Raw genomic sequence first — 57,205 nt, 5'->3', positions numbered from 1 at the left:
TACAGGAATTTAGTTGAGAGGTTTTTAGACAGAAATGTGCCTCTTATAAATTTGGATGTAGGCAATGGCTTTATGGACAGGCTAAGAAGGCTTTTCAAGATGGCTTAAAAGTCAAGGAGGTGTTTTTAGATGGATTTGTTCAAAGCCTTTGGCGGAAAGAGCAACAGTAAAGACATAGCAAAAGAGAGGCTCCAGCTTCTGCTGGTTCACGACAGGATAGATACGTCTCCGCGATTTTTGGAGATGATAAAAGAAGACATTTTAAACGTAATCTCAAATTATGTAGATATAGATGAAAAAGGACTTAGAGTTGAGATTACGAAAGAGAGAAAAAGCGATGACACTTTCATTTCTGCCCTTCACGCTAACATTCCCATAAAAAAGATGAAACAGGTGATAAGGTAAACTGGCGACCAGCCAGTTTTTTTATGTAGTTAAAACTTTTATTGTATGGTATAATACAAATTGGATTTTTTAAGAAGGGAGAATAGCTGTGTTTGATAGAAAGCTTCTTAAAAATTTTGATTGGGGGCTTTTAATTGTAGTTTTATTAATTTCTATATACAGTCTCATAGTTATCACAAGCGCATCTCATGCCCTACAGACAGGTTCATATAAAAAAGTGATAGTGCAAGCTGTGGCAATTTTGATAGGACTTATTTCAATTGCATTTATATGCCTTTTTGACTACAATGTACTAGCTAAATTTTCCACATTTATATATATTTTAAACTTAATTGCCTTGGCACTGGTATTAGTGATAGGTAAGGTCAGCAAGGGGGCACAGAGCTGGATAAGCCTTGGACCTGTTGATATACAGCCTTCAGAGTTTTCTAAGTTAGCCTTGGTGCTCACTTTAGCTAACATGTTCAGCAATCAGGAAGAAATCAAATCTTTCAGAGAGCTCATAGGCCCTCTTGTATATGTAGGAATTCCTTTTATTGCTGTGATGTTGCAACCTGATTTGGGGACAGGGCTTGTCTTTATAGCAATTTTTTTGGCAATTGTATATATATCTGGAATAAGGACTAAAGTGCTCGCGCAACTTTTTGCAATAGGAATTGCAATGCTGCCTATTGGATACAAACTCTTAAAGCCCTATCAGAGAAATCGTCTTTTGTCCTTTTTAAACCCCGAATTGGACCCAATGGGGATAGGCTATCACGTGATACAGTCAAAGATAGCAGTAGGTTCAGGGATGTTCTGGGGGAAAGGACTTTTTCACGGCAGCCAGACCCAGCTTTATTACCTTCCAGAGGCTTGGACAGACTTCATCTTTTCTGTTGTTGGGGAGGAATTAGGATTCGTAGGTGCTACTTTTCTTATAATCCTTTACGCCATAATGCTTTATAAAGCCTGGAAAATTGCGTATAATGCCAAGGACAAGTACGGAATGCTTGTGGCAGTCGGGATAATTGCCATGTTCACCTTTCACATATTTGAAAATATAGGCATGACAATTGGGCTTATGCCAATCACCGGTATTCCTCTTCCTTTTATGAGCTATGGGGGAAGTGCTATGGTAGTGGACATGATGGCGATAGGGCTTTTAGAGAGTATCAGCATGAGAAGGCAGAAAATAAACTTCTGAGGGGGGCATTTTTATGAATATCGCTCTTATTGCGCATGACCAGAAGAAAGAACTTATGGTTAACTTTGCTATCGCTTATAAGCACATATTTGAAAAATGCAATTTGTACGCTACGGGGCACACCGGACAGCTTATAAAAGAAGCAACAGGACTTGATGTTCACTGCCTCTTGCCGGGACCTCTGGGAGGAGACCAGCAGATAGGGGCTTTGATTGCTGAGAATAAAATTGACCTTGTCATTTTCTTGAGAGACCCTCTCACTGTTCAGCCTCATGAACCTGATATACTTGCTCTTTTGAGGGTATGCGATGTCCATTCAATCCCTGTTGCTACTAATATTGCTACTGCTGAAGTGCTTTTGAAAGGAATGGAAATGGGACTTTTAGACTGGAGACAAATTTGATTCATAAGGCGGCCTCCTTCAAAATAAAATGTACATAGAAGGAGGCATTGTCATTATGAAATATTATTATTCCAAGAAGATTAACCATTATAGAAAGTACATAGACCTTTTTGAAAACCAATTGATAATAGCGATGGTGCTTTTGGGGATGGTTCTTCTTTTTAAAGCAATAGATGTGCCTTTAGCAAATTCCTTTATAAATGTTACAAAAAGCGTTTTAACTTACAATATGGATTACGAAAATACAAAAAAAGGTCTAAAATTGGTGCAGTCTAAAATTCCATGGCTTAAAGAAAATGTGGTTAAAGTTTTTTCACAGGCAGAGGAAAAACCTTTTTCTAAAGAAGCTATACAAACATCTTCAAAAATGATGGCTCCTGTAGAAGGCAGAATAACTTCTGGCTTTGGAGAGAGAGTAGACCCTTTTACAAATAAAGTGACAAAACATACGGGAATTGATATCGAAGTGCCTGTAGGTACAGAAGTAAAAGCAGCACTGGATGGGGTTGTGATGCTGGCGACAGAAAAAGAAGACCTAGGGAAAGTAGTTGTATTAAGGCATGAAGGCGATGTAAGGACTGTCTATGCTCATCTTTCAGAGATTTTTGTAAAAGAAGGGCAGCAGATAAGACAGGGAGAGGTAATTGGCAAGTCGGGAGACACAGGAAAAGTTACGGCTCCTCACCTTCACTTTGAAGTTTGGGAAAATGGCAAGCCCATAGACCCTCTGACAAAGGTAGTGATAAATGAGGCTGCCAGTGAGGAGAGAAAATGAAGGTAAAAGTCCACTTTTCTACTTTTGTGTTTGGATTGCTTTTGATTTTTTTAGGCTTTGTGAAAGAACTTTTCAGCATATTTCTTGTGGTGTGTGTGCACGAAACGGGACATGTTTTGGCGGCAAAAAAGCTTAAGGTGGAAGTTTTAGAAGTAAATATATATCCTTTTGGGGGAGTGGCTTTTCTAGATCCAACTGTTTTTATACGTCCGGATTTGGAAATTCTAATAGCGCTGGCTGGTCCTTTTTTTAATATCTTTTTTGCTTTTTTATCTGAGCTATTTTCCCAAATTTTTGATATAAGACTTGACTATTTTATAAAAGCCAATCTGATAATGGCTTTTTTTAATCTTTTGCCAGGATTACCTCTTGACGGAGGCAGGATTTTGAAAAGTTTCCTGTCTTACTTTCTCAGTTTAAGGAGCGCGATTCTTGTTTCAACTTATGGGACCTATCTCATTTCCTTTAGCCTCTTGTGGGTTTCCTTCAAAGACATTTCCCAGGTGAGCAGGAATGTTTTATATACATTTTTAGCAGTGCTTCTTGTAATTGCAGCAAATAAAGAAAAAAAGATGTCTGCTTTTTTGCAGATGAGAAATTTATACAGAAAAAAAGTAGAATTTTATAAAAAAGGAACGATGGCTGTTCACCATCTGGCAGTATCTGAAAAAGCGAAGCTGAAAGATATAATAAAAAATTTTATGCCGTCGAAGTACCATGTTATAATAATATTAGACAGCAATTTGAGGGAAAAATATAGGATGACAGAATCAGAATTTTTTGAAAAAGCTTTAGAATATGGGCTGAACAGCTGTATAGGTGATATTTTGTAAAATTAAGAAAAACACTGGAGGAGGAAGAATGGATATAAAGGAAAAAGTTGATTCCCTCCTTATGAAGGTGAGCAAGCCTACCCGCTATACAGGAGGGGAATTGAATTCAGTCTTAAAAAATCCGAAGGAAGTAAAGGTGAGGTTTGCCTTTGCTTTTCCAGACGTATATGAGGTGGGCATGTCTCACCTTGGGATGAGAATCTTGTACCACCTTTTAAACAAAAGGGAAGACGTGTACTGCGAAAGGGTATTTGCACCTTGGGTTGATATGGAAGCTTTGATGAGGCAAAATAAAATTCCACTTTTTACACTGGAGACCAAAACCCCTCTTTCAGAATTTGATTTTGTGGGCTTTACTCTTCAGTACGAGTTAAGCTATACTAATGTGATAAATATGTTAAATCTTGCTAATATACCTATTCTGTCTAGAGAAAGAGAGGGGCTTCCTTTTGTCATAGCTGGAGGACCCTGTGCTTACAATCCTGCTCCTTTATCTGAGGTCATCGATTTTTTTGTGATGGGTGAAGGGGAGGAAGTAATTCACGAAATAATAGATGCTTACATTGAATGGAAGGAAAGAGGAGGAGAAAGGGAGGAATTTTTAGAGGCTGTCTCGCAGATACAAGGAGTGTATGTGCCAAAGTACTACATTGAGGAGTATGATAAAGACGGAAAAATTAAGGAAATACGCCCTATAAAAAAGGGCATTCCTGAAAGGGTTAAGAAAAGAATAGTAAAAGATTTTGAAAATGTGTATCACCCTGAAGAGCAGATAGTACCCTTTATGGATATTGTGCATGATAGGATAATGCTAGAGATTTTTAGAGGATGTACTAGAGGGTGTAGATTCTGTCAGGCAGGGATGATTTACAGGCCTTTAAGGGAAAAGTCGAAGGAGAAAATTCTTGAGTTGGCGGACAAGCTTGTCAAATCCACTGGTTATGAGGAAATTTCTCTTGCCTCTTTGAGCACTTTTGATTATTCGCAGATAGAAGACTTGATAAAAGAGCTCATATCAAGGTATCAAGAGAAGGGAATAGGTGTTTCAATTCCTTCCAGCAGAGTGGATGCTGTGTCTATAAATTTGCTAAAAGAGATACAAAAGGTGAGGAAGACAGGGCTTACTCTGGCTCCTGAAGCTGGAACCCAGAGGTTGAGAGATGTCATAAACAAAGGAATTACAGAAGAGGACATTTTAGAGGCTACGGCTTCTGCTTTTGAAGCTGGGTGGAACAACATCAAACTCTACTTCATGATTGGACTTCCCACAGAGACGATGGAGGACGTGGAAGGGATAGTGGATTTGGCTTATAAGATAGTTGATAACTACAAGAGGGTGAAGGGAAACATCAAGAATTTGAGAGTTACAGTGAGTACTTCTACTTTTGTTCCAAAGCCCTTCACGCCTTTTCAATGGGTTGCTCAGGATAGCGTAAAAAGGATAATTGAAAAGCAGAATTTCTTGAAAGAGAGGTTAAAAAGCAAAGTGTTGAAGTACAACTGGCACAATCCATACATGAGTTTTCTCGAGGCTACAATTTCTAGAGGAGATAGAAGGGTAGGAAAAGCGATAATAAAGGCTTGGGAAAAAGGCTGTAAGTTTGACGGATGGGATGACTATTTTGACCATGAAAAGTGGGAAAAAGCTTTTAAAGAAACAGGAGTTAATCCACATTTTTATGCCAACAGAGAATGGGAAATAGATGAAGTTCTTCCTTGGGACGTGGTAGATGTGGGAGTTACAAAAAAGTTTTTAGAAAGAGAATATAAAAAAGCTTTGGAAGGCAGAATTACCCACGACTGCCGCTATTACTGCACTGGCTGTGGAGTGAAGGACTACGACGAGGGGGTCATCTGTTTTGAAGCGCCTAAGAAGTAAGTACACAAAAGGTGAAGAGGTAAAGTTTATATCTCACCTAGACCTTTTAAGAGTGATCCAGAGGGCATTGAGGAGAGCTGATATAAAAGTGGCATTTTCTCAAGGATTTAATCCACATCCGAGAATTTCTTTTGGCCCTGCTTTGATGGTGGGGGCAACTACTGAGGGGGATTACATGGACGTAGACGTGGAAGAGGACATTTCACCGCATGAATTTAAAGAGAGAATGAATGAAGTTTTACCTTCAGGTATTAAGATTGTAGAGGTCTTTGAGGTGGACGTTAGAGATTCTTTATCTTCAAGAATTAAAGGAGCAGATTATTTGGTGGAGGTTTTTTTAAAAAAAGAGGTAGAGGGCTTAGAGGAAGCAGTGAAAAGATTTATGGCGAAAGATACAATAGAAATAGAGAAAGAGACTAAAAAAGGGAAAAAGCTCGTTGATTTAAAGTCTTATCTTGAGGAGTTTTATCTCATTGATATGAATGGGGAAAGGGCAAAATTTTATGTTAAAATGAAGCTGGGGGAAGGTTCTCCTAATCCCTTTCACCTTTTAAAAGCTTTTAATGAATATATAGGGGATGCTTTTGATTTGGAGTATTATAAAATTCACAGAAAGAACATGTTTTTAGAGTGAGGAACTGAGGTGAAAATTTTGAAAAGGCTTATTATTGATATAGATGAAAAACTGTGTCAGATTGCTTTTTTAGAAGATGGGAAACTAAAAGAGTACAGGCCAGAGAGAAAAAACGGCAAAAATATCTTGGGGAATATTTACAAGGGGAAAGTAGAAAACGTCTTAAAGGGGATGCAGGCAGCCTTTGTAGATATAGGTCTTAATAAAAATGCTTTTTTATTTTTAGAAGATGTTGTGGGGAGGGAAGACAAGTCCATAACACAAGTTTTAAAACCGGGTCAGGAAGTGATGGTGCAGGTTACAAAAGAGGCAATTGGCCTTAAAAGTCCTCGTGTTACAACTAATATTTCAATACCGGGCGAATATGTGGTTTTGATGCCTTTTATGAACTATGTGAACGTCTCTCACAGGATTGAAAATCCGGCAGATAGGGCAAAGTTGGCCGAGATTGCGAGAAGACTAAAGCCTGAAGGCATGGGACTCATAATGAGGACATCTTCTAAAAATGCCAAAGAGGAAGAGATAAAAGAGGATATAGAGAAATTACTTTCTGTTTACGAGAAAATAAAAGAAAATTTTAAGTTGCTTCCTTCTCCTTCCCTCATTTATAGCGAGGAAAGCATTGCTGTGAAGTATTTGAGGGACTTTCTTTCTTATGATGTGGACGAAATTGTGATAAACGATGAAGAAGAATATGAGAAAGTGAATCAGTACTTAAAAAAGATTGGAAAAGATATTGAAATAGTTCTTGAAAGAGGGGATGTCTCAGGAATATATGGAGTGGACTTTCAAGTAGAAAAGCTTCTAAACAAAAGGGTTTGGCTCAAAAGCGGAGGTTTTTTGGTTATAGACCAGACAGAGGCTTTAACTGTTATTGATGTCAATACGGGGAAATATGTTGGTAAGAGTTCGCTTGAAGAGACCATATTTAAGACGAATTTGGAAGCGGCGGAAGAGATTGCTTTGCAGCTTAAATTAAGAGATATTGGAGGGATTATACTCATAGACTTTATAGATATGAAAAATGAAAATTTTAAAAAGGAATTGCTGGAATTTTTTAAAGAGAAATTGAAACAGGATAGGGCAAAGTGCACGGTTTTAGGATTTACACAGCTTGGGCTTGTAGAGATGACGCGGAAAAAAGTCAGAGAAGAGATTTCCAGCTTTTTAAAAGTTAAATGTCCGGTGTGTGGTGGTACTGGTACAGTGTATTCTGAGGAGTACATATACAAAAGGCTTAAAAACCAGATTGAGAGAATATTAAGACATGTTTTGGTGAAAAAAGTGATAGTAAAAGGGGATAAAAAAGTGGGAGAAATTCTTAGCAGAAAAAAGCTTATAGAGGAATACGAAAAAAGTCGGGGAATTAAACTCATCTTTGAAGAGGTTTTTAGCGAGTACGGTAAGTTTGAGGTGGAATTTGAATGAATTGTGTTGACAACTTAAAAGGATAAACTTATTATAAAGATAAGAAATTGTGTTAATGATTTGAAAAAGAGGTGGATTTTTATGAAAGGGCAGTATTACACTATTCTAGCCCTTATATTTGCCATCATAGTAGCAATTTTTGCAATTTCTAACTCTGGACCAGTTGACATAAGCTTTTTGTACTGGCATTATTCTATGTCGCAAGCACTAGTTATCCTGCTTTCGGCGGCTGTTGGAGCTATCATTGTAGGAATAATAGGGGTGTTTGGGCAAATACGCTACAGCGCTACGATAAGAGGGCTTAACAATCGAATAAAAGAGCTTGAAAAGGAAAAAGAGGAACTGATACAAAAAGTGACTGCTCTTCAAAATTACAATCTTGACAGAGGGAAGGAAGAGGGAGAGGGAGAAAAGGGCGCGCAGAGCATTTGACATTGCTTTTTAATTGACAAGTGGTGTTTTATTGTGTTAAAATATCACTTGTGGCCGCTCGAGACGGGTTTTAAAATTTTACCTTGTTCTCGGCGAGACTGGATGGAGGAGGTGCAGTGATGTACGCAATAATTGAAACAGGTGGAAAACAGTACATGGTCAGAGAAGGAGATGTCCTGAAGGTTGAAAAATTGAACTATCCTGAAGGGGAAGTTATAGCCTTAGACAAAGTATTGGCTGTATCCTTTGAAGATGGCAATGTAGAGTTTGGGAAACCCTATCTTGAGAATGTAAAAGTGACTGCTAAGGTATTGGAGCATGGGAAAGGGCCAAAGATAAGGGTATTTAAGTATAAGCCAAAGAAAAACTACAGAAGAAGACAGGGACATCGCCAGCCGTACACGAAGATTCAGATTGAGAAGATTGAAAAATAGCCATGATTGAAGTGAAAGTGTGGAGAAATCCTCAAGGGGATATATACAAGTTTTATGTAAAAGGACATGCAGGGTATGACGAGTATGGAAAAGATATAGTGTGTGCAGCTGTTTCTGCTATTTCCCAGACGGCGGTTTTGGGGATAGAGAATATAAAGGGAGTAAAAATTAGAAAAGAGATCGAGGAAGGCAATTTAGAAGTGGAAGTTAAAGAAGTTTTGAAAGAAGAAGACAAAATCAAGCTACAGGCTATACTAGAAACTATGGTTTTGGGCCTTAAGGATGTGGCTAGTGGATACAGTGAGTATGTGAAGGTAGAGGAGGTGTAAGGGATGATACTGCAGCTTTTTGCTCACAAAAAAGGGGTGGGCAGTTCTAGAAACGGACGTGACAGCGAATCCAAAAGGTTAGGCGTCAAAAGGTCAGATGGGCAGTTTGTACTTGCAGGAAATATACTGGTAAGACAGAGAGGTACTAAGATACACCCAGGTGCTAACGTAGGAATAGGGAAAGACGACACGCTTTTTGCTTTGATAGATGGATATGTGGTATTTGAGAGAAAGGGTCGCGACAAGAAACAGGTAAGTGTTTATCCAGAAAGAAAAGTTGCTCAGAGTTAAAATCCTGGTTTACGCCAGGATTTTTTCATAATTTTGATTAGAAAGCGTGGGATGGTTGTGTCGGATGTGGAGGTATTGGTAGAGTACATGAGAAAAAGAAGGCATGAGCTTTTAAATGACCTCCAAGTGATTTTAGGATATGCCCAGCTGGGGAAATTGGATAAGGTGGTTGATTACATACACAGAATGATTGATAATTTAAATGAGGAGAGAGAAATTTTTAACTGTGAAAATCCTCAGGAAATTATAAAAACTCTTTTGAAAAAGGCATAATAATTAGAGAATGAATAAGGCAGGTGATATGGTGTTTATAGATACAGCCCGCATATATATAAAAGCCGGAGATGGGGGCAATGGCTTTATTTCTTTCAGGAGAGAAAAGTATGTTCCTTATGGGGGACCTGACGGAGGAGATGGGGGAAAAGGCGGAGATGTGATTTTTATAGCAGACCCAAATCTTTCTACACTGTTGGATTTTAAGTACAAAAGAAAATATATTGCTGAAAATGGAGAGAATGGCAAGAGTAAAAATCAGTATGGAAAAGATGGTGAAGACCTCTATATTAAGGTGCCTGTGGGTACTACTATCATAAATGACGAAACTGGAGAAGTGATAGCGGATTTAATAAAGCCATATCAAAAGGCCATTGTGCTGAAGGGAGGAAAGGGAGGAAGGGGAAATGCCAAATTTGCCACTCCTACTTTAAAGACTCCCCGCTTTGCTGAAAGCGGTGAAAAAGGAAGAGAAATGTGGGTGAGATTAGAGCTTAAACTTCTCGCAGATGTGGGACTGGTTGGGTTTCCCAATGCCGGAAAATCTACATTATTGGCGAGTTGCAGCAGAGCTAGGCCCAAAATTGCCAACTATCCTTTCACGACTTTGACCCCAAATTTAGGAGTTGTGGAGCACAAAGGAAAGTCCTTTGTAATGGCTGATATTCCAGGGCTTATTGAAGGAGCCCACAGGGGTGAAGGATTGGGACACGATTTTTTGAGGCATATTGAAAGGACAAAAATGCTTATCCACGTGGTAGATGTATCTGGAAGCGAGGGAAGGGACCCTGTAGAAGACTTTGAAAAAATAAATGAAGAGTTAAGACTTTACGATGAAAGGCTTGTGATTTTGCCTCAGATCGTCGCAGCAAATAAGATGGATTTGCCTGAGGGGAAAGAAAAATATCCTAGATTTGAAGAGGAGATAAAGAAAAGAGGATATGAGGTATATCCCATATCGGCTCTTACAAAAGAAGGGCTTGATGCTCTTCTTGACAAGACTATTGAGATTTTGTCTTCTATTCCTGCCGAAAAAATAGAGGAAGTCCCTGAGGTAATAGTCTATAACCCGCCTGAGGAAGAGGAAACCCTGGAGGTAGAAGTCAAAGGAAACACTTATTATCTAAAGGGAAGTAAGATTGACAAGCTTTTAAAGAGAATAAATTTACAGGATGAACATTCTCTGAGGTATTTTGAAATTCTCCTTAGAAAAAGTGGGGTAATAGATGCTCTTAAGGAGAAGGGTTTTAAAAGCGGGGACGTCATAAATGTGAGGGATTTTGAGTTCGAGTATTACGAGTAAAAACTTCAAGTTGTGCATTTTCACTTTTTTAATGTATAATGTAAGTATACATTAAAAAAGCAGGGGGATATAAATTGGAAAGGGAGCTCAGGCTTGGTATAATGGGAGGCACATTTGACCCTATACATTATGGCCATTTGGTCACAGCGGAAGCTGTAAGGGATGAATTTAAGCTGGATAAGGTAATTTTTGTACCTGCTGGCAATCCTCCTCATAAAGTGAAGAGGAAAGTGACTGACAAAAAACACAGGTATTTGATGACTATTTTGGCTACTATAACAAATCCATTTTTTGAAGTTTCTTCGATTGAAATAGACAGAGAAGGCTACACCTACACAATTGACACTATAAAAGAGTTTAAGAAAATGTATGGAGAAAAAACCCTGTTTTACTTTATAACAGGGGCAGATGCTGTATTAGAGATTCTCACTTGGAAAAATGCGGACGAGCTTTTGAGGCTGTGCTATTTTGTAGCCGCAACCCGTCCTGGCATTGAAGGGAATAAGATTGACCAAGAGCTTGACAAGATAAGAAAGCTTTATGGAGATGTGATTTACAAAGTTACAGTTCCTTCTTTAGCAATTTCTTCCACTGATATAAGGGAAAGAGTGGCAAAGGGTAGACCTATAAAGTACCTTCTGCCAGAGCCAGTAGAAAGGTACATCCAGAAATACAAGCTTTATAAAGAGGATGACTCAAGATGAGGCATGACATTGAATGGATGAAAGAAAAACTAAAAGAAATGCTGGATAAAGAAAGGTACATCCATTCTGTTGGGGTTATGGAAACAGCTGTAAAGCTTGCTGAGAAATACGGAGAGGATGTTGAAAAAGCTAGGGTGGCAGGGCTTCTGCATGACTGTGCAAAGGGCTTTTCTGATGAAGAGCTTGTAAAGATGGCTCACAAGTACGGAGTTCGCGTAGATGAGGTTCTTCTTAAAGTGCCTTTTTTGTTGCACGGACCTGTTGGGGCTTATCTGGCTCAAGAATTGTTTGGAGTAACAGATGAGGAGATAAAAAGAGCGATTGCTCTTCACACTACAGGAGATGTTAACATGTCTCTTTTAGACAAGATTATATTTTTAGCAGACTATATAGAGCCAAATAGGGATTTTGAAGGGGTGGAGGAATTAAGGGAACTTTCTTGGAAGGATTTAGATTTAGCTGTTTTAAGAGCTTATGACAGCACTATATGCTATGTGATAAAGAGAAATATGATACTTTATGAGAAAACTGTGAGCGGAAGAAACGACATTCTTTTAAAATTGGGAGAGGAGAAACGTGAGGAGATTTTTTAAAATTTTCGCTCTATTTTTGGGACTTTTGGTACTCGGCTTGGGGACTGGAGCATATATATATTTGAAGTCTTTAAATCCCTCTGATGCGAGCTTGATGAACCTTCCAACTAAGGAGGATAAAAAGAACCTTGAGGAGATAAAAGTGCTAATTTTGGGGATTGACGAGACTTCTCCTGATGACCCTCATAGGTCAGATACTATGATGGTCATTTCCTACAATGTCAATACGCAAAAGGGGTATATTTTGTCCATTCCGAGAGATACCATGGTCACAATTCCCGGCCATGGGGTTCAAAAAATAAACGTAGCCTATCCAATTGGCGGACCTAAACTTGCCATGGAAGTAGTATCACAGCTTACTGGAGAAGACATTAGCTACTATGTGAAAATTGACTATGAAGGTTTTGAAAAGCTTGTGGATGCTATAGGTGGCGTGGAGATGAACGTTCCTATGGACATGAATTATGACGATTATGCAGGGAATTTGCATATTCACCTGAAAAAAGGGTGGCAGCATTTGAATGGAGAAAAGGCTTTGCAGTTGGTGAGGTTTAGACATGGTTATGCTGAGCAGGATTTAGAGAGGGTAAAGGTCCAGAGGGAATTTTTGTTGGCGGCTTTAGACAAAATTAAAAGCCCTTCTATTCTTTTGAAATTGCCTCAGCTCTTAAAGACGGTCAATCAATATGTGGAGACTAATATCCCTCCTTCTCTGATGGTCAAATACGCCGAGTACGCTGCAAAAGTTAGTAAAAATGACATAATTACTGCTACACTGCCTGGAAACCCTGAATATATAAATGGCATAGCTTACTATGTTGTAGATTCAGAGGAGATAAAAAAATTCATGTCAGATTTACAAAAAGGGGAATTAAATCAGTCTGTTAAAATAGAAGTATTAAATGGGTGTGGCATTCCTGGAGCTGCAGGGAAAGTGGCGGAAATTTTAAAACAGCAGGGCTTTGATGTGGTTCGCGTGGGAAATGTGAATGGAGCTTCTTATGATACTACTCAGATAATTTTAAGAAGTGAGAATAAAAAGGTTGCAAATGAGCTCAAGAAGCTTCTTAAAAATGCTGTGATAGTAGAGGACTACCAGAAAAAAAGCGATGCTGATATAACCATAATTTTAGGGAAAAATGTAAGCTTAGAGGGGTGATTTAGTGATAGAGGCAAAAGAGAAGGTTTATAAAATTTGCAGTGTTTTAGATGAAAAAAAGGCCTTTGATGTGAAAATTTTGTACATTGGCGAACTTACTACCATTGCAGATTATTTCATAATAGCTACTGGTACATCTAGCACTCATGTACAGGCGTTGGCGGATGAGGTGGAGAAAAAATTAGGAGAAGAAGGTATATTTGTGGACCATGTGGAGAAAGACTTTGCCTCTGAGTGGATTTTGATGGACTATGAGGACGTAGTAGTTCACATTTTTCAGCAGGAAGCAAGAGAATTTTACAGCCTTGAGAGATTGTGGGCCGATGCTAAAGAGCTTAGTATAAAATTATCGTAGGATTAACATATTTTTAGGAAAGTAATGCCAATATACAGACAGGATTTTAAGAGCGATAAAATATGCGCAAGTCATATAAAAAACTAATAAGACAAAGCCTTAAATTAAGTAAGACTCACGGTAATATGTCAATACCTTAAAATTGGAAAATAAAATTATCAAAGCAAAAAAAGACAATAATACCCTTAGCCAATTAATATGGTAAAAATTGGCTTAAAGAGTAGCAATCAATAGGTTTTAAAAGACAAAATTAACTCTTCACCGCCCCTTTGTAGATTTGGCCTTTTAAAGCAGTGCAAAAACCAGCCTAACAAGTTTGCGGGCAGTCAATACCAGCGCTCTCTTATGCTGGTGCTTTTGAACCTCCTGATACTTGGTCTGATAATAGGCCTTGTATTCCTCGTTGTGCACCCGCAACGAGTTTGCGGCCATGACCAAGTAATAGCGGAGGTATTTGTTCCCGCTTTTTGTCAGACGACGCTCTTCAGCGTCAAAGTCGCCCGACTGATAACGGGTCCAGGTGAGGCCAGCATACTGAGCAAGAGAAGCTTCGTTTTTAAAACGCTTAATATCGCCTATTTCAGCGATTATTCCTGCAGCCGACACATCGCCTAAACCCTTAACTGTAGTAAGTGTTTGAGGGATAGCTTTAAGCTCTCTGGAAATAACCTTATCAAGGCTTTTAATCTGCCTTTTGAGATGCTCAATGCTTTGAAGAGTTAAAGAAAAGCTTTGCACAGACCTGTTTCATTTTAGAGTTTAGGCGGTAAGCACGGTTTGCGGCTTGCTTTAAGGCACTGGCGATTTCTTCAGGATTAGTGAATCTGTTTTTTCCGTGAGACTGAATAAATTCTGCAAGTTCTTCTATGGATATCTGAGCTATTTCATCAGGGGTAAATTCTTTCAGGACTTCAATGGACGCTCTGCCAAAGACGTTGGTAAAGGGATTATCCTGTTTGTAATTAGAGAATTTCAAAAAGAGCAAATTCAAAGCTCAATTTTTCTCATCAACAAGGAGTTCGACAAGATGTAATCTAAGCCTTGTAAGCTGACGCAAAGGTGCAGTAACAGAAACTTCACGGCTGTATGGAGTAAGATGTCCAAAGCGAAGCCTCTCAGCAATTATATAGGCATCTAAGGCATCAGTTTTAGGGAGTCTTGAGCCGAAAGCTTTTTTAAACCCGGATACAAGAGAAGGATTAATTTCATACACCTGGACCGAATAAGGCTTTAACTGAGGTGCATCCAAAAGGAAATCTCTAAGTGGAATACTGAAGATAGAAGTAGCTTCTAATCCAAGATTAAGTTGCGAGACATTGGATTTAGTTGCTAGTGAAACTAAAGCATCCACCAGCGCATTTGCGCCCTCCGCATTATTGGAGAAAGACGTAGAAGGAGAAAGCTGCTTACCATTTTCATCGATGCATACGAGATCCAGCTTAGAGGCACTGACATCGATGCCTGCAAAGATAACCTGAGCCACCAGATATCCCTCCTTTGGTTGGCCAGGATTAGGGGCGTGCCCTGCGGGTGCGGTACCTAACAGCCTCGCGGGCGATAAGAGCTTGACAGGGCAACCGGGGGTGCACCCCTAGCCTGCTGAATCTAGGGGCCGGAATGCCTGCTGGCTCAGCTCACGAGTGAGAAACTAGTACTGCACCGCAGGGGTCTCACTCTTACTTGAGTAGGCTGTATTTGAAAAGCTACAGAGGGTGTTAAGAGTGACCCCAGACCAACCTAAATTAATTTTCGCAAAGGCACGCTCAATTATCAAGAAGTAAAAAAACTTCTTGATAATTTCCAAATCATATTATACGAGTTACAGGTGTTGTCTTAAAAAATCCTAATTAACAGATTTGCGTGAAGAAGAATATATCTTTCTTTTTGTGGCGGTTTTCTCTGTCTGAATGTCCAGATAAAATCTGTATGAAAGAAGGATTTATTGATAAGCCAGGGCAAAGCATAATATGTCTTCCCTTTAGGATAGTTGTAGAGATACAGGGGGTTAAAAATGTCGAGGTCGACCAAGTTACCTATTGAACATACTGCCATGTCAAAGACTAAGAAAATGGTTTTTTTGGCTATATTAGTTGCTAATTCTTTGATTTTATACATTATAGAAGGAATGTTACCTGTTCCTTTTATTGCTCCCGGCGCTAAATTAGGACTTGCTAATATAATTACTATTGTATCTTTGTATTTATTTGGTCTTTTTGATACATTTGTTGTGCTTATTGTAAGAATACTATTAGCTACTTTTTTTGCTTCCTCGCCTTCTACTCTTTTTTATAGTATAGGAGGAGGTTTACTAAGCCTTTTTGCTATGCATTTTGTCAAAAGTATAGGCAAGAGTAATATAAGTGAAGTGGGAGTAAGTGTTGTGGGGGCTGTATTTCACAACATTGGGCAAATGTTAGTGGCCTCTTTGATAGTACAAAACATTAAAATAATGATATATCTTCCTGTGCTAATGATAGCTGGAATAGGAACGGGTGTTTTTGTGGGATTATCTGCAAAATTTGTTTTAAAACATTGGAGTAAATTAAAAGGATTAAATTTCTATTGATAAAGGTAATTAGATGGATAAATTTTGGGATAAAAATTTAGAAATAAAAAACAAACTTACAGAAGTTGTAAAAATAATGGAGAGGCGTATAAAAAATTCTAATAAATTAATCAGAGATATATTATTAGACATGATCTACAATAGCGGCAAAATGCTAAGGCCTGCTTTTGTGATTTTGGCGGCGAAATTTGGAAAATATGATAAGAAGAAGATATTGCCTTTAGCTGCTGCCGTTAAGATGCTTCACATGGCAACTTTGGTACATGATGGTATAATTGACAATGCTTTAATAAAACGCAGTAAACCCACTATTCAAGCCGAGTATGGCAAAGATTATGCAGTATTTATTGGAGATTTTCTCTTCTCTCAAAGTTTTCTGCTTTTATCAGATAATATCGCTATTGTTAATTTAAAAAAGGTATCTAAAGTAGTTTCAAGGATATGCAACAAAAGGGAGATTACGCAATTTGAAAGCCGATACGATATAAATATTACAATAAATGACTATTTGAAACGGATAGCTGCAAAAACCGCTGCTCTTTTTGCTTTAAGTTTTTATGTGGGGGCTTATGAAAGCAGGTGTGGAGAAGAGTTGTCCAAAGTATTGGGGAGTATAGGTTATAATATTGGGATGGTTTTTCAAATTATAGACGATATTTTAGAAAAATAGAGATGAAAAGATGATAGAGCTGCTAAAGAAAAAAGTTATGGTGATGAAGATATAAGATGTATTAGTTGAATTTGTTCAGCAAAATGATGGAATAGAACAGTCAAAAATGCTGGCAGAAAAATATCCTAAAAAAGCTTTTGATAAAATAGCTCTCCTGAAGAAAGATTCTCTACCTAAATAATTTCAAGTGAAGTTGCAAACAAGCTTTTGCATAGGAATTATTAGAAAACAAGCGAAGCCTTTATTTTCGGAGGGGATTACTGTATGAAAAAATATATGGTCTTTTTCCCAATTTTTTTTCTAATATTTACTACTATGGGAGTACTTTCTGGATGTTCAAGTAAAAACTTACAGCCCATATCCGATACCCAATTTGCACTGGATACTTATTGCACAATAACTATATACGACAAAGTTCCAAAGAAAGTATTAGATGATGGATTTAAAGCTATAAAGGATATAGAGGAGAAGATGAGTGTTACTATAGAAAATAGCGAAGTAAGTGAAATTAATAAAAATGCAGGCGTTAAACCGGTAAAAGTTTCTCCTGATACTTTTTATGTTATAAAAAAGGCAGTTCATTTTTCTGAAGTTGAAAAAGGCTATTTTGATATTACTGTAGGTCCTATAGTGAATCTTTGGAATATAGGTACTGATAAGGCCAGAATCCCTTCACCTGAAGAAATAAAAGCTAAACTTCCTCTTGTAAATTATAAGGATATAATTTTGGATGAAAAGAATATGACTGTTATGCTAAAAAATAAGGGCATGAGCATAGACTTAGGAGGTATTGCAAAAGGATATGCGGCAGATAAAGTAGCAGAAGTTTTAAAAAAAGAAGGAGTAAAGCATGCTATTATAAATTTGGGCGGTGATGTTCTTACAATTGGAACGAAACCTGACGGAAGCAATTGGCGGATAGGTATTCAAACTCCTTTCAAACCCAGAGGTGAATATCTTGGGATAGTAGAGGTTGCAGAAAAGGCCGTTGTTACTTCAGGAGTTTATGAAAGATACTTTGAAAAAGATGGAAAGTTATATCACCATATATTAAATCCTTTTACAGGTTATCCTGCAGATACTCACTTATATAGTGTCACAATAATAACAGATACTTCCATAGATGGTGATGCCCTTGCAAAAATTTTTGTTTTGGGTTTGGATAAAGGTTTAAAACTTGCAGAGAGTCTTAAAGGAGTAGAAGCTATATTTGTAACAGATGACAAAAAGGTATATATCACTTCTGGATTAAGAGGAAATTTTAAAATTACTGATCCGGAATATACTTTAATGACTAAATAATTCTTTTGTTGGAGGAGATTTCTATGGATAAAGCACGGTTTTTAAGGTTATGGAAAGGATTTTGGTAATTAGCAGACCCTAAGATATGGATAGCTTCCACCGTACCTATGTTTATTGCAACTGCCTATGCGTATGGAAAAACGGGTGAATTTGACCTTTTCTGGTTTGTTGTCTTTGTTGTAGGTATTTATTTTATTGAGATTGGCAAAAATGCAGTTAATGAATTCATTGATTATAAATCTGGAGTAGATATTTTCGTGACTCCAGATAAAGGGACTCCTTTTAGTGGCGGAAAAAAACCATAGTCGATGGTAAACTTACAGTTGAAGAGACAATAATTATTGCGATTATAACAATACTTGCTGCTTGTGCTATAGGTCTGGCTATTGTAATCTTTAGAGAACCGTTGGTACTAATTGTAGGACTATTGGGAATTTTAATGGCAGTTTTTTATAGTTTACCTCCTTTTAAATTCAGCTATAGGGGACTTGGAGAAATAGCTGTAAGAGTGACTTTTGGACCTTTTAATAGTTATGAGAATGTATTTGGTGATGACTCATCACATAAGTATGGATGTTTTACTGATTTCCTTGCCGATAGGTTTTTTAATAACCAATGTCCTTTGGATAAATCAATATCCTGATTATGAAGCTGACCTTAAAGGTCATAAATACAATTTATTGGTGAGGATAGGCAAACAAAAAGGTGTAATAGTATATGCAGCCCTTTATGGAGCAGCATATCTTTCTTTCGTTGTGATAACTGTCATTACTAAAAATCTACTGTGGTTATTATCTTTTCTAACAATTCCATTAGCAGTGCACTCTGTAAATATTGCTCGTAAATATTATGACAGTATACCGCAGTTGGTAAAAGCGAATGCTAATACTGTGAAGATATATCAAAATACAAGAATTATGATGGTTTTGGCTTTGGTAACAAAAGGGAATATGGTAGGTTTTTGGAAAGTATACGTTTTCTAATCACTACATATTGATGTTATTTTAACATAAATAATATATAATATTCTTGCATAAAGATTTACATTAAAGGAGAGGTATAATTTTATGAGAATAATTTTGGCTCTTATGCTGGTAGGGGTGTTTGGTTTGTTTGTAATGGGTGGCTGTTCTTCAAAAACAGCAAGCGGTACTTACAAAGATGGTACTTATAAAGCAGAGCAACCCAACTTTGACGAGCATGGCTGGAAAGGGCAAATAGAGATAACTGTAAAAGATGGCAAAATAGTATCAGTAACCTATAATGAAGTAAACAAAGATGGCCAGCTAAAGAGAGATGACCAACAATATGCAGAGAATATGAAGGCAAAAGTAAATATCACTCCGAAAGAAGCTTATGAGAAGTTAGAACAACAGTTGATTGAAAAGCAGGATCCTGAGAAAGTAGACACTGTTAGTGGTGCCACGCATACATCAGAGACTTTCAAAGAGTTAGCTGCAGAGGCTTTAAAAAGTGCAAAATAATTTAAAAAATGAATTATGAAATAAAAGGGAGCAAAGAAATGTTTAGTTTTTGCTCCCTTTTTTATATTGGTTCTAATAATAAATGTTTGGATGGGGAAAAAGAAATCTATAAAAAAGAGAGCACTTATTCTGAATGCTTGCTATAATAGAAGTGGAAAAAACAATCTAAAAAGGAGGCTTCAGAATAAGTGCAAGGTAATTAAATTATAGGGAAGGTGTTAAAAGATGTACCGCATCTTGACACTATCGCTAAAGAGATAGTGCTTGACAACAGGCTATAAGGCATGTATAATAACGTTAATAAATTTTTAATCATTTCTTTTTTCACATCCGCACACAATCTGGTATAATAGGGGGATTCAATCCGATGGGTACTCATCCACTGTTAAAAAGCATTGTTCCTATGGTAGAAAGCATTGCGAACATATTTGGGAAAAATTGCGAAGTAGCTCTTCACGACCTTTCATCACCTCAAAGCCCAATAATTGCCATTGCCAATGGCCACGTTACCGGGCGAGAAAAAGGAAGTCCTTTGCCTGATGTCATTCAAAAGGCATTAAAATCAGACAGTTTAGAAGACATGATCAATTTTAAGAACAAGTCTAGAGATGGGAAGATATTAAAATCTTCTGCTATTTTTATAAAAGACGAAAATGGAAGACCTGTAGGGTGTTTGACAATAAATATAGACATATCGGAGTTTATTCTTGTAAAAAATACTTTGTCAGAATTCTGCGAAATATCAGAGCCTTCAGAGGAAAACAAGGAATCCTACACAGGCAGTGTTAGTGATGTTTTGGAGAGCATAGTGAACACAACACTGGAGAGTTTTGGTAAACCCGTAAATTTCATGACAAAAGAGGAGAAGGTGCAGATAGTTAAGATGCTGGATGCAAAGGGCACATTCCTTATAAGAGGTGCTGTAGACTATGTGGCAAAAATTTTGTGCGTGTCCAGATACACTATTTACAACTATCTGGATGAAATAAGAGTAGGAGAAGATTTTGGCAAATACTGACGCTTGCTTCCTTTATTTTACTTTACAAACATTTTATTTTATGATATAATAAAAACGGGCTTTTGTATAATTGAATAACATGCTAAACGCTGAATTCGTTAAGAAGCGGGGGACCCACTCTTTTGGGGTGAATCCATCTTTTAAAAGATGGTAGGGTTATCTTTCGACCCGAACCCGTCAGCTAACCCCGTAAGCGTTGAAAGAGAAGGATATGATAGCATGTAGGGTGTCTTATTGTCTTTTTTGGCACCGAAGATAAAGCTATAGAAGTCCTTCTATAGCTTTTTCATTTCTTTAAAAAGGGGGTGTATGGGCATGAAAATGCCTTATTTTGCTGTAATCGGGGCGGGGAACGGGGGGCAGGCAATTGCAGGACATCTCGCTTTAAAAGGGTTTAAAGTAAATTTATACAATAGAACTTATGAAAAATTGATTCCAATAATACAAAGAGGCGGTATAGAGCTAGAAGGAGAAGTTGAAGGATTTGGGAAACTGAATCTTGTGACTGACGATATAAGCAAAGCCGTAAAAGATGTGGATATGATACTAGTTGCTGTGCCTGCGTCTGCCCACGCCATGATTGCAGAAGAGCTTTTGCCCTACTTGCAAAGAGGCCAGATAGTGGTATTAAATCCCGGAAGAACAGGGGGAGCATTGGAAGTTTACAACATACTTAAAAAGAGAAGTGATTTAGAGGTTGTTGTTGCTGAAACTGATACTTTTATCTATGCCTGCAGGTCTTCTAATGGGAAAGCTAAAATATACAAGATTAAAGACATAGTATCAGTTGCGGCAATTCCTAAAGATAAAACGGAAGAAGTAGTGGAAATTCTCAATATCGCTTTTCCACAGTTTGTAGCTGCTGAGAACGTGTTAGAAACCAGCTTCAACAATTTTGGAGCAATTTTCCATCCTGCTCCAACGCTTTTAAATGTTGCTCGGATTGAGACTACCAAGGGAAATTTTGAGTACTATAGAGAAGGGATTTCGCCTTCTGTCGCCAAAATCCTTGAAAAGATTGACAATGAGAGAATGATGGTGGCAAAGGCTTTAGGCGTGAAAACTATCTCTGCTAAAAGATGGCTTAAAGAAAGTTACAATGCCGATGGGGATACGCTTTATGAAGCTATACAGAACACAAAAGCTTATATAGGGCTTATGGCTCCTGATACTGTAAATTGCAGGTATATTTTTGAAGATGTTCCTATGAGCCTTGTGCCTATCTCTTCTATTGGGAAAGAAATAGGTGTAAAAACGCCCACAATTGACGCGATAATACATCTGGCATCCGTGATGCATGGAAAAAATTACTGGGAAATAGGGAGAACTGCCGATAAATTGGGAATACGTGGGATGTCGCCTAAGGAGATCATAGAACTAGTAGAAGGGAAGAGAAAGGAGGTTGCGACAGCATGAGAAAGCTTATCGTGGCTGGTTCAATTGGAAATTGTGTCCATGTTGCTGGAGTGTACAATTTTTTGAGGTTTGCAGAACAGCAGGGTTATGAGACGGTGTTTTTGGGGCCTGCTGTCCCAATAGATAAATTGATTGAGGCTGTAAAAGAGTATCAACCTGAAATTGTAGGGGTGAGTTACAGACTTACGCCACAAGCTTTGGAGAACTTGCTAAAAGAACTTAAAGATAAGATAGAAAAGAATAATTTAAAGGAGATCAAGTGGGTGTTTGGGGGAACAGAGCCTAATGCAGAAGTTGCGAGAAAGTCAGGGATATTTTCTGCAGTTTTTGACGGCACAAAAGGAGACGAGGAGACTATCAATTTCTTAAGAGGGAAAACTGCAACTTCTCAAAAAAGAGTCTTTGCAGATACTCTGATTGGAAGGATTGAGGATAAATTCCCCTATCCCATCATAAGACACCATTTTGGACTGCCTTCATTGGAGGATACGATAGAGGGTGTCAAAAGAATAGCTGAGGCGGAAGTTTTGGACGTAATTTCCATAGCTCCTGACCAGAATGCGCAAGAGCACTTCTTCGATAAAAAATACGACCCAGCTCTGGATGGAGCAGGAGGAGTTCCTATAAGAAAAGAAGAGGATTTAATACGCATATACGAAGCTTCAAGAAGAGGCAATTATCCGCTTTTGAGGTGCTACAGCGGAACCAATGATGTTTTCAAGATGGCTGAAATGCTTTTAAGGACTATAAAGAATGCTTGGGCTGCTATACCATTGAGCTGGTACAATGTGCTCGATGGGAGAGGCCCAAGGGATGTAAGGACTTCTATAAGGGAAAATCAGCAGTTGATGAAGTGGCATGCAGAGAGAGGAGTGCCTGTAGAAGTAAATGAAGCTCATCACTGGAGCCTGAGAGATGCTCATGATGTTATAGGAGTTGTAACTGCTTTCCTCGCGGCATATAACGCAAAGAAAATGGGAGTTAGGGATTATGTAGCACAATTTATGTTCAATGTTCCAGCTTCCATTTCACCTAAAATGGACTTGGCAAAAATGCTTGCAAAAATAGAACTTATAGAGGACTTAGAAGATGAAAACTTCAGAGTGATAAGGCAAGCAAGAGCAGGTCTTGCAAGCTTTCCTTCTGACCTTTTAGAAGCAAAAGGGCAGCTCGCTTCTAGCGCGTATTTGTCTATGGCTATTAAACCCCACATATATCACGTAGTTGGATATTGTGAAGCTCACCACGCAGCAACGCCTGAGGACATAATTGAAAGCGTAAAAATAGTAAAAGCTGTGATAAAAAATACTATGTTTGGAATGCCGGACTTGACTAAAGACGAAGATGTGATAAAGAGGAAAGAACAGCTCAAAAAAGAGGCAAGGATTTTGCTTGAGGCTATAAAAGAAATAGCGCCACACAGCGAAGATCCCTGGTCTGACCCAGATGTTTTGGCAACAGCTATAGAAATAGGTCTTTTAGATGCACCTCACTTAAAAGGCAATAAATACGCCAAAGGCGCTCTTCAGACAAAAGTGATAGATGGAGCATGTTATGCTTATGACTATGAGAAGCACAGAATAATACCAGAGGAAGAAAGGGTAGAGAAAATTTTAAGAGAGTACAAAAAGGAGCGCTTTCTTGTGTAAATTAAATTAGCAAGAAGAAGGGCGCAGATTCTCTTCTTGCGCCCTTTAATTTTTGTATAAGGAGGTCGGTACTTTGGCAGGATTAGCTTTTATAATTGGCGAGAAGGATGTGCAAAAAATAGGTCAGATGATAGAGAAAATAAGGCACAGAGGAGTGGACCACAGCGAAATTTTTATAAAAGACAATGCAAGCTTTGGGTGTTGCTGGAAAGAGGGAGAAAAGGCACTTTTTGAAAGCGAAGATGGCAGGTACATCTGCCTTTTTGATGGAGAGATATACAATGCTGATGCTTTAAAAATGGAACTTACAGGACATGAAATACACTCTCTGGAAGAAGTTTTACTTCACCTTTATGAAGAAGTGGGAGAAGAATGTGTTAAATTTTTAGAAGGAAATTTTGTTTTTGCGGTCTATGATTCTCTAAAAAATGCTGTTTTTGTAGCAAGAGACCCTTTGGGAATAAAGCCTCTTTATTACGGCAAAATAGGCAATGGATTGGCTTTTGCTTCTGAAATAAAAGCGTTACAGCAAATCACAGAAGATATAAACGAATTTCCAAATGGATATTTCTACAATGGAAAAGAGTTTATGAAATATTTTTCTATTCCACAGGACCCTTTTGAGTTTTCAAGTGCAAAAGAAATAGTAGAAGGATTAAGGCTTAGATTAGAGGACTCAGTGAAAAAGAGGCTTACTGATGAAAATATAGGGTTATTTATAAGCGGCGGACTGGACAGTAGTCTAGTCGCTGCGATAGCTACTAAATACAGAAGCAATATGTTTTCTTTTGCTGTAGGAGTTGAAGACAGCCCTGATATAAGAAATTCCAGACTGGTCGCAGAATATCTGAAGACTTGCCACAAAGAATTTATTTATACAGAAAAGGACATAAAAGAAGTTTTGCCCAAAGTTATATATCACCTTGAGTCCTGTGATCCAGCCTTAGTCAGAAGTGCAGTAGCCAACTATTTTGCTTCAAAGCTCGCCAGTGAATATGTAGATGTAGTTTTTTCTGGGGAAGGAGCAGATGAACTTTTTGCAGGGTATCACTATCTGAAAAATTATGAGGACCCATGGGAATTGCATAAAGAACTGAAGTACATCACAAGTAGTGTTCACAACACCAATTCTCAGCGGCTAGACAGGATGGGGATGGCCTTTTCCCTGAAAGTCAGAGTTCCTTTTTTGGACTTGGAGGTTTTAAGATATGCTTTTAGAATAAGGCCTTCTTTAAAGATAAGAGGGAAAGATAAAACAGAAAAGTGGATTTTAAGGAAACTGGCAGAGGATTATCTGCCTTCTTCAATAGTGTGGAGAAAAAAAGAAAAATTTTCTATAGGGTCTGGAACTGCTTACGTTTTAAAAAGAATTGCTGAATCTCAAATAAAGGATACGGAATACCTAAGAAACAGGGTACTTCCAAATGGCTTTGAAATAAAGTCTAAAGAGGAGATGTATTACTTTAAAATCTTAAAAGAGTTTTTCAATGTAGAAGATTTTATTGAAAAGATGGGAAGGAGTAGGAGTTTGAATGACAACCAGATATATGCTTAAAGGAGGGGGGTCCCCTCCTTTTTTAGTATTTGTTAGAAAATATAAATCTTTTCCTTTGCCTTATTTTTTGCCTTTTCCAAAGAAGAAAGGCTACGTTGAAAGAAGCTATGCCAAAAATTATTTTTAGAGGATGTACAATAGGATTTTTTTCCTTTTCATTATAGTAATTCCCCAAGAAGTTTTTATACACATCTTCTGAGGCAATTAGCGGGTTTGTCCCTATCTCCTTTCCGTCAAGTGTGTACTTTATATACCCCAGGACTTCACCTTTTTGAATGGGAGCTTTTATGTCTTCTTTAAGCACAACTTCTGTTTTTATAGAATTTTCTTTACCTTTGGGCACTTCATAATAAAAGTCCTTTTGCGCAATTAAAGGAAGCTTAAATCCGCCTTTCCCAAGTTCTATAGAAGTTATCACTTCGTCCTTTTGCGTTACTTTTACAAGAGAAAAGTTTTGAAAACCGTAATCCAAAAGCTTTATAGTGTCTGTCCAAATGTTTATGCCTTCATCTCCCATTATAACAGAGATGAGCCTGTGCCCATCTCGGGTTGCGGAAGCCACCAACACTTGTCCTGCAGCAACAGTGTAGCCCGTTTTTACTCCATCTGCTCCTTCATAGTGGAAGCGGGAAGGTTTAAGTAAGCGATTGCTTATCCATAAGTCTCTTGGTTTGTCGAACTTATTTGTCGGAGGAATTTGATAATGCAGAGTGCTTACAATTTTTCTAAATTCAGCATTTTGCATGGCGTATCTTGCAATTTGTGCCATATCATAAGGTGTGGAATAATGGTTTTCATCGGGCAACCCGTTCGGATTTACAAAATGGCTGTTGTAAGCGCCTATTTCTCTCGCTTTTTCATTCATCATTTTGGCAAAATTTTCTACGCTCCCACCTATATGCTCTGCAATTGCTATTGCAGCATCATTTGCAGATTCCAGCATTAAAGCGTAAAGCAGCTGCTCAAGTGTGAGTTGCTCTCCTGGAGATAAAAATATTGAATTCCCCTCAATTTTAGTCACATTTTCACTACAGGTGACAACATCGTCTAGCTTTCCCTTTTCCAAGGCAATAATTGCAGTTAGGATTTTTGTAGTGCTTGCTGGATACATCCTTTTGTGCATGTTTTTGTCATACAGTACCTGTCCTGTAGTGAAGTCCATCAATACCGCTGTAGGTCCGACAATTTCTGGAGGTTGTGGAGTTTCTGCATGCGCTGGGACTGAGAGAAAAGCAAAAACAATTATTATAAGTAAAGCAATTATTTTCTTCGCCATTTTTATGCCCCCATCATGTTGTCATACTTAAAGTATACCAAAAAAATGATAAAAATAAAAAGGAATTTTTTAATGGACGTAGAAATAAATAAAGGAGCTTGCAAAATGAGGTGGTTTTATGGTACAATTTACCAAAAGACAGCAATATGCCATCATTGCCATCTTGTCTATAATACTGCTTTTTTCTGGCTATGTGATATACAAAAACTATAAATTAAAAGCTGACTTTGTTATAAATACTTCTCAGGATAATATGCAAGCTGAGCAGTTGCAGGAGCAGAAGCCTGTTGAAATAAAGGTTTATGTCACCGGTGAAGTGAAAAATCCGGGAGTTTACATAATGAAAGAAGGAGAGAGGGTGATAGATGCTATAGAAAAAGCAGGAGGGGTGCTTGAAGAAGCTGATTTGTCCAATATTAATTTAGCTCAGAAGGTAAAGGATGAACAGATGATAAAGGTGCCTAAAAAGGGGGAGAAGGTAGACACTTCTTTTGCTTCAGGGATTGATGGCGCTAAAAAAGTAAACATAAATACTGCTACAAAAGAAGAGCTCCAGACTTTACCTGGCATTGGCCCTGTGACAGCAGAAAGGATTATAGAGTTCAGAGAGACTAAAGGGCCTTTCAAAAAAATTGAAGACATAATGAACGTGCCCAGGATTGGGCCTAAGATGTTTGAACAGATAAAAGACAAAATTACAGTGGATTAAATGAATAGAATTTAGTTCCATATGGAACAAAAAATTACATATAAATGAGGGGTGCTATGAAAAGGGTAATTTCGCTTGCAATTGCAATTTTTTTTGTGTTTAGTTTACTCATGGTAAAAGGTCAAGAAGGGGAAGTGGGAGAATTTTACCAGCTAAAACAGAAAGAGCAGGAAGTAATTTTGGAAATACTTAAATTAGATGTTGAAAAACTCAAGTCAGAAAAAGCGTTAGAAGAAATTTCTGCTGAAATTGAAGAGCTGAATGAGAGCATAAAAGAAAAGACAGAAGAAATTAACAGAACTTCCGAAGAGATAGATAAAGAAAAGGATACTATAAAGACCTGGTTTAGGTTTTTGTACATGTCAGGGACTAATGCGATTTTATCTCTTTTGCTGATGGCAGATAATGCGAGCGAACTTCTTCACAGGCTGATTTATGTTGATATAATCACAAACTACTATTATGACAAGCTCGAGAACTTGTATAATCTGGTAAAGTACAAAAAAGAAGAGGAAAAGCAGCTTACCCTTAAGAAGGAAGAACTTTTAAAAAAGCAGGAAGAAGAGAAGAAGGTAATAAAGAAAATAGAGGACTTAAGAGCCAACAAAGATAAAATTTTAGAGGAGATAAGGAAGAAGTTATCCAATTATCAGAAAATATTGGAGATAGTGGAAAACACAAGTTCTTCTCTTTCTTCTCTAGATTTTTTGCTGAGCAGTATTTCTAAGCTTCCGTGGGGAAATCTCCAGCCTAAAGATCTAAAGTTTTCTTTTTTCAGTGCTGAAGCTTCTTTTTATGACAAAGATGTGACAGAGCTTGTGCAGTCCTTTGATGAAAGGTTAAAGAATGTGGAAGTAGTTTTTAAAAAAGAGGGATTTGAAGTAAAAGAAGAAGGAAAATACCTTGCGAAAGGGAATTTTGAAATAGAAGATGACAAGATAAAGCTTAAGTTTATGTCCATAAATGTTCAGGGGATTTTGATTGAAGGGAGCTTTCTTGAAAAGCTAATAGAGGGTTATGATACCAGATTAAATTTTAATATACCTTTAGAAGGTTGGAAGTTAAAGCAGGTTTCAACAGAAGATGGATATGTAAAGATTTTGCTGAAGAAATGAGAAAGCTTAAAAAAGCTCCCCTCTTTCTGATTAGTCAGAGGGGAGACTGCTTTTTCTTGAGTGGGCTATTCTGGCGCATGCGGCAGCTACTATTGCGGCTACCAAGTCGTCTATAAAGGTGTTGCACCTTTTTTCTTTTTCTGCATTTAATTTGCCAATTATTCCCGGCTTGACTTTATCCAAATATCCAAAGTTTGTGAGTCCAATAGAACCGTACACATTTGTTATGCCCAAAGCAAGAATTTCATCAATACCGTATAAAGGCTCATCTCTTTTCAGGATGGATAGAAGAGGTTCCTCTAAGAGGTCTTGTTCAGCCAATTTGTCCAGAGCTATTCCTGTAAGTATTGCGTTTTGTACTTCTCTTTTTTCCAGCACGTGATGAAGGTTTTCTATGCACTCTTCAATCGTTAAATCTTCGTAATACTTTTTCTGAAGGTCTAAGACTAAAACAGCCATATCTTCTAGGTTAACTCCTCTTTCTTTTAATAAGGCTATGGCTATGTCCTTCATAAAAAACAGCTCCTTTAAAAAATTTTACATATACCAATTATACCACATTTTTATTTTCTTGAAAAAATAAATCAGTTAAAGTATAATCAAAAATAGTTTAAACCTATAGAAGAAGGTGAGATGATGAGCGAAGTCAGAGTGAGATTTGCGCCAAGTCCTACGGGTAGTTTGCACATAGGTGGAGCGAGAACAGCGCTTTTTAACTGGCTTTTTGCCAGGCATCACGGCGGCAAATTTATTTTAAGGGTTGATGACACAGATTTAGAAAGGTCTACAGAAGAATCTATGAGGGGAATACTAGAAGGACTTCAGTGGCTGGGAATTGATTGGGATGAAGGGCCTATATATCAGTCCCAGAGATTGGATGAATATAGGAAGTTTGCAAATAAACTGCTTGAAGAGGGGAAAGCCTATTATTGTTTCTGTACAAAAGAAGAGCTGGAAGAGATGAGAAAGCAGGCGGAAAGAGAAGGCAGGCCTTTTATGTACACAGGAAAGTGCAGGAATTTGACAAAAGAACAGATAGAGAATTACCTCAAAGAGGGTAGAAAGCCCGTCATACGCTTGAAAACGCCGAGAGAAGGAAAAACTGTCGTCCATGACATAATAAGGGGAGATGTTGAGTTTGACAATTCTACAATTGATGACTTCATAATAATGAAGTCAGATGGGATGCCGACTTACAATTTCGCTACAGTCGTGGATGACTACCAGATGGGAATTACCCATATTATAAGGGCGGAAGAGCATCTTTCTAACACCCCCAAGCAGATACTCATCTACGAAGCGTTAGGAGTGCCATTGCCCCAATTTGCCCATGTGTCCATGGTTTTGGCTCCTGACAGGACTAAACTTTCAAAAAGGCATGGGGCTACCTCTGTTCAGGAATTCAGAGACCAGGGGTATCTGCCTGAGGCGATTGTGAACTACATCACTCTTTTGGGATGGGCTCCTCTAGATGGGGAAGAAATTTTTGACGTGAGAAAAAGCATAAGGGAATTTTCTCTAGAGAGGGTTTCCAAAAATCCAGCGGTTTACGATGTTCAAAAGCTTACCTGGATAAATGGCCACTACATTAAAAGCTATGACCTCGATAAATTGACACAAGCTATAATACCGTTTTTGCAGAAAAAAGGGCTAATAGGTGAAAATTACGATTACGAGTATATAAAAAAGATAGTGAGTGTAGTGAGAGAGAGGGAAAAAACGCTTGTGGATATAGCAGATGCTATGACGTATTATTTTAAAGAAGTAGAGAGCTACGAGGAAAAGGGCGTGCAAAAATACTTTACCAAAGAAGGGGTAGTGGACATTCTTAAAAAGGCAGCTGAAACGCTGAAAAATTTGGAGCCTTTTAATAAATTTACTGCTGAAGAGGCTTACAGAAAATTGGTTGAAGAGTTGGGCATATCCAGTAGCGCTCTTTTCCACCCGACAAGATTAGCTATTTCTGGCAGAACTTTTGGGCCAGGGCTATTTGATATAATGGAATTTTTGGGTAAAGAAAAGACAGTTGCTCGAATTGAAAGGGCTATAAAATTCATTGAAGAAAACATAAAAGGATGATATCACCTATACAGGAGTGATATCATCCTTTTAACCCATGAAAGGGTGAAATAAAATGTACTTTGTGATTACTGCTGACATAGTAAGGTCAAGAGAGCTTTTAAAAAAGGGAATGCGGCGAGAATTCTTTTTAGAAGCAGTAAATAAAGCGAATAATTTGTGCTCTGAGAGCCTTTCTGTGCCTTTTTCACTTATGAGAGGAGACGAAATTCAGGGACTTGTGGCTGATGCAGATTTTCTGCCTAAAGCAGTGAGGAGGTTAAGGTATAGCTTCCTGCCAGCTATTTTAAGAATTGGCATAGGCATAGGTGGGATTTCTACAGAGGTAAAAAGCACTTCTTGGGAAATGGATGGAGAGGCTTTTTACAGAGCGAGAGAAGCTTTAACTTCCTGCGGTGATAATGTTTTGACTGTGGTTAAAATGGGGAATCCCTTCGTAGAAGGTACTGCTACAGCTTTATTTGCACTTATTGACGCGTTAGAGTCAAAATGGACTGCGGGGCAGTGGGAGGCCGTGATTGCTTACGAGATTTATGGGACATATCAGAAAGCAGGAGAGATTTTGAAAGTAGCGCCGCAAAACGTTTCAAAGAGATGCCATGCAGCCAGATGGCCAGCAGTGGTAGAGGGTGAAAAAGCGATTGTAAAACTTTTAAAATTTGCCCTGGAGGGGGAAAAAGACAAGTGAAAGTGTTACTTTTTGCAATAATTTTATTGCTTTTTTCTCACGGGCTGAGCGACTACATATTTCAGACAGAGAAAATGGTGAAAAGAAAAGCAGATGGAAATTTTAAAGGATTTATAGAGCATTTTTTAATCGTTTTAAGCCTTAATATAGTTCTGATGGCCTTTTTTACAGCAAGGGCTTTCCCTTGTCTCGTGATTCTATCTATGCTCCACATCTTGATTGACTGGGGAAAGTACAAGCTGTTTAAAAGTGAAAGTTTAACTTCTTTTGTCTTAGACCAGTTTTTTCACATTTTCACTATAGTTTTAATAGGATTGGCAATTGCAGATTTCTTAAGGCCTTTCTTTTGGGGAGCCTACTTGCAACCTTATTTTCAAGTATTTTCAACCCTTACAGTCTATGTTTACGTTGTGTTCGGAGGAGCAATTTTTATAAAATACGCACTTTTAAGCCCTCTTGTGTACATTCCCAGAGCAGAAATTACCACTTCAGGAAGGATAATAGGAATAATAGAGAGGATTTTAATGACGACTTTAGTAGCTATGGGTCAAGTAGCTGCAGCAGGTTTTGTAATAGCTGCAAAATCTATAGCACGGTATAAAGAGCTTGATGACAAAAACTTTGCAGAATATTATCTAATTGGTACAATGCTTAGCATGTTGCTTGCACTTTTGGGAGGAATTCTCATAAGGTTCTTGTACCAAATATAAAAACACCTCCCCATCAGAGTCGTCGTACCAGGCGATTTAAGGGAGGTACCAAAAACTTGCAATATCAGTATTTTCAAGCTTGGTAGCCCCAAGGGGACTCGAACCCCTGTCTCCGCCGTGAGAGGGCGGTGTCCTAGGCCGCTAGACGATGGGGCCAAAAAATTGGCTGCCGAACTAGGACTCGAACCTAGACCAGGTGATCCAGAGTCACCTGTGCTACCATTACACCATTCGGCAGCGCCCTGACGAATGTTATTATAGCATAGGTTTTTTATTTTGACAAGACCCCTCTTTTTTATTTTTATTGTTTACAATTCTGTGTAAATGATTTATAATTTTGCTGTAGACGTACATACTGTATACAAGGAGGGGAGAAATGTGGCTCACTACATAACTGAAGAATGCATAAGCTGTGGCGCTTGTGCCGCTGAGTGTCCGGTAGATGCGATTTATGAAGGGGACGGAAAGTACGAGATTGACCCTGAAAAATGCATTGACTGCGGTGCTTGCGAGGCGGTATGCCCTACTGGTGCTATAAAAGCCGAGTAAAAATATATACCCCCAAATGGGGGGATTTTTTATTTTACATTGACTAAAGCCTTTTAAAGTGATAAAATTTTGCTAAATTAATTTAAAAGAAAAAGGAGGACTCGGAGGTATGGGATTAGTATATGTAAATGGAGAGTTTGTGGACAGCGAAAAAGCTTGTGTATCAGTTTTTGACCATGGCTACCTTTATGGGGACGGAATTTTTGAGGGGATAAGGGTTTACGACGGAGTCATATTTAAATTGGATGAGCATTTAAAGAGGCTTTACAGTATGGCAAAAGTGCTTCTTTTGGACATTCCTCTTTCTATGGAAGAGATGAAAGAAAAAGTCGTGGAAACAGTGAGAATTAATAATTTAAGAGATGCTTACATAAGGTTGGTTGTCTCAAGAGGAAAAGGGGATTTAGGACTTGACCCTTATAAATGTCCTAAACCTACAGTCGTGATAATTGCAGATAAAATCGCCTTGTATCCAGAATCTATGTATGAGACGGGTCTTAAAATTATAACGTCTTCCTTTAGAAGAAATTCAATACAGTCATTGGACCCGCAAATAAAGTCTTTGAACTATTTAAACAACATCTTAGCTAAGATTGAAGCAGTAAAAGCTGGATACCCTGAGGCTTTGATTTTAAATCAAGAGGGTTATGTGGCAGAGTGCACAGGCGACAATATTTTTATAATCTCCAACGGGGTTTTGTATTCTCCACCTTCAGCCGTTGGGGCATTAGGAGGAATTACGAGAGCTACAGTGATTGACATAGCCAGAGAGCTTAACATTCCTTTCGAAGAAAAATACTTTTCTCTGTTTAATGTGTACACAGCTGATGAATGCTTCCTTACAGGTACAGCAGCAGAAGCAATTCCTGTGGTAGAAGTGGACCACAGAGTTATAGGAGATGGAAAACCAGGACCTATAACCAAGAAAATAATAGAGGAATTTAGAAAGCTTACAAAAGTTTTGGGCACAAAGGTGTATGAATAAGATTGCGCATCCTGTGCAATCTTATTCATACAGCGAAAGGGTGAAGAGGATGGATAAGCTTTTTTATGAGGATAGCTATGTTAAAGAATTTGAAGCTGTCATCTTAAAGAGAGAAGAAAAAGATGGAGAAAAAACTGTAGTTTTAGATAGAACTTATTTCTATCCAGAGGGCGGCGGGCAGCCTTCTGACACTGGGAAGATAGGAAGTAAAAGTGTAATAAAGGTTTATGAGAAAAAAGGAGAGGTTTACCACGTAGTAGAGGATTTCCCAGAAGGTGAAAGAGTGCACTGTGTGATAGATTGGGACAGGCGATTTGACCATATGCAGCAGCACACAGGACAGCACCTTCTGTCTTCTGTTTTGCTGAAAAAATATGGCGCAGATACAGAGAGTTTTTCTATAGGTGAAAATTCATCTCATATTACAGTTACAAAAGAGTTCTTTACTGAAGAAGAAATTCACGAGGTAGAAAAAGAAGTTAATGGACTCATATATAAAAATCTTGCAGTGAAAAGCTACTTTGCAGATGAAAAGCTTATTTTTAAATTGCCTTTAAGGAAAAAGCCTCAAGTGAAGGAAAATATAAGGATAGTGGAGATAGAAGGAATTGATTATTCTCCTTGCGGAGGTACTCATGTAAAAAATACGGGAGAGATTGGAATTCTAAAAATAAAAAAGTGGGAAAGGACAAATAAAGGGGCAAGGCTTGAATTTGTTTGCGGTTTTAGAGCATTAGAAGATTATCAGAAAAAGAATAGTTTGGTAAATTTCTTGACACAGGTGCTTTCTGAGAAGGAAGAAGGTATTGCAGAACATTTGCAGAAATTGCTTGAAGATTACAAGGAAGCAAAAAGAGAGGTAAATTTCTTAAAAGAAAAGATATTAAAGGAAGAAGCAGAAAATCTGGTTAAAAAATCTGAACTGTACGGTGGAATTCACATTGTTTACAGCTTATACGAGGGAAGAGACCCGGAAGATTTAAAAATGCTGGGCAAATTTGTAACTGCTGAAAGCAAGTCTGTAGCCATTTTAGGCAATAAAAGAGGGGATGTCGCAGATATCGTCGTAGCAAGGTCTTATGACGTAGATATAGTAGTAAATGGCTTTTTTAAGGAAGTATTGAGGACCTTTGATGGGAAAGGTGGAGGAAGTGCGCAGTTTTGTCAAGGTGGAGGTTCCCCATCTCGATTGGAATTGGCAATGGACAAGGCACTGAAGTTTGTAATTGAGGAAATAAATAAAATGTAAAAAATTCTAAAAAGTAGCAGGAAAATTATAACATATATAGAATATATTATATAACGCAAAACGCTAATTCTAAAAAGAGATGGGGAGATAAGGATGGATAGAGAGAGGATAATTTCAGAAGAGCTCAAGATGAACATGGAGATTCTAAAAGCAAAGATAAAGAGCGATGAAACTTTGCATTGGCTTTTTACTAACAGGGGACTGGAGGTTAAAGAGGAAGAAGAGGATTGGAAAATGAAGTATGGGCGAGAAATAATAGAAATCTACGAGAAATTATCAGGAATAGTCAATAAATTAGCGCAAACTTCTCAGCAAAACCTCTTGTAATTTTTGTATTACCATGGTAAAATTGTATATACCAATTCATGTAGAGGGGTAGCCGGCATGAAAAATAACGAAGCATTGGAGAAGCAGATAAGCAATTTAAGGAGAGAACTGGATAATCTGGTCACGAAAGATGAGATCGATTATGAGAAGGTTCTTGATATAAGCCGAAAATTAGACGCTTTGATAGTCTCTTATATAATCAGCAAAAAAGATGACTATTCTGCTGCTGGCAATTATTTATAAATTTTTGTATCCTCTTTTAAGAGGCTTTTTCTTTTTGTTATTATATTGTTATGATTGAATCATTACAATTGTATGATATAATGTACTTATGATGCATACACTTATATGGGGGTATGAGACATAGAAAAGGACAATGTGAAAAAGATCGTCTACGGGGCTTTTATGATGGCGTTAGTAACAATCGGCACGATGGTGATTCAGATACCGACGCCAGCTACAAAAGGGTATATAAATGTAGGAGATTCTTTTATATTTCTGACATCAGCCCTTTTCGGCCCGGCTATGGGCTTTATTTCAGGAGGATTAGGTTCTAGTTTGGCAGACCTTCTTTCTGGTTACGCTTACTGGGCTCCCTGGACGCTAGTGATAAAGGGTTTAGAAGGACTCATTGTGGGAATTTTATATAAAGGGCACAGCGAATATGCAAAAATATTTTCTCTTCTTGTAGGAGCTTTGTGGATGGTTTTGGGGTATTACATTGCTGGAGGAATCATGTACGGCTTTAAGGCATCTTTAGTGGATGTGCCGAGCAATTTGATTCAAGGCTTTTCCAGCATAATAATAGGTTATACCCTTATAAAAGTGGTAACTCCTCTGGTAACGCGAACAAAATAGGTTTTAAGAGCATGAGCGAGGGTATATGCCCTTGCTTTTTTTTGTGCAAAAATATATGATTATGTTTGGAAAGAGCAATTTTGAGGTGATAAAAAATGGTAGATACTTTTCTCTTCGACTTGGATGGCACTCTTCTTCCTGTAGATACGGATAAGATGCTTGATGAATATTTTTTAAGCCTTACTAAGAAGCTTTCTTCCTACTTTGACCCGCATTTCCTCTTTAAAAGCATTTATCAGGCTAGCATGGATATGATAAACAATTTAGACCCTTCTAAGACGAATAAAGAGGCCTTTTTTGATTCCTTTCTTAAGATGGTGAATTACCCCCAAGAAGAGATAGAAGCGCTTTTTGAAGAGTTCTACTTGAATGAGTACAAGGAATTGGGCAAAAATATTATGCCTAATGAATATGTGAAAAAATCTCTGGAAATTTTAAAAAAGAAGGGTTACAAAATTGTGCTGGCTACCAATCCAGTTTTTCCAGAAATTGCAATAATAGAGAGGATTAAATGGGCAGGGCTTGAAGAGGATTGCTTTGATTTTATAACGACTTATGAAAACATGCACTTTTGTAAGCCTCACATACAGTACTATGAGGAGATACTCGAAAGAATAGGGAAGAAAGCAGAAAACTGCTACATGGTGGGAAATGACGTTGAGGAGGATTTGATCGCTTTTAAGCTGGGAATGAAGACTTATTTGATTGAGGATTACATGATAAATAGAAATTCAAAAAAGATAGTTGCCACCCAGAGAGGAAGTTATAAAGATTTCTACGAATTCGTATCAAAGCTTTAAGGAGGTAGCTATGAGATGAAGATAACTGTTTTGGGCTTTTATGGACCTTTTCCCGCTCCTTATGGCGCTACTTCTGGATACATAGTGGAGGATGAGGATACTCACATCTTATTAGATTGTGGAAGTGGAGTGATAAGCAGGTATCAGCGATATTATGACCTTAACGAATTAAAGCATGTGATTTTGTCACACCTTCATTCTGACCATATGTCGGACATGTTAGTTTTAAGGTATGCACTGGATATTTTAAGGGCCAGAGGGACAGTAAATGACCCTGTAAATGTGTATTGTCCGGCTACTCCAGAAAATGTGCTGGAAGAACTTAAGTTTAAGGATGTTTTTAAAATTCACACGATAAATGAGGAAACAGTGCTTAACATAGGGGAAATTGAAATTTCTTTTAAAAAAATGAACCATCCTGTTGAGACTTATGCGGTGAAAATGAAAAAAGGTGATAAGATTTTTGTATACAGTGCCGATACAGTCTACACTGAGGAACTAGTTGCCCTTGCTGAAGGAGCAGATTTACTCTTGTGTGACGGGAACTTTCTCACAGGGATGCAGGGGCCTCATATGACTGCTGCTGAAGCCGCAGAAATAGCTAAAAAAGCTGGATGTAAAAAGCTTATTTTGACACACCTGTCACCTCTTATATCGATAAAAGACTATTATGACGAAGCGAAGAAAGTTTTTGAAAATACAGAGATTGTCAGAGATTTTGAAGTTTACGTGATCTAGTATGGAAGCACCTTTTTTGTATATAACTACTTTTTTTTCTTTAGGCATTTTGCTTGGAAGGTTCTTATTTTTGCCTTATGTTTTTCTTACTTTAATGGCGGCTTCAGTGGTTGTCTTGTTTTTTGTTTATAAAAAGGGTAAAAACGTGAGTTTGCTTTTGATTTTGCCTTTTGCACTTTTAGGTGCTATTTTGACTGGATTTGCGCTTAATGCTCCTAATCCATATGAAAGGCTAGATGGAAAATTTATTGCCATAAAAGGGAAGGTTTGCGATGTTAAAGAGGAAGAAGGATACGCAAAGTATGTGGTAAAGCCTGAAAATTTGCCCAAGATATTAATAACACAGTACGGGGGAGAATATCCTAAAAAAGGGGATATTGTGGAAGTGAGAGGAATTGTCTCACTTCCGAAGCCCAGCTCAAATCCAGGAGGATTCGATTATCAGCTTTTTTTGAGGAAAAAAGGAATTTATGCAGTTATGCGCATCCATCCCTATGGTACTTCTATTATAGGAAGAAGAGCAAATCTATTTGAGGAAATTCTCTGGAGGGCTCAAGAAAGGATAAAAGAAAATTTTTTAGCTTCCATGCCTAAAAAGGACGCTCAGTTTCTCATTACCAGTTTTTTAGGTGAAAAGGTTCTAGATGACCAAATTTTGACACAATTTCGCACAGTGGGGATATCCTACATCACTGCAGTTGCAGGGATGCAGGTGGCTATAATTTCCGGATTTGTCCTTTACATCTTGAGTTTGGTTCATTTGACCAGGTACAGAGCTTTTATTTTGCTGCCTGTTTTGATTTTTTATGCTTTTCTTACAGGACTAAATCCCCCTGTCATAAGAGCGGTTGTAATGGCATCTATTGCTGTTATTGGAGCCACTTACGGGAAAAATAAAAATTCAATTAATTCTCTTTCTTTTGCTGCTTTTTTAATACTCCTCTTTAATCCTTTAATGCTGTGGGATGTGGGCTTTCAGCTTTCTTTTGTAGCGACTCTTGCTATCTTGTACTTTTACAGGCCCATTGATGAAAGGCTTTTTAAGTTGCCATCTTATTTGAAGGGCATAATAGCGTTAAATTTGTCTGCACAAATAGGCACGATTCCTTTTGTTATGTATTATTTTCACTACATTTCCTTTGTATCTTTTTTGTCAAACATTGCAATAGTTCCCCTTGTAAACATAGCTATAATCCTTGGCTTTTTATCGGCTTTTCTAGGATTTGTATTTCCGACTGCATCAGTTTTTGTAAATTACATAAACATACCTTTTATAGAATTGCTTTTCAAGGTAACATCCTTTTTTGAAAAATTTCCTTACGCCAGTGTAAATGTTTTTATCCCTCCAGTAATCGTTATAGTGCTTTATTACATCGTTTTAGGAATTTTGATAAGTGGAATTGAGTTGAGGAAAAAGAAATTAGCTGTGGCGGCGTCTTTCATGGTAGTTGCTGTGATATTTTTCTGGAATTACTTTGTTCCGAAAGATTTGGAAGTGACTTTTTTGGACGTTGGGCAGGGGGATGCCACCTTTGTGAGGACGCCTCATGGGAGAGCTTTTTTAATAGACGGAGGTGGGAATCCTGTTTTTTCTAACTCTTCTTTTGATATAGGAGAAGACATACTCCTTCCATTTTTGTACTATAAAGGTGTCATTAAACTGGATGCTGTTTTTATTTCTCACACAGATATTGACCACATAGGTGGAATTATAACGGTTTTGGAGAATATGAAGGTGGATAGAGTGTTCATAGGGGTTCAGAAAGTAGAGGACCAAAATTTTAAAAAGATGATGGAGGTTGCAGGTAAAAAGAGAGTTCCTGTAATTTTTTTGAAAAAGGGAGATAAGGTAGAGGTAGACGGAGTAAAGGTGTATGTTCTTCATCCAGATCCGGGCAATTTAATAGAGGAGAATCCCATAAATAACAATGCACTTGTGTTTAAGATGAGGTACGGAAATATAAGTTTTCTATTTACAGGAGATATAGAAAAGCCGGCAGAAGAGGTTTTAAAGGAAAGCGATTTAAAAACGCACGTATTAAAAGTTGCCCATCACGGTTCCAGTACTTCTTCAACTCCTGAGTTTATAGAAAAGGCAGATCCTCAGGTTTTTGTGATTCAGGTGGGGAAAAACAGTTATGGACTGCCGAGTGAGAGGGTGGTAAAATATTTAAAAGAGAGAGGAAAGTTGTACAGGACAGATGAAAATGGTGCTGTAATTGTAAGGACAGATGGAGTAAAGGCTCGCATATACCCCTTTTTAAAAGGAGTGAAAGAATGAACTACAGGGAATTTGTAGAAAGCATAAAAAAGGGACAGATAGCTCCTTTATACCTTTTTTACGGAGAAGAGAGATTTTTGCTTTTAGATGCTGTTAAGAGGTTGAAGGCAAGGCTCTTGGTGCCAGAGTTTGAGGATATGAATTACATTGTAATTGAGAGGGAAAATCCGGAGGAATACGTAGAAGCCATCATTGAGAATTGCGAGACTCTCCCTTTTTTTTCAAATTATAAAATTGTAGTGGTGAAAAATGAAGAAGAACAGCTTTCCAAGATAGGTGATAAAGAGTTAAAAAGGCTTACTGATTATTTTAAAAACATGGTGCTAGGAAATACTAGTCTTGTTGTTGTAGTTGTAAGTGGGGAAAAAATAGATTCGAGAAAAAAATTGTACAAGTTTATGGAAAAAGAAGCTGCTGTGGTGGAGTTTAAAAAGCTTACTCCGGAAGAGGCAGTTAATTATGCCGGCTATTTCTTAAAAAAACACGGTAAAAAGGCTGCAAAAAAGGATGTAGAATATCTTGTGAAAAACATAGGAACTGACCTTTACTCAATTGTGAATGAACTGGAGAAAGTGATAGCCTATTCAGAAGGGGAAACGCTTGATTTAGAGGAAGCAAGAGAGGTGCTTTCAGTTACTCTCCAGCAGAACGTGTTTCACCTTGTGAATGCAATAGGGATGAAAAAAGAGAAAGAGGCTTATAGAGCTCTTTATGCGCTTCTTTCAAAAGGGGAAGTGCCGCTTATAATCTTGACGATGATTGCAAGGCAGATAAGGCTTATTGCAAAGTTGAAATCTCTAGAAGGAAAGGCTTTCGATAAAAAGTCTATAGCCAGTTACTTAGGCATTCCTTTCTTTGCTGTAGATGATATCGTAAGGCAGAGCAAGCTTTTTACAAGAGAAGATTTGTATAAGGCGTACAAAGAGTGTTTGAGGTGCGACATAGCATTAAAAAGTGGAACAGAGCCTTCATTTGCGCTGGAAAATCTCATAAAAAAATTATGCAAGCAATAAAAAAGCGTACTTTGAAGGTACGCTTTATTCATTGCTTGCAGATTTTAGCAGAGCGTTAAATTTTGCATAAAGCTTCGATTTTTTCCTGGCAGCAGTGTTTTTATGGAGCACACCTTTGCTTACAGCTTTGTCTAGCTCTTTTACTGCCAGTCTCAATCTCTCTTTGATGGCTTCTATGTCTTTTGTAGCCAGACTTTCATTGAACCTTCTTATAAAAGTCTTCACTCTTGACTTTATCATTTTGTTGCGAAGAGTTCTTTTTTTAATGATGGCTATTCTCTTTTTTGCTGATTTTGTGTTTGCCAAAAGGTCCACCTCCTCAATCGAATTTAATTTTACCATGAATAAATTAGTTTTTCAAGAATTAATACATCTTTTACTTTACCACAAACGTATAAAATTTGTCAATTTGTCTATCATAAATAGAGGAGGTGATTTGATGCTTCAGACGATAATTCGCTTTATTGTCTCTGCTATTGTGCTTATGGTGGTAGGGTATCTTGTCCCCGGATTTAGTGTGGCAGGATTTTGGGGAGCCCTTATTTCTGCAGTGGTAATAGCCATACTGGGCTATATTGTGGAGCTTATACTGGGCAAAAACATTTCTCCAAGAAGCCGTGGGATTGTGGGATTTATTGTAGCGGCGGTTGTGATATACATTTCACAGTTCATCGTTCCTACCATCCATACCACTGTAGTAGGAGCTCTTTTGGCTGCTTTTGTAATAGGTTTAATAGACGCCTTTGTGCCCACTGAGCTGAGGTGATAATTGTGCTTGGGATAAGAACTGACTTGGCTTTAGAAGCCCGCGAGCTTTATAAAGAGAGAGAAATACCCGGAGTCAGCATAAGGGAGGAAGGAGAGGAAGGGATAAAGATTACCAGAGTTAAAATACTTGATGAAAGAGGAGAAAAGGCAATGGGGAAGCCTGTAGGGGACTATATAACCATTGAAGCCCCTGGGCTTTTGGAAAGGGACTTGGATTTAGAAGAGAGAGTGGCAAAAGTCCTGGCAAATATAATATCTGAGCTTGCACAGCTTAAAAAAGACAGCCATGTGCTAGTAGTAGGGCTTGGGAACTGGAATGTAACTCCAGATGCTTTAGGACCAAGAGTGGTATCCAATATAGTTGTGACAAGGCATCTTAAAGAATATGCGCCCCTACAATTTGGAGATGAGATAAGGTCTGTGAGCGCCTTTTCTCCAGGGGTATTGGGTATAACCGGGATTGAAACTGCCGAAATTTTAAAAGGAGTAGTGGACCGGGTAAAACCGGATCTGGTTATTACTATTGACGCTTTAGCTTCAAGAAGGTTAGAAAGGCTTTCCACCACAATACAGATCTCAAACACGGGGATAAGCCCAGGGTCGGGTGTAGGCAACAGGAGGCTTTCTATTACTTCAGAAAGTTTAGGAGTTCCTGTAATAGCAATAGGCGTGCCCACAGTGGTGGATGCTGTGACAATTGCCCATGATACTATTGAATATCTGGTAAAGGAGTTGTCAGAACAGACCAGTAAGGAGAGCGTATTTTACAGGGTTTTAGAGAATATGAATAAGCAGGAGAAATACAGTTTAATTGAGGAGGTTTTGTCTCCTCATGTTCAAAATCTGGTGGTAACCCCTAAAGAAATAGACCTTTTAATTAAGAATATAGCTTCGGTTATTTCGCGAGGGATTAACCTGGCTCTTCAACCGGGCCTCACAGAGAAAGAGATGAACCAGCTCCTTCACTAAATATGGTACTAAAGCACCTCTTGTTGGAATAAATATATGAATATAAAACCAAAGAGAGGTGCTTCTTTTGTACAGGGGAAATATATTAAAGATAGGGAAATTGCTTTTTTTGCTACTTGTGCTCCTTAATTTGCTTTTGTATAATTGGATGATACAGCCAGAGAAAGTCACTGTAAAACAGGTCATTGAGGATTCTTTTTCAGAAGAGTATGACAAGTTGGACAGCCTTTTTGTGACTTCCATTAACTATTCTTTCCCGGTGGTGGAAGTCGCTTTTGCATCTTGTGGATATACAGGAAAGGATTTGACTTTTTCAGCTTTTTTGCATGCTAAGATTAAGGACCCGCTTAATTTGATAAAATTTCAAATTCCAGTTTTTGCTCAAGTGGATTACAAGAAATATCAAAAAGTTACCCAGGTAACAAAAGGCGAAGAAGAGAAGGTAATAATACCTCCGCCTAAAGTAGCAGAGGAAAGAAAAGAGGAGAAAAAAGAACCCTCTGGGGAGGAGAAAAAAGGGGATAATTCAAAGCCCTATCTTTTGATATATCACACTCATACAATGGAGGCTTTTGCTGCAACCGAAGAGAACAGGTATGTTGCGAGATATGGGTACGACAGAACAGATGATTTAAACTACACTGTGGCGGAAGTGGGAGAGTATCTTGCTGAATATTTAATCAAAGAAGGGATTCCCGTCTTGCACGACAAGACCATTCACGATTATAATTATGATAAGTCTTATGTTAATTCACTGGTGACGTTAAAGAGAATTTTAAAGGAGTATCCCTCTATAAAAGCCGCAATTGACCTGCACAGAGACGGATATGGAGCGGTGATGAAACCAGGAGTGGAGTCTATACCTGCACTTAGCAGTTTGCCGAATCAAGAGTTTAGGAAAAAATATACTATAGAGATAAACGGAGAGAAAGTGGCGAGAGTTTCCTTCATAATAGGTTCGAGGAGAACCCCTGAAATGAATGAGGACTGGCGAAAAAATTATGAATTTGCAAAAAAGATAAATGACAAGTTGAATGAGCTCTACCCCGGCCTTTCTTTGGGAGTGCAGGTCAAACCCTACAGCGAGTATAATCAGCATGTGCTTGAAAAGGCAATTCTCATAGAGCTGGGTAGCAATTACAATACTCTGGAAGAAGCCATTGCTACCACAAAATATTTGGCGAAAGCTATAAGTGAGGTAATAAAACAACAGGAGGACTTCAAGTAGGAGGTTGGAAATGAGAGTAATCAGAAAAGCACTAATCGCAGCGTTTGTATTATCACTATCTTTTCAATTTTTCATGCCAAGTTCGGCTTATGGTTTTGATTCTAAAAAAGTGATAATTTTTATAGTGGACAGAGTAAACTTAAATGACTACCTGTCCAATGACCTTCCCACTATAAGGTATTTGATGGAAAATGGCACATACGGATTGATGACTGTAAACTCTGATGGGGCAAAGACCCCAGAAAATGTGTACATGACCCTAGGGTGTGGTACAAGGGCAGTAGGTTCTGAAAAGGCTTTTTTAAATTTTAACGCCTCAGAGCTGGTTTATGGGGAATCAGCAGCTTCTGTGTTTAAAAGGAATACCGGTTTGAAGCCGCAGTTTTACAATATTGTCAATTTAGATATAGCTCAAATTGAAAGAAATAACCTTTTAAGAAATCACATTGTCATTCCGGGTGCTATGGGGAACCTCTTAGAAAATACTGGCAAGAAGATTGCTGTTTTGGGAAATGAGGGAAATACCATTGAACCTAAAAGGTATGCTCCTTTGATATTTATGAATGAGAAAGGGATTGTAGAATTTGGCGATGTGAGCGATTCTGTTTTGAAGAGGGATGTGATGAGCCCTTTTGGCGTATCCACAGATTACGAATTTCTTTATCAAAAATACCTGGAGTTAAAAGACAAGATGGACTTGATAGCCTTTCAACTGGGGGATACTTTAAGGGCTAATGACTATCAAAGGTTTGCAATGGATAGAATAAATGAAAAATATAGAAAAAAGGCATTGAGAGAGGCAGACAGCTTTATTGAAAGGGTTATAAAGGAAGGGGATTCTAATACTTTGTACATAGTTTTGACTCCCCTCCCTCCTTCTAAGGATATGTCTTTAAAAAGTTATTTGACTCCTTTTATTTTATTTGGACCGGGTTTTACAGAAGGGTACGCCATTTCAGACACTACAAAAAGGACAGGCATTGTGACTAATACAGACTTTATGCCCACAATTTTGAAATATTTGGGTATACCAATTCCAGCTTATGTTACGGGGCATCCTGTATATAATTCTGGAGTAAAAGGTTCACCTCAAGAATTATTGAGGGAAAGCGAAAAATTGGTTTTTAATTATTCTTCAAGGCCACTTTTTTTGAAAGCTTATGGAATTTTTCAAATAGGAACTTTTATCCTCATAGGTTTTGCAGCATTTTTATTAAAGAAATATTCTCATTACAGCAAGTATTTGCTCTTTTTTATGTCGGCGATGCCTCTTTCTTTTCTGCTGCTGCCCCTTTTTAATTGTTATACTTTTATGAAGGCAGTGTTTTTTCTCTTAGTCATAAGTGTTGTTTTGGTGTTTACATTGGGCAAGATTGTGCAGTATGGTTATTCTTTTTACTTCTGGATATCTTTAGCAACAGCCTCTGTTTTGATGGTAGACCTCGCTACAGGGCAGCATTTGCTTAAGAATTCTCTTTTAAGTTATGATGTGATAGCTGGAGCGCGCTTTTACGGCATTGGAAATGAATACATGGGAGTTTTAATCGGCGCAACTTTCTGCTTTACAGCGTTTCTTTTTGAGAAATTTTCTAAAAAAACAGCTTTGTTTTTGGCATTTTTTATCTACGGATTAGTCCTATTTTTTATAGCCTCCCCAGCCCTGGGAGCCAAAGTAGGGGGTGCTATAACTGGTTTTGTTGCCTTTGGAATTTCAATTCTTTTACTAAGTGACAAGAGAATTGACGCAAAAAAAATCTCTTTTATTGCTGTATCAATTTTAATGCTTTTGGCGGTGCTTTTTTATGTTGACTATTTGAAGCCTTTGTCACAGCAGACTCACATGGGACAAACTTTTGCTCTGGTAAAAAGCCACGGCTTTAAAGCTTTGTTTCAAATTTTTGAGAGAAAACTTTTGATGAACTACAAGCTCATAAAATACTCTATATGGTCTAGGGTTTTACTTGCACTTTCTGCTATTTTGATTTTCTTGTTCTTTGCTGTAAGGGAAGTTTTTATAGAGGTATTAAAAGAACATCCTTATGTTTTTAAAGGAGGCATATCGACCCTAGTAGGAGTGCTCATGGCTTTGGCTTTTAATGATTCTGGGGTGATAGCTGCTTCTACTATGTCGGTGTTTTTTGGACCTCTTTTTCTTCACCTTGTGATTGATAAATTAAAACGAGGATAGGTGGTTTTTATGGATAAAAGGAGAGTGTTATACATTGTGAGAAAGTCTGAAGGAGGGATGAAGAGGCATTTGCTCTCCCTTCTTCGCTTTTTAGATAAAGAGAAGTATTGTTTAGGTGTTGTATGCTCGTTTGAAAAAGATACTATTGACTATCTCAAAAATCAGGGGATAGAGGTTTTTGAACTTGAAATTGGAGATGGCTTCAATGTAAAAGAGGACCTAAGTATTATTAAGAAAATAAGGAATATAGTAAAAGAGTTTAAAGCTGACATTGTGCACATGCACGGTTTTAAGGCATCTTTTGTCGGCAGGATTGCCTGCTTTAATTTGCCTGTAAAAACCATTGTGACGTTTCACAATTTTCCTGGCTACAACAATATGAGCGAAATGAAAAGAAGAGCGCTTCTTTTTTTGATAAAGTTTTTAAATAAAAGGACTGATCAGTTTATCGCTGTATCTGAAGCCCTGAAAAAAGAGATGATGGCAAGCGAAAGGATAGAGGAAGACAGAATAGAAGTGATTTATAACTGTATTGACGAGACTCTTTATAAGATGGGAGAATTGGATTTAAGAAAGGAGTTTGGTCTACCTGAAGACTCCTTTATTGTGGGAAGTATTGCCAGACTCATCCCCTCAAAAGGAGTACAGGATTTGATAGAAGCTGCTCATCTAATAAAGGAGGCAGATGTTTTCTTTTTTGTGGCGGGGGATGGCCCCTATAGAAAAAGTTTGGAGGAAAAGATTAAGGAAAAAGGGCTTGAAAGCAGGTTTTTTTTGCTCGGCTTTAGAGATGACATACCTTCATTTTTGAGAAATTTAGATGTTTTTGTACTTCCTTCTCATGAGGAAGGATTTGGAATATCTGTAATAGAAGCGATGAATGAAGGAGTGCCGGTTGTGGCTACAGCTGTTGGCGGAATACCTGAGATAATACAAGAAGGCGTAAATGGCATTTTAGTAGAAAAAGGAAATATAGAATCGCTTTCTAAAGCTATAAAGAGCCTTCTTAAAGATGCTCATCTTAAAGAGACGCTTTCTCTTAAAGGCAAAGAGGTGGCGAAAAAATTTAGCTGTGAAGAGATGGTCAAAAGGGTTGAAGAATTGTATGAGAGAATAAAGGGTTGAGGGAGTATGAGGCTTACCAGGACAAAAGAAAGGAAAAGGCAAATTAGAAGAAAAAGACTTGTAATATTTGCGCTTTTGTTGTACATTGTTATTGTGATAATAGGGCTTTTGACTGCCGACTACAATTTTAACAGGGTCTTAAGTGGAGAAGGGAAGATAGGAATTTTTAAAATAGAGCTTTTTGATGAAAAAATATTCCTTAGAGTCTTGGGAAAGGAGTTTATAATCAGGAAATAGCGCTATTTTAGAGGGGGAATAAAATGTCTGAAAGGATGAAGTACATTCGCAATTTCTGCATCATTGCCCATATTGACCATGGGAAGTCAACTTTAGCGGACAGGCTTATTGAAAAGACAGGGTTTTTGTCTGAAAGGGAAATGGACAAGCAAATTTTGGACAACTTAGAGCTTGAAAGAGAAAGGGGCATTACAATAAAATTAAAGCCTGTGAGGATGATTTACAAGGCCAAAGACGGCAACGAATACGAGCTAAATTTGATAGATACGCCGGGACACGTAGATTTTACCTATGAGGTTTCTCGAAGCATTGCCGCTTGCGAAGGAGCGTTGCTTGTAGTGGATGCAAGCCAGGGCATTGAAGCCCAGACTTTGGCTAACGTTTACCTGGCTCTTGAGCACGACCTTGAGATAATACCTGTTATAAATAAAATTGACCTTCCATCTGCCGACCCCGAAAGGGTGAAAAGAGAGATTGAAGATATCATAGGAATAGATGCGAGTGAAGCGCTTTTAACTTCTGCTAAAGAGGGAATTGGGATAGAGGAAGTTTTAGAAGCGATTGTGAAAAGAATACCGCCTCCCCAGGGAGATGAGGACAAGCCTTTAAAAGCTTTAATTTTTGATTCTTTCTACGACAACTACAAGGGAGCCATAAGCTTTGTCAGAATAGTTGACGGTAAAGTTAAACGGGGCATGAGGATAAAGATGTTTTCTACAGGAAAAGTGTTTGAAGTGACAGAAGTTGGGAGTTTCAGACCCGACCTTTATCCTGTGGAGGAATTAAAAGCAGGAGAAGTAGGATACATTGCGGCCAATATAAAAAATGTGAAGGATACCCGCGTTGGAGACACAATAACTGACGCTGATAATCCGGCGGATTCGCCTCTTCCGGGTTACAAAGAGGTCGTCCCAATGGTGTTTTGCGGAATTTATCCAGCTGACGGGGAGGACTATGAAAATCTAAAAGAGGCTTTAGAGAAACTTCAATTAAATGATGCTTCACTGGTGTTTGAGCCAGATACTTCTGCTGCTTTGGGTTTTGGATTCAGATGCGGTTTTTTAGGACTTCTTCACATGGAAATCGTTCAGGAGAGGTTAGAGAGGGAGTACAATTTAAACCTTGTGACGACTGCTCCCAGCGTAATTTACAAGGTCTACAAGACTAATGGAGAAGTGCTGGATATTGACAATCCTACAAAAATGCCTCCTCCAACCCAGATTGACCACATTGAAGAGCCTATTGTAGAGGCTACAATAATGGTGCCAACAGACTACGTAGGTTCAGTCATGGAACTTTGTCAGGAAAGAAGGGGAGTCTATCTCGGGATGGAGTACATTGAAAAAACGAGAGTGCTTTTAAAGTATGAAATGCCTCTTAATGAGATAATCTATGATTTTTTTGACGCTTTAAAGTCAAGGACTAGAGGATACGCTTCTTTGGATTACGAATTTAAAGGGTATAAAAAGTCGGACCTTGTGAAGCTGGACATCTTGATAAATGGCGAGGTTGTAGATGCTCTTTCCATGATAGTTCACAAGGACAAGGCGTACGAAAAAGGAAGGAAAATAGTTGAAAAGTTAAAGGAGAACATTCCGAGACATTTATTCGAAATTCCAATACAGGCTGCAATTGGGTCTAGAATCATAGCAAGAGAGACGGTAAAGGCTTTGAGGAAGAATGTGCTGGCGAAGTGCTATGGCGGTGACGTCACGCGAAAGAAAAAGCTTTTGGAGAAGCAGAAGGAAGGTAAAAAGAGGATGAGACAAATAGGGACTGTGGAAATACCGCAGGAAGCTTTTATGTCAATTTTGAAGCTGGATGACCAAAAATGAGGGAAATAGGTATATACATTCACATTCCTTTTTGCAAGAAAAAATGCTATTACTGTGATTTTAATTCTTACGTAGGTTATGAGCATTTAATGGAGGAGTATGTAAAAGCTTTAATAGAAGAGATTAAGTATTATTCTGAAGAAGATTTAAAAATAGTTTCTGTGTATATAGGAGGAGGGACTCCTAATTTTCTTCCTCCTTCTTATATCGAAATGGTGCTAAGTGAAATTCACAGGCACTATAATGTATTAGGAGATGCTGAAATTACGATTGAGGTAAATCCGGGGCTTTTGACAGAAGACAAATTAAAAATATACAAAGTAAACGGAATAAACCGGATAAGCATAGGGCTTCAAGCCTTTCAAAATCGCCTTCTTGAATATATAGGGCGAATTCACACAGTGGAAGATTTCCTTGAGAATTACGCCCTTATAAGGAAGTACTTTGATAATGTGAATGTGGATTTAATTTACGCTCTCCCTACGCAGACTTTTGAGGAATGGCAGGAAACCTTGATAAAAGTCGTTGAGCTAAAGCCAGAGCATATCTCTACTTACAGTCTTATTTTAGAAGAAAACACTCCTTTTGGGAGACTTTACAGAGAAGGGAAGCTTCCTGTGATAGACGAAGAAGAGGAGCTTAAGATGTACCACTGGGGGATAGAGTTTTTAAAAAGCAAGGGATACTGCCATTATGAGATTTCAAATTTTGCTCTTCCAGGTTACCAGTGTAAGCACAATATTCTGTACTGGGAGCTTAAGGAATACTTAGGATTTGGTGCGGGTGCTCATTCTTATTTCAAGGGGAGAAGGTGGAACAATTTTGAGAGAGTAGAAGAGTACATTGGGGCAATTTTAGGGAAAGGAGATGCTAGAGAAAAGGTTATTGAGTTGAGTCCGGAGGATGAAATTTCAGAGTTTATGTTTATGGGCTTAAGAATGAGAAAAGGGGTGTGCGAAGAGGAGTTCAGAAAAAGGTTTGGAATCAGTATGTTTGAAAGGTACGAGGAGATTTTCATTAAGTATGAAAAGATGGGACTTATCGAGAGAGATAAAGATTGTGTGAGGCTGACAGAGAAAGGGATAGATGTTTCAAATGTGATTTTTGAAGATTTCTTGCCCTAAGGCACCCTAAAATGAGTATTGACAAAAAATTATAAGAGTGGTATTTTAAAAACATGGATTAGCACTCAATGAATGAGAGTGCTAATAATACATGGGGTGGTGAAAATGCCGTTAGATGATAGGAAGAAAAGGATTCTCTTTGCTGTTGTTACTGATTACATCATGACGGCAGAACCAATAGGGTCAAGGACTATCGCAAAAAAGTACAATATGGGCATAAGCTCTGCGACAATAAGAAATGAAATGGCTGATTTGGAGGAAATGGGATATTTGGAGCAGCCTCACACTTCTGCTGGTAGAATACCTTCTGACAAAGGTTATAGATTTTACGTTGATACTATTTTGCAGAATTTCATGAAGGAGGATTTAAGCCCTCCTCCGAGGGTGAGAGAAGAGGTCATAGCTGAGTTCGATGAGATTGTAAAGAAGTATGCGAAAATTCTGGCGGATATAACTCACCACGCCACTGTTGCAAAAATGCCAAAGCTAAACCCTGACAAGATCAAAAGGTTGCAGCTTATCCCCGTGGCTTCAAATAAGATGATAATGGTAGTGATTACTGATACAGGAATTGTGAAAAATTATTTGCTGAATTTGTGCCAGAGTGTAGATAGAAATGTGTTCGAGTTTTTAAACAACCTCTTGAATGACAAAATTGCAGGAAAAAGCGAAAAGGCCATTTTTAACTTCCTTGAAAAGGAGCTAAAAGACACTCTAGGAGATATGGCTTTTATGGCGGATGAGCTTATAAAGACCATACTTTTGAGTTTAAAGCAGCTGCAGGAGACAGATGTTTACACTGATGGCACTTTACACATTCTTGATTTTCCAGAATATAAGGACTTGAACAAAGCAAAGAATTTTTTAAGCCTTCTGGACAATAAGTCCTTACTAAATGAAGTTTTAGAACCAGTAGATGACTTTGTAGATGTTAAAATTGGGAGAGAAAACAGATTTGAAGAGATGAGAGAACTCAGTGTTATAAAGACCACCTATAAAATAAATGATAGGGTAGTTGGAACTATAGGAATAATAGGACCTACCCGAATGGACTACAGAAGGCTTATAAGCGAGCTTACGCTTATGACGAGAGAACTTTCAAATCTCTTGTCTTCTATATACAATGATGAAATATGACGGGGTGATATAAGTGGAAGAATTGGAAAAAGACAAAATTGAAAGAAATGAAGAGATGAGCGAGGAGATAAAAGGAGAGGGCCCTCCTTCTGAATTGGAGGAATCGGAAGAAGTGGTGGAAGAAAAGATAGAAACAGAAGTAGAACAAAAAAAGGAACCTTCTCTGGAGGAGATAGTTGAGGAATTGAGGAAAAAATTAGAAGAAAAAGAAAAAGAAGCGAAAGAGTATTTGGACATAGCTCAGAGGATAAAAGCCGAATTTGATAATTATAGGAAAAGAACAGAAAAGGAAAAAGCTGAAATGATAAGTTATGGACAGGAGCAGGTGATAATAGAACTTTTGCCTGTTATTGATAATTTTGAAAGAGCTTTGGCAACTGAGGGAGATTATAATTCCTTAAGAGAAGGGTTAGAATTAATCTACAGGCAATTTAAAAAGGTTTTGGATAAATTTGAAGTGAGAGAAATTGAAGCTGAAGGGCAGATGTTTGACCCTTACAAGCATCATGCCCTAGCGCAGGAGGAAGTGGAAGGCAAACAGCCGAATGAAATTATAGAGGTGTTCCAGAAAGGTTATTATTTGAAAGATAAAGTAATTAGACCTAGCTTAGTTAAGGTAGCAAAATAAAAAAGGAGGTTGATTGAGATGGGGAAAGTGATTGGAATTGACCTTGGAACCACTTTTTCATGTGTAGCTGTGATGGAAGGCGGTCAGCCTGTAGTAATACCTAATTCTGAAGGAACTCGCACTACTCCTTCTGTAGTAGCTTTTACTAAAGAAGGAGAAAGGCTTGTAGGGCATCCAGCTAGAAGGCAGGCTATAATAAACCCTGAGAGGACCATAATGTCCATAAAGAGGCATATGGGTACAGACTATAAAGTTAAAATAGACGACAAAGAATACACTCCTCAGGAGATTTCTGCAATGATTTTGCAGAAATTAAAGGCAGATGCTGAGGCTTACCTCGGCGAAAAAGTCACTCAAGCGGTCATAACAGTACCCGCATACTTTAATGACAGTCAGAGACAGGCTACAAAAGATGCTGGAAGGATAGCCGGACTTGAGGTTTTGAGAATAATAAATGAGCCCACGGCAGCAGCTTTGGCTTATGGTCTTGACAAAGAGGGAAACCAGAAAATAATGGTATACGACTTGGGCGGCGGTACTTTTGACGTTTCCATACTTGAGATTGGTGACGGAGTCTTTGAAGTTTTGGCTACAAGCGGTAACAACCACTTAGGTGGAGATGACTTTGACCAGAGAATAATAGACTGGTTGGCAGATAATTTCCAGAAAGAGCACGGAATTGACTTGAGAAAAGACAGGATGGCTTTGCAGAGGCTAAAAGAGGCTGCGGAAAGGGCTAAGATTGAACTTTCTTCTGCTATGGTGACAAATATAAACCTTCCTTTCATAACAGCAGATGCTTCAGGACCTAAGCATATAGACGTAAACTTGACGAGAGCAAAATTTGAAGAATTGATTTCAGATTTAGTCGAGTCTACAGTGGGACCTGTTAAGCAGGCTTTGAGCGACGCAGGATTAAAGCCTGAAGATATAGACAAGGTCCTTTTGGTGGGAGGTTCTACAAGAATACCTCTTGTTCAGGAAACGGTCAAGAAGATAATGGGCAAAGAACCTCATAAAGGAATCAACCCAGATGAAGCTGTTGCAATAGGAGCTGCTATACAGGCTGCTGTGCTCGCAGGTGAGATCAAGGACATACTGCTTCTCGATGTTACTCCGCTTTCCCTTGGAATAGAGACTCTGGGAGGAGTTTTCACAAAAATTATAGAAAGAAACACTACTATTCCTGTAAGAAAGAGCCAGATTTTCACTACAGCCGCAGATAACCAGACTTCTGTGGAAATTCACGTACTACAGGGAGAAAGGCCCTTGGCTAAAGACAATAAAAGCTTAGGTCGCTTCATACTCTCTGGTATTCCACCGGCGCCGAGAGGAGTGCCTCAGATTGAGGTTACTTTTGACATAGATGCGAATGGAATTGTACATGTTTCTGCAAAGGACCTTGCCACAGGAAAATCCCAGCAGATAACCATAACAGGTAGCACCAACCTGTCCGAAGAAGAGATACAGAGGATGATAAACGAAGCTAAGCAGTACGAAGAGCAGGACAGAAAGAAAAGAGAAGAAATTGAAATAAGAAACAGAGCTGACTCTCTGATATATCAGGCAGAGAAAACTATGAAAGATTTAGGAGATAAGATGACTCAGGCAGAGAAGGATGAAATTAATAAGGAGATAGAAAATGTAAGAAAAGCCCTTGAAGGCACTGATGTGGAGGCTATAAAGGCAGCTTCTGAAAAGCTTTCTGAGGCTTTCTACAAAGTCTCAACAAGACTTTACCAGCAGGCGGCAGGCAGTGCAAATCCTGGTGGCAGCCAGGGCACATCGCAAGGAAATGTCTATGAAGCGGATTACAAAGTGGAGGACGATAATAAATAAATTAGAACCAGGTTTTTCGCCTGGTTCTAATTTACGTAATGAAAGGCAGGTGAGAGAGTGCCTAAAAAGGATTTGTATGAGATACTGGGTGTAGATAGGAATGCAAGTCAGGAAGAAATAAAAAAGGCATACAGGCGACTTGCAAAGAAATATCATCCAGACCTAAACCCTGGGGATAAAGAGGCCGAGCAGAAGTTTAAGGAAATAAATGAAGCTTATGAAATACTTTCTGACCCTCAGAAAAGGGCCCAGTACGACCAGTTTGGCCATGCTGCTTTTGAGCAGGGAGGCTTCCAGCAGGGCGGATTTGGAGATTTTACTCAAGGCGGGTTTGACTTTGATTTTGGCGGTTTTGGAGACATATTCGGGGATATTTTCAGCGACTTCTTTGGCACAGGGAGGAGAAAGGCAGAGAAAGGGCCTAAGAAGGGCGCTGACATAAGGTATGATTTGACATTAACCTTTGAGGAAGCAGCTTTTGGAACGGAAAAAGAGATAGAAGTAGAACGCTTTGAAGTTTGCGATGTGTGCCACGGTACAGGTGTAAAGCCGGGTAGCCGTCCTGAGACTTGTCCTGTATGTCATGGCACAGGAGAGATACGGCAGACCCAGAACACGCCTTTTGGCAGGATTGTAAATATAAGGACTTGTCCGAGATGCCATGGGGAAGGAAAAATTATCACAGACCCTTGTCAAAAGTGTGGGGGAACTGGTAGAATTAGAAAAAGGAGAAAGATTAAAGTCACCATTCCTGCTGGTATAGATGAAGGGCAGATGCTTACCTTAAGAGGCGAAGGAGAGCCAGGCTTAAGAGGAGGTCCTAATGGAGACCTTTATATTGTCATCCACGTGAAACCCCATGAAATTTTCAAGAGGGAAGGCTATGATGTATATGTAAAGATACCTATAAGCTTTGCAGATGCAGCCTTAGGAGGAGAGATTAAGATACCGACCTTGGATGGAATGGTGAGTTTTACAATTCCAGAGGGGACCCAGACAGGTACCAAATTTAAGCTAAGAGGCAAAGGGATTCCCCATATAGGTGGGAGAGGGCGTGGAGACCAGATTGTCGAGGTGTATGTAGAAGTTCCAAAGAGATTGTCAGAAAAGCAGAAAGAACTTTTAAGAGAGTTCAAAAGATTAGAAGGCGAGAATACAGCAGAGCACAAGTCCTTTTTTCAGAGAATGAGGGACGCTTTTGGAGGAAGTTAAAATTTAGAAAAAGGTGTTGAAGGAAATGAAATGGTTAGAAATACAGGTTACAACTTCACAGGAAGCAGAAGAGGCTGTCACAGGCATTTTGTACGATTTAGGAGCAGGCGGAGTGGTTATAAAAAATCCTAACGATGTAAAAGAACTGGCACAGACTAGTGAATGGGATTATTTTGACCCTTCCCTTCTAGAAGAAGGAGAAGAGGTAAAGATTTCGGCTTACTTTCCAATTACTGCCGATATAACAGACAAAGTGACTTTTTTAAAAGAGAGAATTTTGGAACTCAAGTCTTTTGGAATAAATGTAGGAAATGTCAAAGTAGAGGTCTCTGAGGTAGACGAAGAAGACTGGGCAGACAGCTGGAAGCAGTATTACAAGCCTTTAAAAGTTGGCAAAAGGATTGTCATAAGGCCTTTATGGGAAGAATACAGCCCTAAAGAGGGAGAAATAGTTATAGACCTTGACCCTGGAATGGCTTTTGGCACGGGTACTCATGAGACTACAAAGATGTGCCTCGAATTTTTAGAGGATATTATAAAGTCTGGGGCAGTTGTATTTGATGTAGGTTGTGGGTCAGGTATACTTTCCATTGCCGCATCTAAATTAGGGGCATCTCGGGTGTACGGTGCGGATGTAGATGAAATGGCGGTTAAAATAGCTAGAGAAAATGTAAAATTAAATGGTCTTGAAAATGTGGAGATTTTTCAAAGCGACCTCCTTAAAAATTTTAGAGGAAAGGCAGATGTGATAGTAGCTAACATTATTGCAGATGCAATAATTAGGCTTATTCCTGATGTTTTGCCTCATCTTAAAGAGGAAGGGTTATTTTTAGCAAGCGGCATTATTAAAGACAGGTTTGAAGAAGTAAAAGAAAGAGCAGAGGAATTTTTTGAAATAATTGATATGAAAGAAGAAAAAGAGTGGTTGAGCATATTGATGAAGGAAAAGGGATAGAAATGAGGAAGATCTTTGTTGAAAAGGGCAAAATAAAGGGAAAATTTGCCTATGTAGATGGGAAGGATTTTCACCATCTCATTCATGTATTAAGGTATAAGGTGGGAGATAAAATTGTGGTATCTGATATGGCAGAGGAGCATCTGGGAAGGATTGAAAAAATAGAAAAAGATAGGGTTATTTTATTTTTAGAAGAAAAAATGGAGGGCAATGCAGAAAGTCCTCTAGAAGTTTTTTTATTTCAAGGGATACTCAAAGCTGACAAGATGGACCTTATAGTTCAAAAATGTACGGAAATAGGGGTAAGAAGGATTATACCTTTTGTAAGTGAATTTTCTGTTGTCGATATAAAGAGAGCTAACATAGATAAAAAAGTTGAAAGGTGGAAAAAAATTAGCGAAGAGGCTTGCAAGCAATCAGGAAGAAATATTATTCCTGAAATTTTTGTTCCTGTATCTTTTGAAGAAACGATAGAGAAAGCAATGGAGTGCGACCTTGCGATAATCCCTTACGAAAAAGAAGAGAAGAAAAGATTAAAAGAAGTGCTAAAAGATGTCGAAGATGCAAAGAAAATAGGGATATTCATAGGTCCTGAAGGAGGTTTTTCACAGAAGGAAATTGAGAAGGCTATAAATAATGGAATTGTACCCGTTACTCTAGGGCCCAGGATTTTGAGGGCAGAAACGGCAGCCATTGCAGTTTCTGCTATAGTTATGTACCAGCTTGGAGACATGGGGTAAACCTGAAGGATAAGGGTAGTAAATTTTGATTTTTTATGGTAAAATAAAAGGAGAAATATGAGATTGAGGAAAGTAGTGACTAGAATAAAAGAAAGGAGTTAAAACTATGTTGAGTGAAAGAATGTTGGAAGAACTTAATAAACAGTTGAATTACGAAATTTACTCTGCCTACCTTTATGTAGCTATGGAGAATTATTTTCAAGAAAGAAACTTAGAAGGTTTTGCAAATTTCTTTAAAGTGCAAATGGAAGAAGAACTTTCCCATGCGAGAATTTTTTACGAATACATATACCGCATGGGAGGGAAAGTCACGTTATATCCAATTGAAAAGCCAGAGGAGAATTTTGGAAGCATTTTAGATGTTTTTAAGAAAGCTTTGGAGCATGAAAAAACTGTGACACAGAGAATCCATAAGCTCGTTGATTTAGCGATTGAAGAAAGAGACCACGCAACTAATGCTTTTTTGCAGTGGTTTGTGAATGAGCAAGTAGAAGAAGAGGAGAGTTTTCAGAAAATAATAAACAAGCTAGAATTGATAGGTGACAGCATGCAGCCTATATTCATGTTAGATTCAGAATTAGCTAAGAGGACTTTTGTATTACCTGCTCCTTTGGCAAAAAGTGAGTAATAAATAGAATAATAGGGTATGCTATAATAAATGGCATACCCTATCAGTTTGTTGACAAAGCAAAATTTTAGCCCCTGTTTTCTTAGTACCGAAAGCAGGGGCTGTATATATCTGGATAAAATTTTCTTTAAAACTCCAA

The 57,205-nt window shown here is 38.2% G+C and carries 62 protein-coding genes, 2 tRNA genes, 2 pseudogenes and 1 riboswitch (1 of these 67 cut by a window edge); of the genes and pseudogenes, 60 read left to right on the top strand and 6 right to left on the bottom strand.

The features are described 5' to 3' along the window. The 19 genes from minD to rsfS form a co-directional block, all read left to right on the top strand. Positions 1-108 carry the end of a septum site-determining protein MinD gene (minD, locus tag EV203_RS05745; protein ID WP_132039542.1) on the top strand. The gene continues 687 nt to the left of window position 1, outside the view, so 108 of the gene's 795 nt are visible here — the last part of the coding sequence; its start codon lies beyond the left edge, outside the window; its stop codon occupies positions 106-108. 21 nt (positions 109-129) lie between these two features. After that, positions 130-405 carry a cell division topological specificity factor MinE gene (gene minE / locus EV203_RS05740; RefSeq protein WP_011025282.1) on the top strand — a complete coding sequence of 92 codons (276 nt, stop codon included), beginning with the start codon at positions 130-132 and terminating at the stop codon, positions 403-405. Between the two features lie 88 nt (positions 406-493). Beyond that, a complete protein-coding gene (rodA, locus tag EV203_RS05735) occupies positions 494-1,591 on the top strand; it encodes a rod shape-determining protein RodA (protein ID WP_132039540.1) in 1,098 nt (365 codons plus the stop codon). Positions 1,592-1,604: 13 nt separating this feature from the next. Further along, on the top strand, positions 1,605-1,994 hold the full coding sequence (locus EV203_RS05730; protein WP_011025284.1) for a methylglyoxal synthase: 390 nt from the start codon (positions 1,605-1,607) through the stop codon (positions 1,992-1,994). A 55-nt stretch (positions 1,995-2,049) separates the two neighbouring features. Then, on the top strand, positions 2,050-2,769 hold the full coding sequence (locus tag EV203_RS05725) for a M23 family metallopeptidase (protein ID WP_011025285.1): 720 nt from the start codon (positions 2,050-2,052) through the stop codon (positions 2,767-2,769). Beyond that, positions 2,766-3,602, top strand: a complete 837-nt coding sequence (locus EV203_RS05720) for a M50 family metallopeptidase (RefSeq protein ID WP_009611194.1) — start codon at positions 2,766-2,768, stop codon at positions 3,600-3,602. The genes EV203_RS05725 and EV203_RS05720 overlap by 4 nt, the downstream gene beginning before the upstream one ends. Positions 3,603-3,630: 28 nt before the next feature. Further along, positions 3,631-5,481: a TIGR03960 family B12-binding radical SAM protein gene (locus EV203_RS05715; RefSeq protein ID WP_132039538.1), complete on the top strand. Its 1,851-nt coding sequence runs from the start codon at positions 3,631-3,633 to the stop codon at positions 5,479-5,481. After that, positions 5,462-6,115, top strand: a complete 654-nt coding sequence (locus tag EV203_RS05710) for a TIGR03936 family radical SAM-associated protein (RefSeq protein ID WP_009611191.1) — start codon at positions 5,462-5,464, stop codon at positions 6,113-6,115. The genes EV203_RS05715 and EV203_RS05710 overlap by 20 nt, the downstream gene beginning before the upstream one ends. Before the next feature lie 9 nt (positions 6,116-6,124). Then, positions 6,125-7,543 carry an Rne/Rng family ribonuclease gene (locus EV203_RS05705; RefSeq protein ID WP_011025287.1) on the top strand — a complete coding sequence of 473 codons (1,419 nt, stop codon included), beginning with the start codon at positions 6,125-6,127 and terminating at the stop codon, positions 7,541-7,543. Between the two features lie 81 nt (positions 7,544-7,624). Continuing rightward, on the top strand, positions 7,625-7,975 hold the full coding sequence (locus EV203_RS05700; RefSeq protein WP_011025288.1) for a LapA family protein: 351 nt from the start codon (positions 7,625-7,627) through the stop codon (positions 7,973-7,975). A 119-nt stretch (positions 7,976-8,094) separates the two neighbouring features. Beyond that, positions 8,095-8,409 carry a 50S ribosomal protein L21 gene (gene rplU / locus EV203_RS05695; RefSeq protein WP_011025289.1) on the top strand — a complete coding sequence of 105 codons (315 nt, stop codon included), beginning with the start codon at positions 8,095-8,097 and terminating at the stop codon, positions 8,407-8,409. Between the two features lie 2 nt (positions 8,410-8,411). Continuing rightward, complete coding sequence (locus tag EV203_RS05690) at positions 8,412-8,738, top strand: ribosomal-processing cysteine protease Prp (protein WP_011025290.1); 327 nt, start codon at positions 8,412-8,414, stop codon at positions 8,736-8,738. 3 nt (positions 8,739-8,741) lie between these two features. Beyond that, positions 8,742-9,029, top strand: a complete 288-nt coding sequence (gene rpmA / locus EV203_RS05685; RefSeq protein WP_011025291.1) for a 50S ribosomal protein L27 — start codon at positions 8,742-8,744, stop codon at positions 9,027-9,029. A 51-nt stretch (positions 9,030-9,080) separates the two neighbouring features. Further along, entirely contained in the window at positions 9,081-9,302 is a 222-nt protein-coding gene (locus EV203_RS05680) for a Spo0B domain-containing protein (RefSeq protein ID WP_041587127.1), read from the top strand. A 31-nt stretch (positions 9,303-9,333) separates the two neighbouring features. Next, entirely contained in the window at positions 9,334-10,605 is a 1,272-nt protein-coding gene (gene obgE / locus EV203_RS05675; protein ID WP_132039570.1) for a GTPase ObgE, read from the top strand. A gap of 74 nt (positions 10,606-10,679) precedes the next feature. Continuing rightward, positions 10,680-11,309, top strand: a complete 630-nt coding sequence (gene nadD, locus EV203_RS05670; protein ID WP_011025294.1) for a nicotinate-nucleotide adenylyltransferase — start codon at positions 10,680-10,682, stop codon at positions 11,307-11,309. Continuing rightward, positions 11,306-11,902 (top strand): bis(5'-nucleosyl)-tetraphosphatase (symmetrical) YqeK, encoded by a 597-nt coding sequence (gene yqeK, locus EV203_RS05665; protein ID WP_132039536.1) that lies wholly within the window; start codon positions 11,306-11,308, stop codon positions 11,900-11,902. The genes nadD and yqeK overlap by 4 nt, the downstream gene beginning before the upstream one ends. Continuing rightward, a complete protein-coding gene (locus EV203_RS05660) occupies positions 11,886-13,061 on the top strand; it encodes an LCP family protein (protein WP_132039534.1) in 1,176 nt (391 codons plus the stop codon). The genes yqeK and EV203_RS05660 overlap by 17 nt, the downstream gene beginning before the upstream one ends. A gap of 4 nt (positions 13,062-13,065) precedes the next feature. After that, the gene (gene rsfS / locus EV203_RS05655) at positions 13,066-13,416 is read left to right on the top strand and encodes a ribosome silencing factor (protein WP_132039532.1); all 351 of its coding nucleotides are present in this window, start codon (positions 13,066-13,068) and stop codon (positions 13,414-13,416) included. Positions 13,417-13,666: 250 nt separating this feature from the next. Here the strand turns inward: rsfS and EV203_RS05650 are convergent. Then, positions 13,667-14,899: pseudogene (locus tag EV203_RS05650) on the bottom strand (IS110 family RNA-guided transposase). Positions 14,900-15,318: 419 nt separating this feature from the next. On the opposite strand from EV203_RS05650, the pseudogene EV203_RS14075 reads away from it, so the two are divergent. The 11 genes and pseudogenes from EV203_RS14075 to EV203_RS05600 all read left to right on the top strand — a co-directional run. Continuing rightward, a pseudogene (locus EV203_RS14075) lies at positions 15,319-15,456 on the top strand (NusG domain II-containing protein); the annotation flags it as partial. Continuing rightward, positions 15,428-15,982, top strand: a complete 555-nt coding sequence (locus EV203_RS05640) for a Gx transporter family protein (RefSeq protein ID WP_132039530.1) — start codon at positions 15,428-15,430, stop codon at positions 15,980-15,982. The pseudogene EV203_RS14075 and the gene EV203_RS05640, both read left to right, overlap by 29 nt. A gap of 13 nt (positions 15,983-15,995) precedes the next feature. Next, a complete protein-coding gene (locus tag EV203_RS05635) occupies positions 15,996-16,652 on the top strand; it encodes a polyprenyl synthetase family protein (RefSeq protein ID WP_243700590.1) in 657 nt (218 codons plus the stop codon). A 264-nt stretch (positions 16,653-16,916) separates the two neighbouring features. Next, positions 16,917-17,954, top strand: a complete 1,038-nt coding sequence (locus tag EV203_RS05630) for an FAD:protein FMN transferase (protein WP_132039528.1) — start codon at positions 16,917-16,919, stop codon at positions 17,952-17,954. A gap of 107 nt (positions 17,955-18,061) precedes the next feature. Further along, on the top strand, positions 18,062-18,259 hold the full coding sequence (locus EV203_RS14425; RefSeq protein ID WP_243700589.1) for a hypothetical protein: 198 nt from the start codon (positions 18,062-18,064) through the stop codon (positions 18,257-18,259). 228 nt (positions 18,260-18,487) lie between these two features. Beyond that, positions 18,488-18,937, top strand: a complete 450-nt coding sequence (locus tag EV203_RS14420; RefSeq protein ID WP_279432250.1) for a UbiA family prenyltransferase — start codon at positions 18,488-18,490, stop codon at positions 18,935-18,937. Between the two features lie 84 nt (positions 18,938-19,021). Next, positions 19,022-19,438, top strand: coding sequence for an FMN-binding protein (locus EV203_RS05620; protein ID WP_132039527.1), 417 nt, complete (start codon positions 19,022-19,024; stop codon positions 19,436-19,438). 367 nt (positions 19,439-19,805) lie between these two features. Then, complete coding sequence (locus tag EV203_RS05615) at positions 19,806-20,456, top strand: helix-turn-helix transcriptional regulator (RefSeq protein ID WP_132039525.1); 651 nt, start codon at positions 19,806-19,808, stop codon at positions 20,454-20,456. A gap of 77 nt (positions 20,457-20,533) precedes the next feature. After that, positions 20,534-20,666: riboswitch (cyclic di-AMP (ydaO/yuaA leader) on the top strand. 105 nt (positions 20,667-20,771) lie between these two features. Beyond that, complete coding sequence (locus EV203_RS05610; protein ID WP_132039523.1) at positions 20,772-21,872, top strand: NAD/NADP-dependent octopine/nopaline dehydrogenase family protein; 1,101 nt, start codon at positions 20,772-20,774, stop codon at positions 21,870-21,872. Further along, positions 21,869-23,521: a cobalamin-dependent protein gene (locus EV203_RS05605; RefSeq protein WP_132039521.1), complete on the top strand. Its 1,653-nt coding sequence runs from the start codon at positions 21,869-21,871 to the stop codon at positions 23,519-23,521. Before EV203_RS05610 ends, EV203_RS05605 begins: the two co-directional genes overlap by 4 nt. Positions 23,522-23,594: 73 nt before the next feature. Next, positions 23,595-25,076: an asparagine synthase-related protein gene (locus EV203_RS05600; RefSeq protein ID WP_132039520.1), complete on the top strand. Its 1,482-nt coding sequence runs from the start codon at positions 23,595-23,597 to the stop codon at positions 25,074-25,076. A 22-nt stretch (positions 25,077-25,098) separates the two neighbouring features. Here the strand turns inward: EV203_RS05600 and EV203_RS05595 are convergent, their stop codons facing one another. Next, positions 25,099-26,352 carry a D-alanyl-D-alanine carboxypeptidase family protein gene (locus EV203_RS05595; RefSeq protein WP_132039518.1) on the bottom strand — a complete coding sequence of 418 codons (1,254 nt, stop codon included), beginning with the start codon at positions 26,350-26,352 and terminating at the stop codon, positions 25,099-25,101. A 118-nt stretch (positions 26,353-26,470) separates the two neighbouring features. On the opposite strand from EV203_RS05595, the gene EV203_RS05590 reads away from it, so the two are divergent. After that, entirely contained in the window at positions 26,471-27,061 is a 591-nt protein-coding gene (locus tag EV203_RS05590) for a helix-hairpin-helix domain-containing protein (RefSeq protein ID WP_011025302.1), read from the top strand. Positions 27,062-27,117: 56 nt separating this feature from the next. Next, a complete protein-coding gene (locus tag EV203_RS05585) occupies positions 27,118-28,176 on the top strand; it encodes a coiled-coil domain-containing protein (protein ID WP_132039516.1) in 1,059 nt (352 codons plus the stop codon). Positions 28,177-28,206: 30 nt separating this feature from the next. Here EV203_RS05585 and EV203_RS05580 read toward each other — a convergent pair whose 3' ends face one another. Then, entirely contained in the window at positions 28,207-28,689 is a 483-nt protein-coding gene (locus EV203_RS05580; RefSeq protein ID WP_011025304.1) for a phosphatidylglycerophosphatase A family protein, read from the bottom strand. Between the two features lie 123 nt (positions 28,690-28,812). On the opposite strand from EV203_RS05580, the gene gltX reads away from it, so the two are divergent. The 3 genes from gltX to EV203_RS05565 are packed head-to-tail and all read left to right on the top strand — an operon-like array spanning position 28,813 to position 31,653. Next, positions 28,813-30,255 carry a glutamate--tRNA ligase gene (gltX, locus tag EV203_RS05575; RefSeq protein WP_132039514.1) on the top strand — a complete coding sequence of 481 codons (1,443 nt, stop codon included), beginning with the start codon at positions 28,813-28,815 and terminating at the stop codon, positions 30,253-30,255. A 55-nt stretch (positions 30,256-30,310) separates the two neighbouring features. Then, positions 30,311-30,943 (top strand): SatD family protein, encoded by a 633-nt coding sequence (locus tag EV203_RS05570; RefSeq protein WP_022587186.1) that lies wholly within the window; start codon positions 30,311-30,313, stop codon positions 30,941-30,943. Next, the gene (locus tag EV203_RS05565) at positions 30,940-31,653 is read left to right on the top strand and encodes a DUF3307 domain-containing protein (RefSeq protein WP_132039513.1); all 714 of its coding nucleotides are present in this window, start codon (positions 30,940-30,942) and stop codon (positions 31,651-31,653) included. The genes EV203_RS05570 and EV203_RS05565 overlap by 4 nt, the downstream gene beginning before the upstream one ends. A gap of 80 nt (positions 31,654-31,733) precedes the next feature. Here the strand turns inward: EV203_RS05565 and EV203_RS05560 are convergent. Continuing rightward, positions 31,734-31,809 (bottom strand) — tRNA-Glu (locus EV203_RS05560). A 7-nt stretch (positions 31,810-31,816) separates the two neighbouring features. Further along, positions 31,817-31,890, bottom strand: a tRNA-Gln gene (locus tag EV203_RS05555). Between the two features lie 87 nt (positions 31,891-31,977). Here EV203_RS05555 and EV203_RS05550 point away from each other — a divergent pair. The 10 genes from EV203_RS05550 (at position 31,978) to holA (ending at position 40,453) form a co-directional block, all read left to right on the top strand. Continuing rightward, positions 31,978-32,202, top strand: coding sequence for a DUF362 domain-containing protein (locus EV203_RS05550; protein ID WP_011025308.1), 225 nt, complete (start codon positions 31,978-31,980; stop codon positions 32,200-32,202). Positions 32,203-32,311: 109 nt separating this feature from the next. After that, entirely contained in the window at positions 32,312-33,187 is an 876-nt protein-coding gene (ilvE, locus tag EV203_RS05545; protein WP_011025309.1) for a branched-chain-amino-acid transaminase, read from the top strand. Then, positions 33,180-34,436: an alanyl-tRNA editing protein gene (locus tag EV203_RS05540; protein ID WP_132039511.1), complete on the top strand. Its 1,257-nt coding sequence runs from the start codon at positions 33,180-33,182 to the stop codon at positions 34,434-34,436. Before ilvE ends, EV203_RS05540 begins: the two co-directional genes overlap by 8 nt. A 93-nt stretch (positions 34,437-34,529) precedes the next feature. Further along, complete coding sequence (locus EV203_RS05535) at positions 34,530-34,763, top strand: hypothetical protein (RefSeq protein WP_011025311.1); 234 nt, start codon at positions 34,530-34,532, stop codon at positions 34,761-34,763. 57 nt (positions 34,764-34,820) lie between these two features. Continuing rightward, positions 34,821-35,006: an aspartyl-phosphate phosphatase Spo0E family protein gene (locus EV203_RS05530; RefSeq protein ID WP_031313909.1), complete on the top strand. Its 186-nt coding sequence runs from the start codon at positions 34,821-34,823 to the stop codon at positions 35,004-35,006. Between the two features lie 120 nt (positions 35,007-35,126). Next, complete coding sequence (locus tag EV203_RS05525) at positions 35,127-35,621, top strand: ECF transporter S component (RefSeq protein ID WP_022587190.1); 495 nt, start codon at positions 35,127-35,129, stop codon at positions 35,619-35,621. 95 nt (positions 35,622-35,716) lie between these two features. Continuing rightward, entirely contained in the window at positions 35,717-36,421 is a 705-nt protein-coding gene (locus EV203_RS05520; protein WP_132039509.1) for an HAD family hydrolase, read from the top strand. A gap of 15 nt (positions 36,422-36,436) precedes the next feature. Beyond that, positions 36,437-37,159, top strand: coding sequence for an MBL fold metallo-hydrolase (locus tag EV203_RS05515; protein WP_132039507.1), 723 nt, complete (start codon positions 36,437-36,439; stop codon positions 37,157-37,159). Between the two features lies 1 nt (position 37,160). Beyond that, positions 37,161-39,440, top strand: coding sequence for a DNA internalization-related competence protein ComEC/Rec2 (locus EV203_RS05510; protein WP_132039505.1), 2,280 nt, complete (start codon positions 37,161-37,163; stop codon positions 39,438-39,440). Further along, on the top strand, positions 39,437-40,453 hold the full coding sequence (holA, locus tag EV203_RS05505; protein ID WP_009610818.1) for a DNA polymerase III subunit delta: 1,017 nt from the start codon (positions 39,437-39,439) through the stop codon (positions 40,451-40,453). Before EV203_RS05510 ends, holA begins: the two co-directional genes overlap by 4 nt. Positions 40,454-40,477: 24 nt before the next feature. Here holA and rpsT read toward each other — a convergent pair whose 3' ends face one another. Continuing rightward, positions 40,478-40,759 (bottom strand): 30S ribosomal protein S20, encoded by a 282-nt coding sequence (gene rpsT / locus EV203_RS05500; protein WP_011025319.1) that lies wholly within the window; start codon positions 40,757-40,759, stop codon positions 40,478-40,480. Between the two features lie 133 nt (positions 40,760-40,892). Between rpsT and EV203_RS05495 the strand changes: the two genes are divergently transcribed. The 15 genes from EV203_RS05495 to EV203_RS13735 all read left to right on the top strand — a co-directional run bounded on the left by EV203_RS05495 (position 40,893) and on the right by EV203_RS13735 (position 57,066). After that, positions 40,893-41,219 carry a phage holin family protein gene (locus EV203_RS05495; RefSeq protein ID WP_031313910.1) on the top strand — a complete coding sequence of 109 codons (327 nt, stop codon included), beginning with the start codon at positions 40,893-40,895 and terminating at the stop codon, positions 41,217-41,219. Positions 41,220-41,224: 5 nt separating this feature from the next. Further along, entirely contained in the window at positions 41,225-42,190 is a 966-nt protein-coding gene (gene gpr / locus EV203_RS05490; RefSeq protein WP_009610816.1) for a GPR endopeptidase, read from the top strand. Between the two features lie 67 nt (positions 42,191-42,257). Continuing rightward, entirely contained in the window at positions 42,258-43,418 is a 1,161-nt protein-coding gene (gene spoIIP, locus EV203_RS05485; RefSeq protein WP_132039503.1) for a stage II sporulation protein P, read from the top strand. Positions 43,419-43,428: 10 nt separating this feature from the next. After that, complete coding sequence (locus tag EV203_RS05480; RefSeq protein WP_009610819.1) at positions 43,429-45,606, top strand: alkaline phosphatase family protein; 2,178 nt, start codon at positions 43,429-43,431, stop codon at positions 45,604-45,606. 9 nt (positions 45,607-45,615) lie between these two features. Then, complete coding sequence (locus tag EV203_RS05475) at positions 45,616-46,731, top strand: glycosyltransferase family 4 protein (protein ID WP_009610822.1); 1,116 nt, start codon at positions 45,616-45,618, stop codon at positions 46,729-46,731. Positions 46,732-46,737: 6 nt separating this feature from the next. Next, positions 46,738-46,968 (top strand): hypothetical protein, encoded by a 231-nt coding sequence (locus EV203_RS05470; protein WP_043884139.1) that lies wholly within the window; start codon positions 46,738-46,740, stop codon positions 46,966-46,968. A 23-nt stretch (positions 46,969-46,991) separates the two neighbouring features. Beyond that, positions 46,992-48,803 (top strand): translation elongation factor 4, encoded by a 1,812-nt coding sequence (lepA, locus tag EV203_RS05465; protein WP_132039501.1) that lies wholly within the window; start codon positions 46,992-46,994, stop codon positions 48,801-48,803. Then, a complete protein-coding gene (hemW, locus tag EV203_RS05460) occupies positions 48,800-49,927 on the top strand; it encodes a radical SAM family heme chaperone HemW (protein WP_132039499.1) in 1,128 nt (375 codons plus the stop codon). The genes lepA and hemW overlap by 4 nt, the downstream gene beginning before the upstream one ends. Positions 49,928-50,032: 105 nt before the next feature. After that, entirely contained in the window at positions 50,033-51,064 is a 1,032-nt protein-coding gene (gene hrcA / locus EV203_RS05455) for a heat-inducible transcriptional repressor HrcA (protein WP_009610823.1), read from the top strand. Between the two features lie 13 nt (positions 51,065-51,077). Continuing rightward, on the top strand, positions 51,078-51,692 hold the full coding sequence (grpE, locus tag EV203_RS05450; protein WP_132039497.1) for a nucleotide exchange factor GrpE: 615 nt from the start codon (positions 51,078-51,080) through the stop codon (positions 51,690-51,692). Between the two features lie 18 nt (positions 51,693-51,710). Continuing rightward, positions 51,711-53,531, top strand: a complete 1,821-nt coding sequence (dnaK, locus tag EV203_RS05445) for a molecular chaperone DnaK (RefSeq protein WP_009610830.1) — start codon at positions 51,711-51,713, stop codon at positions 53,529-53,531. Positions 53,532-53,588: 57 nt separating this feature from the next. Next, positions 53,589-54,743 (top strand): molecular chaperone DnaJ, encoded by a 1,155-nt coding sequence (gene dnaJ, locus EV203_RS05440; RefSeq protein WP_046159866.1) that lies wholly within the window; start codon positions 53,589-53,591, stop codon positions 54,741-54,743. A 25-nt stretch (positions 54,744-54,768) separates the two neighbouring features. Next, a complete protein-coding gene (prmA, locus tag EV203_RS05435) occupies positions 54,769-55,698 on the top strand; it encodes a 50S ribosomal protein L11 methyltransferase (RefSeq protein ID WP_132039495.1) in 930 nt (309 codons plus the stop codon). A 2-nt stretch (positions 55,699-55,700) separates the two neighbouring features. Further along, positions 55,701-56,438 (top strand): 16S rRNA (uracil(1498)-N(3))-methyltransferase, encoded by a 738-nt coding sequence (locus tag EV203_RS05430; RefSeq protein ID WP_132039493.1) that lies wholly within the window; start codon positions 55,701-55,703, stop codon positions 56,436-56,438. A gap of 106 nt (positions 56,439-56,544) precedes the next feature. Next, positions 56,545-57,066: a ferritin gene (locus tag EV203_RS13735; protein WP_132039491.1), complete on the top strand. Its 522-nt coding sequence runs from the start codon at positions 56,545-56,547 to the stop codon at positions 57,064-57,066. Positions 57,067-57,205 lie beyond the last annotated feature (139 nt).

Origin of the sequence: Caldanaerobacter subterraneus, assembly GCF_004345675.1 — a bacterium.
Lineage (GTDB): Bacteria > Bacillota > Thermoanaerobacteria > Thermoanaerobacterales > Thermoanaerobacteraceae > Thermoanaerobacter > Thermoanaerobacter subterraneus.
This window is presented reverse-complemented; position numbering and strand designations above follow the sequence as displayed.

Coding starts and splice junctions, on each gene's coding strand:
- EV203_RS05535 (WP_011025311.1), top strand. CDS start 34,530: ATGGATAGAGAGAGGATAATTTCAGAAGAGCTCAAGATGAACATGGAG.
- EV203_RS05610 (WP_132039523.1), top strand. CDS start 20,772: ATGAAAATGCCTTATTTTGCTGTAATCGGGGCGGGGAACGGGGGGCAG.
- EV203_RS05680 (WP_041587127.1), top strand. CDS start 9,081: ATGGTTGTGTCGGATGTGGAGGTATTGGTAGAGTACATGAGAAAAAGA.
- EV203_RS05640 (WP_132039530.1), top strand. CDS start 15,428: ATGTCGAGGTCGACCAAGTTACCTATTGAACATACTGCCATGTCAAAG.
- EV203_RS05570 (WP_022587186.1), top strand. CDS start 30,311: ATGTACTTTGTGATTACTGCTGACATAGTAAGGTCAAGAGAGCTTTTA.
- EV203_RS05515 (WP_132039507.1), top strand. CDS start 36,437: ATGAAGATAACTGTTTTGGGCTTTTATGGACCTTTTCCCGCTCCTTAT.
- hemW (WP_132039499.1), top strand. CDS start 48,800: ATGAGGGAAATAGGTATATACATTCACATTCCTTTTTGCAAGAAAAAA.
- EV203_RS13735 (WP_132039491.1), top strand. CDS start 56,545: ATGTTGAGTGAAAGAATGTTGGAAGAACTTAATAAACAGTTGAATTAC.
- EV203_RS05585 (WP_132039516.1), top strand. CDS start 27,118: ATGAAAAGGGTAATTTCGCTTGCAATTGCAATTTTTTTTGTGTTTAGT.
- EV203_RS05725 (WP_011025285.1), top strand. CDS start 2,050: ATGAAATATTATTATTCCAAGAAGATTAACCATTATAGAAAGTACATA.
- EV203_RS05580 (WP_011025304.1), bottom strand. CDS start 28,689: ATGAAGGACATAGCCATAGCCTTATTAAAAGAAAGAGGAGTTAACCTA.
- EV203_RS05510 (WP_132039505.1), top strand. CDS start 37,161: ATGGAAGCACCTTTTTTGTATATAACTACTTTTTTTTCTTTAGGCATT.
- EV203_RS05540 (WP_132039511.1), top strand. CDS start 33,180: ATGAATAAGATTGCGCATCCTGTGCAATCTTATTCATACAGCGAAAGG.
- EV203_RS14425 (WP_243700589.1), top strand. CDS start 18,062: ATGTTTATTGCAACTGCCTATGCGTATGGAAAAACGGGTGAATTTGAC.
- dnaK (WP_009610830.1), top strand. CDS start 51,711: ATGGGGAAAGTGATTGGAATTGACCTTGGAACCACTTTTTCATGTGTA.
- EV203_RS05715 (WP_132039538.1), top strand. CDS start 3,631: ATGGATATAAAGGAAAAAGTTGATTCCCTCCTTATGAAGGTGAGCAAG.
- rplU (WP_011025289.1), top strand. CDS start 8,095: ATGTACGCAATAATTGAAACAGGTGGAAAACAGTACATGGTCAGAGAA.
- EV203_RS05700 (WP_011025288.1), top strand. CDS start 7,625: ATGAAAGGGCAGTATTACACTATTCTAGCCCTTATATTTGCCATCATA.
- EV203_RS05495 (WP_031313910.1), top strand. CDS start 40,893: ATGCTTCAGACGATAATTCGCTTTATTGTCTCTGCTATTGTGCTTATG.
- ilvE (WP_011025309.1), top strand. CDS start 32,312: ATGGGATTAGTATATGTAAATGGAGAGTTTGTGGACAGCGAAAAAGCT.
- EV203_RS05520 (WP_132039509.1), top strand. CDS start 35,717: ATGGTAGATACTTTTCTCTTCGACTTGGATGGCACTCTTCTTCCTGTA.
- EV203_RS05595 (WP_132039518.1), bottom strand. CDS start 26,352: ATGGCGAAGAAAATAATTGCTTTACTTATAATAATTGTTTTTGCTTTT.
- EV203_RS05470 (WP_043884139.1), top strand. CDS start 46,738: ATGAGGCTTACCAGGACAAAAGAAAGGAAAAGGCAAATTAGAAGAAAA.
- EV203_RS05530 (WP_031313909.1), top strand. CDS start 34,821: ATGAAAAATAACGAAGCATTGGAGAAGCAGATAAGCAATTTAAGGAGA.
- EV203_RS05605 (WP_132039521.1), top strand. CDS start 21,869: ATGAGAAAGCTTATCGTGGCTGGTTCAATTGGAAATTGTGTCCATGTT.
- prmA (WP_132039495.1), top strand. CDS start 54,769: ATGAAATGGTTAGAAATACAGGTTACAACTTCACAGGAAGCAGAAGAG.
- EV203_RS05620 (WP_132039527.1), top strand. CDS start 19,022: ATGAGAATAATTTTGGCTCTTATGCTGGTAGGGGTGTTTGGTTTGTTT.
- hrcA (WP_009610823.1), top strand. CDS start 50,033: ATGCCGTTAGATGATAGGAAGAAAAGGATTCTCTTTGCTGTTGTTACT.
- EV203_RS05690 (WP_011025290.1), top strand. CDS start 8,412: ATGATTGAAGTGAAAGTGTGGAGAAATCCTCAAGGGGATATATACAAG.
- holA (WP_009610818.1), top strand. CDS start 39,437: ATGAACTACAGGGAATTTGTAGAAAGCATAAAAAAGGGACAGATAGCT.
- gltX (WP_132039514.1), top strand. CDS start 28,813: ATGAGCGAAGTCAGAGTGAGATTTGCGCCAAGTCCTACGGGTAGTTTG.
- EV203_RS05475 (WP_009610822.1), top strand. CDS start 45,616: ATGGATAAAAGGAGAGTGTTATACATTGTGAGAAAGTCTGAAGGAGGG.
- minE (WP_011025282.1), top strand. CDS start 130: ATGGATTTGTTCAAAGCCTTTGGCGGAAAGAGCAACAGTAAAGACATA.
- EV203_RS05480 (WP_009610819.1), top strand. CDS start 43,429: ATGAGAGTAATCAGAAAAGCACTAATCGCAGCGTTTGTATTATCACTA.
- EV203_RS05730 (WP_011025284.1), top strand. CDS start 1,605: ATGAATATCGCTCTTATTGCGCATGACCAGAAGAAAGAACTTATGGTT.
- EV203_RS05630 (WP_132039528.1), top strand. CDS start 16,917: ATGAAAAAATATATGGTCTTTTTCCCAATTTTTTTTCTAATATTTACT.
- EV203_RS14420 (WP_279432250.1), top strand. CDS start 18,488: ATGAGAATGTATTTGGTGATGACTCATCACATAAGTATGGATGTTTTA.
- EV203_RS05430 (WP_132039493.1), top strand. CDS start 55,701: ATGAGGAAGATCTTTGTTGAAAAGGGCAAAATAAAGGGAAAATTTGCC.
- EV203_RS05590 (WP_011025302.1), top strand. CDS start 26,471: ATGGTACAATTTACCAAAAGACAGCAATATGCCATCATTGCCATCTTG.
- EV203_RS05615 (WP_132039525.1), top strand. CDS start 19,806: ATGGGTACTCATCCACTGTTAAAAAGCATTGTTCCTATGGTAGAAAGC.
- EV203_RS05550 (WP_011025308.1), top strand. CDS start 31,978: ATGATTTATAATTTTGCTGTAGACGTACATACTGTATACAAGGAGGGG.
- lepA (WP_132039501.1), top strand. CDS start 46,992: ATGTCTGAAAGGATGAAGTACATTCGCAATTTCTGCATCATTGCCCAT.
- EV203_RS05720 (WP_009611194.1), top strand. CDS start 2,766: ATGAAGGTAAAAGTCCACTTTTCTACTTTTGTGTTTGGATTGCTTTTG.
- EV203_RS05635 (WP_243700590.1), top strand. CDS start 15,996: ATGGATAAATTTTGGGATAAAAATTTAGAAATAAAAAACAAACTTACA.
- rpmA (WP_011025291.1), top strand. CDS start 8,742: ATGATACTGCAGCTTTTTGCTCACAAAAAAGGGGTGGGCAGTTCTAGA.
- yqeK (WP_132039536.1), top strand. CDS start 11,306: ATGAGGCATGACATTGAATGGATGAAAGAAAAACTAAAAGAAATGCTG.